The 56,938-nt window shown below is 63.8% G+C and carries 54 protein-coding genes (1 of these 54 cut by a window edge); 38 read left to right on the top strand and 16 right to left on the bottom strand.

Annotated elements, in window-relative coordinates:
• The 4 genes in view from NEK97_RS16640 to NEK97_RS16625 are tightly spaced (at most 17 nt apart) and all read left to right on the top strand, a layout consistent with a single transcriptional unit that may run on beyond the window.
• Window positions 1–624: the 3' portion of a carbohydrate ABC transporter permease gene (locus NEK97_RS16640; RefSeq protein WP_257370900.1), read on the top strand. The gene continues 327 nt to the left of window position 1, outside the view; the window shows 624 of its 951 coding nt (coding positions 328–951); its start codon lies beyond the left edge, outside the window; the stop codon is at window positions 622–624.
• A complete protein-coding gene (locus NEK97_RS16635) occupies window positions 621–1,541 on the top strand; it encodes a carbohydrate ABC transporter permease (RefSeq protein ID WP_257370899.1) in 921 nt (306 codons plus the stop codon). Before NEK97_RS16640 ends, NEK97_RS16635 begins: the two co-directional genes overlap by 4 nt.
• 11 nt (window positions 1,542–1,552) lie before the next feature.
• Window positions 1,553–2,212, top strand: a complete 660-nt coding sequence (locus tag NEK97_RS16630; protein ID WP_257370898.1) for a Poxvirus protein I5 — start codon at window positions 1,553–1,555, stop codon at window positions 2,210–2,212.
• Between the two features lie 17 nt (window positions 2,213–2,229).
• Window positions 2,230–3,513 (top strand): MFS transporter, encoded by a 1,284-nt coding sequence (locus tag NEK97_RS16625; protein WP_257370897.1) that lies wholly within the window; start codon window positions 2,230–2,232, stop codon window positions 3,511–3,513.
• A 62-nt stretch (window positions 3,514–3,575) separates the two neighbouring features.
• Here the strand turns inward: NEK97_RS16625 and NEK97_RS16620 are convergent, their stop codons facing one another.
• On the bottom strand, window positions 3,576–5,594 hold the full coding sequence (locus NEK97_RS16620) for a DUF6807 family protein (RefSeq protein WP_374111543.1): 2,019 nt from the start codon (window positions 5,592–5,594) through the stop codon (window positions 3,576–3,578).
• Between the two features lie 425 nt (window positions 5,595–6,019).
• On the opposite strand from NEK97_RS16620, the gene NEK97_RS16615 reads away from it, so the two are divergent.
• The 11 genes from NEK97_RS16615 (at window position 6,020) to NEK97_RS16565 (ending at window position 14,690) form a co-directional block, all read left to right on the top strand.
• Complete coding sequence (locus NEK97_RS16615; protein ID WP_257370894.1) at window positions 6,020–6,721, top strand: YesL family protein; 702 nt, start codon at window positions 6,020–6,022, stop codon at window positions 6,719–6,721.
• The gene (locus tag NEK97_RS16610; protein WP_257370893.1) at window positions 6,714–6,929 is read left to right on the top strand and encodes a hypothetical protein; all 216 of its coding nucleotides are present in this window, start codon (window positions 6,714–6,716) and stop codon (window positions 6,927–6,929) included. The genes NEK97_RS16615 and NEK97_RS16610 overlap by 8 nt, the downstream gene beginning before the upstream one ends.
• Window positions 6,930–6,933: 4 nt before the next feature.
• Window positions 6,934–8,463: an extracellular solute-binding protein gene (locus NEK97_RS16605; RefSeq protein WP_257370892.1), complete on the top strand. Its 1,530-nt coding sequence runs from the start codon at window positions 6,934–6,936 to the stop codon at window positions 8,461–8,463.
• Window positions 8,442–9,431: an ABC transporter permease subunit gene (locus NEK97_RS16600; protein WP_257370891.1), complete on the top strand. Its 990-nt coding sequence runs from the start codon at window positions 8,442–8,444 to the stop codon at window positions 9,429–9,431. The genes NEK97_RS16605 and NEK97_RS16600 overlap by 22 nt, the downstream gene beginning before the upstream one ends.
• Window positions 9,432–10,304 (top strand): carbohydrate ABC transporter permease, encoded by an 873-nt coding sequence (locus NEK97_RS16595; protein WP_257370890.1) that lies wholly within the window; start codon window positions 9,432–9,434, stop codon window positions 10,302–10,304. It abuts the gene before it with no gap.
• Window positions 10,305–10,325: 21 nt separating this feature from the next.
• On the top strand, window positions 10,326–10,976 hold the full coding sequence (locus tag NEK97_RS16590; RefSeq protein WP_257370889.1) for a rhamnogalacturonan acetylesterase: 651 nt from the start codon (window positions 10,326–10,328) through the stop codon (window positions 10,974–10,976).
• Complete coding sequence (locus NEK97_RS16585) at window positions 10,973–11,686, top strand: YesU family protein (protein ID WP_257370888.1); 714 nt, start codon at window positions 10,973–10,975, stop codon at window positions 11,684–11,686. The genes NEK97_RS16590 and NEK97_RS16585 overlap by 4 nt, the downstream gene beginning before the upstream one ends.
• A 14-nt stretch (window positions 11,687–11,700) precedes the next feature.
• Window positions 11,701–12,708, top strand: coding sequence for an acetylxylan esterase (locus tag NEK97_RS16580; protein WP_257370887.1), 1,008 nt, complete (start codon window positions 11,701–11,703; stop codon window positions 12,706–12,708).
• A 219-nt stretch (window positions 12,709–12,927) separates the two neighbouring features.
• Window positions 12,928–14,076, top strand: a complete 1,149-nt coding sequence (locus NEK97_RS16575) for a 3-deoxy-7-phosphoheptulonate synthase (RefSeq protein WP_257370886.1) — start codon at window positions 12,928–12,930, stop codon at window positions 14,074–14,076.
• Between the two features lie 139 nt (window positions 14,077–14,215).
• Window positions 14,216–14,428: a helix-turn-helix domain-containing protein gene (locus NEK97_RS16570; RefSeq protein ID WP_211713427.1), complete on the top strand. Its 213-nt coding sequence runs from the start codon at window positions 14,216–14,218 to the stop codon at window positions 14,426–14,428.
• A 163-nt stretch (window positions 14,429–14,591) separates the two neighbouring features.
• On the top strand, window positions 14,592–14,690 hold the full coding sequence (locus NEK97_RS16565) for a 30S ribosomal protein bS22 (protein WP_003792170.1): 99 nt from the start codon (window positions 14,592–14,594) through the stop codon (window positions 14,688–14,690).
• A 135-nt stretch (window positions 14,691–14,825) separates the two neighbouring features.
• Here the strand turns inward: NEK97_RS16565 and NEK97_RS16560 are convergent, their stop codons facing one another.
• Complete coding sequence (locus NEK97_RS16560; protein WP_257370874.1) at window positions 14,826–15,791, bottom strand: endonuclease domain-containing protein; 966 nt, start codon at window positions 15,789–15,791, stop codon at window positions 14,826–14,828.
• Between the two features lie 180 nt (window positions 15,792–15,971).
• On the bottom strand, window positions 15,972–16,790 hold the full coding sequence (locus NEK97_RS16555) for an HAD family phosphatase (protein ID WP_257370873.1): 819 nt from the start codon (window positions 16,788–16,790) through the stop codon (window positions 15,972–15,974).
• Window positions 16,791–16,929: 139 nt separating this feature from the next.
• Between NEK97_RS16555 and NEK97_RS16550 the strand changes: the two genes are divergently transcribed.
• Entirely contained in the window at window positions 16,930–17,184 is a 255-nt protein-coding gene (locus tag NEK97_RS16550; RefSeq protein ID WP_257370872.1) for a glutaredoxin family protein, read from the top strand.
• A 76-nt stretch (window positions 17,185–17,260) separates the two neighbouring features.
• Complete coding sequence (locus tag NEK97_RS16545; protein WP_235517356.1) at window positions 17,261–17,968, top strand: redox-sensing transcriptional repressor Rex; 708 nt, start codon at window positions 17,261–17,263, stop codon at window positions 17,966–17,968.
• 50 nt (window positions 17,969–18,018) lie between these two features.
• On the opposite strand, the gene NEK97_RS16540 is transcribed toward NEK97_RS16545, so the two are convergent.
• The 3 genes from NEK97_RS16540 to NEK97_RS16530 form a co-directional block, all read right to left on the bottom strand.
• Window positions 18,019–18,816: a hypothetical protein gene (locus NEK97_RS16540; RefSeq protein WP_257370871.1), complete on the bottom strand. Its 798-nt coding sequence runs from the start codon at window positions 18,814–18,816 to the stop codon at window positions 18,019–18,021.
• 251 nt (window positions 18,817–19,067) lie between these two features.
• Window positions 19,068–19,766, bottom strand: a complete 699-nt coding sequence (locus tag NEK97_RS16535; protein WP_257370963.1) for a hypothetical protein — start codon at window positions 19,764–19,766, stop codon at window positions 19,068–19,070.
• A 250-nt stretch (window positions 19,767–20,016) separates the two neighbouring features.
• Window positions 20,017–20,568 carry a YceI family protein gene (locus NEK97_RS16530; RefSeq protein ID WP_257370958.1) on the bottom strand — a complete coding sequence of 184 codons (552 nt, stop codon included), beginning with the start codon at window positions 20,566–20,568 and terminating at the stop codon, window positions 20,017–20,019.
• Between the two features lie 207 nt (window positions 20,569–20,775).
• On the opposite strand from NEK97_RS16530, the gene NEK97_RS16525 reads away from it, so the two are divergent.
• The 10 genes from NEK97_RS16525 (at window position 20,776) to NEK97_RS16480 (ending at window position 34,943) form a co-directional block, all read left to right on the top strand.
• The gene (locus tag NEK97_RS16525; protein ID WP_257370870.1) at window positions 20,776–21,441 is read left to right on the top strand and encodes a histidine phosphatase family protein; all 666 of its coding nucleotides are present in this window, start codon (window positions 20,776–20,778) and stop codon (window positions 21,439–21,441) included.
• A gap of 5 nt (window positions 21,442–21,446) precedes the next feature.
• Window positions 21,447–22,052 (top strand): TlpA disulfide reductase family protein, encoded by a 606-nt coding sequence (locus NEK97_RS16520; RefSeq protein ID WP_235517352.1) that lies wholly within the window; start codon window positions 21,447–21,449, stop codon window positions 22,050–22,052.
• Between the two features lie 4 nt (window positions 22,053–22,056).
• A complete protein-coding gene (locus tag NEK97_RS16515; RefSeq protein WP_257370869.1) occupies window positions 22,057–22,812 on the top strand; it encodes a cytochrome c biogenesis CcdA family protein in 756 nt (251 codons plus the stop codon).
• Window positions 22,812–24,533 (top strand): cytochrome c biogenesis protein ResB, encoded by a 1,722-nt coding sequence (locus NEK97_RS16510; RefSeq protein ID WP_257370868.1) that lies wholly within the window; start codon window positions 22,812–22,814, stop codon window positions 24,531–24,533. The genes NEK97_RS16515 and NEK97_RS16510 overlap by 1 nt, the downstream gene beginning before the upstream one ends.
• Window positions 24,533–25,600 carry a c-type cytochrome biogenesis protein CcsB gene (ccsB, locus tag NEK97_RS16505; RefSeq protein ID WP_235517350.1) on the top strand — a complete coding sequence of 356 codons (1,068 nt, stop codon included), beginning with the start codon at window positions 24,533–24,535 and terminating at the stop codon, window positions 25,598–25,600. Before NEK97_RS16510 ends, ccsB begins: the two co-directional genes overlap by 1 nt.
• Before the next feature lie 174 nt (window positions 25,601–25,774).
• The gene (locus NEK97_RS16500; RefSeq protein WP_257370867.1) at window positions 25,775–27,889 is read left to right on the top strand and encodes an Hsp70 family protein; all 2,115 of its coding nucleotides are present in this window, start codon (window positions 25,775–25,777) and stop codon (window positions 27,887–27,889) included.
• A gap of 2 nt (window positions 27,890–27,891) precedes the next feature.
• Window positions 27,892–29,943, top strand: a complete 2,052-nt coding sequence (locus tag NEK97_RS16495; RefSeq protein WP_257370866.1) for a helix-turn-helix transcriptional regulator — start codon at window positions 27,892–27,894, stop codon at window positions 29,941–29,943.
• A gap of 175 nt (window positions 29,944–30,118) precedes the next feature.
• Window positions 30,119–31,462 carry an IniB N-terminal domain-containing protein gene (locus tag NEK97_RS16490; protein WP_257370865.1) on the top strand — a complete coding sequence of 448 codons (1,344 nt, stop codon included), beginning with the start codon at window positions 30,119–30,121 and terminating at the stop codon, window positions 31,460–31,462.
• A 128-nt stretch (window positions 31,463–31,590) separates the two neighbouring features.
• Window positions 31,591–33,456 (top strand): dynamin family protein, encoded by a 1,866-nt coding sequence (locus tag NEK97_RS16485; protein ID WP_257370864.1) that lies wholly within the window; start codon window positions 31,591–31,593, stop codon window positions 33,454–33,456.
• Window positions 33,453–34,943, top strand: a complete 1,491-nt coding sequence (locus NEK97_RS16480; RefSeq protein WP_257370863.1) for a dynamin family protein — start codon at window positions 33,453–33,455, stop codon at window positions 34,941–34,943. The genes NEK97_RS16485 and NEK97_RS16480 overlap by 4 nt, the downstream gene beginning before the upstream one ends.
• Here NEK97_RS16480 and NEK97_RS16475 read toward each other — a convergent pair.
• Window positions 34,924–35,526, bottom strand: a complete 603-nt coding sequence (locus NEK97_RS16475; protein WP_257370862.1) for a hypothetical protein — start codon at window positions 35,524–35,526, stop codon at window positions 34,924–34,926. The genes NEK97_RS16480 and NEK97_RS16475 overlap by 20 nt on opposite strands.
• Before the next feature lie 6 nt (window positions 35,527–35,532).
• Window positions 35,533–35,973 carry a PLD nuclease N-terminal domain-containing protein gene (locus tag NEK97_RS16470; protein ID WP_257370861.1) on the bottom strand — a complete coding sequence of 147 codons (441 nt, stop codon included), beginning with the start codon at window positions 35,971–35,973 and terminating at the stop codon, window positions 35,533–35,535.
• 87 nt (window positions 35,974–36,060) lie between these two features.
• On the opposite strand from NEK97_RS16470, the gene NEK97_RS16465 reads away from it, so the two are divergent.
• Complete coding sequence (locus NEK97_RS16465) at window positions 36,061–36,372, top strand: DUF4229 domain-containing protein (protein WP_235517342.1); 312 nt, start codon at window positions 36,061–36,063, stop codon at window positions 36,370–36,372.
• Window positions 36,373–36,433: 61 nt separating this feature from the next.
• Here the strand turns inward: NEK97_RS16465 and NEK97_RS16460 are convergent, their stop codons facing one another.
• The 5 genes from NEK97_RS16460 to NEK97_RS16440 form a co-directional block, all read right to left on the bottom strand.
• Window positions 36,434–37,312 (bottom strand): 1,4-dihydroxy-2-naphthoate polyprenyltransferase, encoded by an 879-nt coding sequence (locus tag NEK97_RS16460; protein ID WP_235517341.1) that lies wholly within the window; start codon window positions 37,310–37,312, stop codon window positions 36,434–36,436.
• Between the two features lie 61 nt (window positions 37,313–37,373).
• Entirely contained in the window at window positions 37,374–38,513 is a 1,140-nt protein-coding gene (locus NEK97_RS16455; protein WP_257370860.1) for an AMP-binding protein, read from the bottom strand.
• A 9-nt stretch (window positions 38,514–38,522) separates the two neighbouring features.
• Complete coding sequence (locus NEK97_RS16450) at window positions 38,523–39,473, bottom strand: 1,4-dihydroxy-2-naphthoyl-CoA synthase (protein ID WP_257370859.1); 951 nt, start codon at window positions 39,471–39,473, stop codon at window positions 38,523–38,525.
• Window positions 39,474–39,518: 45 nt separating this feature from the next.
• Complete coding sequence (locus tag NEK97_RS16445) at window positions 39,519–40,247, bottom strand: CPBP family intramembrane glutamic endopeptidase (protein ID WP_257370858.1); 729 nt, start codon at window positions 40,245–40,247, stop codon at window positions 39,519–39,521.
• 56 nt (window positions 40,248–40,303) lie between these two features.
• A complete protein-coding gene (locus NEK97_RS16440; protein WP_235517337.1) occupies window positions 40,304–41,554 on the bottom strand; it encodes an Nramp family divalent metal transporter in 1,251 nt (416 codons plus the stop codon).
• 234 nt (window positions 41,555–41,788) lie between these two features.
• Here NEK97_RS16440 and NEK97_RS16435 point away from each other — a divergent pair, with 234 nt between their 5' ends.
• Complete coding sequence (locus NEK97_RS16435) at window positions 41,789–43,450, top strand: ABC-F family ATP-binding cassette domain-containing protein (protein ID WP_257370857.1); 1,662 nt, start codon at window positions 41,789–41,791, stop codon at window positions 43,448–43,450.
• 230 nt (window positions 43,451–43,680) lie between these two features.
• On the top strand, window positions 43,681–45,144 hold the full coding sequence (locus tag NEK97_RS16430) for an amino acid permease (RefSeq protein WP_235517335.1): 1,464 nt from the start codon (window positions 43,681–43,683) through the stop codon (window positions 45,142–45,144).
• Window positions 45,145–45,236: 92 nt separating this feature from the next.
• Here NEK97_RS16430 and NEK97_RS16425 read toward each other — a convergent pair whose 3' ends face one another.
• On the bottom strand, window positions 45,237–45,962 hold the full coding sequence (locus NEK97_RS16425) for a dienelactone hydrolase family protein (protein WP_257370957.1): 726 nt from the start codon (window positions 45,960–45,962) through the stop codon (window positions 45,237–45,239).
• A gap of 220 nt (window positions 45,963–46,182) precedes the next feature.
• Between NEK97_RS16425 and NEK97_RS16420 the strand changes: the two genes are divergently transcribed.
• On the top strand, window positions 46,183–46,839 hold the full coding sequence (locus NEK97_RS16420) for a pentapeptide repeat-containing protein (RefSeq protein WP_257370854.1): 657 nt from the start codon (window positions 46,183–46,185) through the stop codon (window positions 46,837–46,839).
• Window positions 46,840–46,888: 49 nt separating this feature from the next.
• Here the strand turns inward: NEK97_RS16420 and NEK97_RS16415 are convergent, their stop codons facing one another.
• Window positions 46,889–49,513 (bottom strand): hypothetical protein, encoded by a 2,625-nt coding sequence (locus NEK97_RS16415; RefSeq protein WP_257370853.1) that lies wholly within the window; start codon window positions 49,511–49,513, stop codon window positions 46,889–46,891.
• 7 nt (window positions 49,514–49,520) lie between these two features.
• On the bottom strand, window positions 49,521–50,237 hold the full coding sequence (locus NEK97_RS16410) for a peptidoglycan-binding protein (RefSeq protein ID WP_257370852.1): 717 nt from the start codon (window positions 50,235–50,237) through the stop codon (window positions 49,521–49,523).
• A 257-nt stretch (window positions 50,238–50,494) separates the two neighbouring features.
• On the opposite strand from NEK97_RS16410, the gene NEK97_RS16405 reads away from it, so the two are divergent.
• The 7 genes from NEK97_RS16405 to NEK97_RS16375 all read left to right on the top strand — a co-directional run bounded on the left by NEK97_RS16405 (window position 50,495) and on the right by NEK97_RS16375 (window position 56,899).
• Window positions 50,495–51,721: an acetyl-CoA C-acyltransferase gene (locus tag NEK97_RS16405; protein ID WP_257370851.1), complete on the top strand. Its 1,227-nt coding sequence runs from the start codon at window positions 50,495–50,497 to the stop codon at window positions 51,719–51,721.
• Window positions 51,721–52,524: an enoyl-CoA hydratase/isomerase family protein gene (locus tag NEK97_RS16400; RefSeq protein ID WP_257370850.1), complete on the top strand. Its 804-nt coding sequence runs from the start codon at window positions 51,721–51,723 to the stop codon at window positions 52,522–52,524. Before NEK97_RS16405 ends, NEK97_RS16400 begins: the two co-directional genes overlap by 1 nt.
• Window positions 52,521–53,384 carry a 3-hydroxyacyl-CoA dehydrogenase family protein gene (locus tag NEK97_RS16395; RefSeq protein WP_257370849.1) on the top strand — a complete coding sequence of 288 codons (864 nt, stop codon included), beginning with the start codon at window positions 52,521–52,523 and terminating at the stop codon, window positions 53,382–53,384. The genes NEK97_RS16400 and NEK97_RS16395 overlap by 4 nt, the downstream gene beginning before the upstream one ends.
• A 26-nt stretch (window positions 53,385–53,410) precedes the next feature.
• Window positions 53,411–54,013: a GNAT family N-acetyltransferase gene (locus NEK97_RS16390; RefSeq protein WP_235517329.1), complete on the top strand. Its 603-nt coding sequence runs from the start codon at window positions 53,411–53,413 to the stop codon at window positions 54,011–54,013.
• A gap of 160 nt (window positions 54,014–54,173) precedes the next feature.
• A complete protein-coding gene (locus tag NEK97_RS16385) occupies window positions 54,174–55,091 on the top strand; it encodes an SGNH/GDSL hydrolase family protein (protein ID WP_257370848.1) in 918 nt (305 codons plus the stop codon).
• 55 nt (window positions 55,092–55,146) lie between these two features.
• On the top strand, window positions 55,147–55,872 hold the full coding sequence (locus tag NEK97_RS16380; protein WP_257370847.1) for a tyrosine-protein phosphatase: 726 nt from the start codon (window positions 55,147–55,149) through the stop codon (window positions 55,870–55,872).
• A 43-nt stretch (window positions 55,873–55,915) separates the two neighbouring features.
• Window positions 55,916–56,899 carry a glycosyltransferase gene (locus NEK97_RS16375; protein ID WP_257370846.1) on the top strand — a complete coding sequence of 328 codons (984 nt, stop codon included), beginning with the start codon at window positions 55,916–55,918 and terminating at the stop codon, window positions 56,897–56,899.
• Window positions 56,900–56,938: the final 39 nt, after the last annotated feature.

Below are 56,938 nucleotides of genomic sequence, written 5' to 3'. Positions count from 1 at the left end.
GCGATGCTCCTCAACAGCAAGCGCAAAGGCCAGGGCTTCTACCGGTCAGCGTTCTACGCGCCGTCCCTTATCGGGGCCAGTGTGTCCATTGCCATCGTGTGGAAAGCAATGTTTGGTGACTCCGGTCCCGTCGACCAGGGGTTGTCGTTCTTCGGCATCAACCTCGGGGGCTGGGTGGGCAACCCCAACATGACCATGGGCATGATGATCCTGCTGACCGTGTGGCAGTTCGGGGCACCGATGGTGATCTTCCTGGCCGGTCTCAAGCAGATTCCCGCAGACCTTTATGAGGCCGCGTCCATGGACGGTGCCGGGCCGGTCAGGAAGTTCATCAACATCACCTGGCCCATGCTCTCCCCGGTGATCTTCTTCAACCTGCTCATGGAAACCATCCACGCGTTCCAGATCTTCGCCTCGGCCTACATCATCTCCAACGGTGAAGGCGGTCCCGCGGGCTCCACCCTTTTCTATACCCTCTACCTGTACTTGCGCGGTTTCAGCGATTTCCGGATGGGCTATGCCTCGGCAATGGCCTGGCTCCTGGTGATCGTGGTCGGCATCATCACGCTGATCTTCTTCAAGACCTCCAAGTCCTGGGTCCACTACAGCGGTGATTCAAAGTGACAACAATGGCAACCCCCACCCAGTCCACTCCGCCGGCCACGCAGGCTCCGGTGTACAACCCGAAGTCCGAGTCCGTCACGGCCAAGCGGATCAAGAGCGCCATCTTCCACATCGTTGCCTTGGCGCTGGTGGTAATGGTTCTCTACCCGGCTATCTGGATGATCGCTTCGTCCTTCAAGCCGAACTCCGAGATCGGCGGGGCCAACAACGCCCTCTGGTCAGCCAACTTCAGCTTCGACAACTTCGCCACCGCCATGGACGGCATCGGTGGTGTCTCCACGCTGACGTTCTTCACCAACTCCCTGATCCTGGCTGTTGGCGCTGTAGTGGGCACCGTACTGTCCGCCTCCATTTCCGCCTACGCCTTCGCCCGGATCAACTTCCCCGGCCGCGGGCTGTTCTTCGGCATGATGATCGCTACCTTGCTTCTGCCGTTCCACGTGGTGATCATCCCGCAGTACATCGTGTTCCAACAGCTCGGCCTTGTGGACACCTACGTGCCGCTGCTGATCGGTAAGTTCCTCGCCGCGGATGCGTTCTTCGTCTTCCTCATGGTCCAGTTCATGCGTGGCCTGCCGGCCGAACTGGACGAAGCGGCGCGCATCGACGGTGCCGGGCACGCCCGGATCTTCGGATCCATCATGCTGCCGCTGATGAAGCCGGCCCTGATTTCCACGTCGATCTTCTCCTTCATCTGGAGCTGGAACGACTTCCTGGGCCCCTTGCTGTACCTGAACACTCCCGAGAAGTACCCATTGCCCCTGGCTCTGCGGCTCTTCGTGGACCAGACCCAGTCCTCGGACTACGGTGCCATGATCGCCATGTCCGTGCTGGCGCTGCTGCCCGTGCTGGTGTTCTTCCTGGTGTTCCAGCGCTACATCGTCGAGGGCGTTTCCACCCAAGGACTCAAGGGCTAGGGGAGCGGACAATGAGCACCATTGGCACGTCAACCGGAACACCAGGCATCCCGGTCAACCGTTTTGCGCTGTTCTCCGAAACCATCCTGGCCGGAGTCATTGTTCTCCTGCTCTCCGTTCCTCTGGTGACGGCGCCGGCTGCCTATGCGGCCGGCGTCGCCCATCTGGAAAGGCACCTCAGCGGCAGGGACGATTCCCTGCGCAGCTTGTGGGGGAACTTCCGTAAGGCGCTGCCCGGCAGTTGGAAGCTGGGAATCACGACGGCGGCAGCCGCCGTCGTGATTGTCCTGAACCTGTTGCTCGCACTGGTGGGGCAACTGCCGGGGCGGGCTGTGATCCTGCCCGCCACAGTCATACTGGCGGCCGGCGGTGCGGTGCTCCTGCTCCGCATGACGGCCAACTGGAGTGGCCAGGTGGCATGGAGCGGGGATGAGTACCAAGTGCCCACAGACGTTCCGGGCTCCCAGCGCTGGGCGGCGGCCTATGCCAGTGCGAAGAGCGATTCCCTGCGTGACTGGAGTGGCTCGCTGCTGCTTCTCGCCGCCGTGTTCATGGCAGTTGTCTTCGTCTGGATGCTGCAGGCGTTGTTCGTGATCGTGCCCGGAACCCTGGTGCTCGCGGCGGCCGCCATCAAGATCCGTTCCCACCGAAACTCCAGACCAACCCGCTGAATCGAGCAGACCTCCCCGTGTCGCCGCGCCCGTTCCCACCGCGCCCCCAATCCACCAAGCCCCCAACCAGGCGTGCCCGATCCACAGAGTCCTGGCACTACCCGCTGCGGCACCACAACTACCGGATCTTCGTCGTCCTCTCCCTGGTTGGCAGCGGTGGTGTATGGATGCAACGGCTCGCGCAGGACTGGTTGGTCCTCCAGCTGACCGGCAGCCCGGCTGCGGTTGGCCTGGCCGTTGCACTTCAGTTCCTTCCCATGCTGGTGGTGGGCCCCGTCAGTGGTGTGCTGGTGGACCTTTTCCCCAAACGTCGCATCCTGCTGGTATGCCAGTCGGTTGCCGTGGTGCTTGCCGCAGGCCTTGCCGCGTGGAATGCGATGGGCGGCACGGACGTGTGGGTGGTCTACGCTTCGTGCATTGCCTTGGGGATAACCAGTGCCATTGACGGGCCGGCCAGGCAGGTGTTCGTCAATGAAGTGGTAGGCGACGCCGGCCTTCCTGCGGCCATCGGACTGAACAGTGCGATTGGGCAACTGGGCGCCATGGCAGGTCCTGCGCTTGCCGGTGTGGTGATTGCCCATACGGGCCCGGCAGCGGCCTTCGCTGCCAACGCATGCCTTGGCGTGGCGGTCCTGGTGATGATCGCATCCATCCGTCCGGGGGAGCTCCACCACTCGCCGGAACCGCCCGGCCCCGGGGCAGGTCGCGGCCAGGTCCTGGCTGGGTTCCGGTTCGTCCGTGCCCGTCCATCCCTTCTTCTAACCATGCTCCTGGCCGGTTTGCTGGGTGCCTTCGGCATGAACGGGCCCGTTGTCCTGGCAGCCTTCGCTGACAGGGTGTGGCACAGCGGCCCGGCCGGTTTCGGCCTCTTCAACACCGTCAGCGCGCTCGGAGCTTTGGCTGGCGCCTTGGTCGCTACCCGGATCAAACGGTTCGGACGCAAGGGAATTGTGGCCAGTGCCGGGCTCTTTGGCCTGACCCAGCTCCTGGCCGCGTTGATGCCGACCCAGGAGTGGTTCGTGGTGATGCTCATTGTGGTGGGCTTCATGACCCTGGTATTCCTCACCAGCGCTGCGACTGCCGTCCAACTCGAAGCCGGCGCGAATGTCCGCGGACGTGTCCTGGCGCTTTATTTCCCCCTCCTCCTGGGCGGACACGCCTTGGGTGGGTTGTTGGCGGGGTGGCTGACCGAGGATTTCGGTGTGCGTACGGGGCTAGTCATCACCGGGGCGCTGGGCATGGCGTCTGCCGCGGTGATCGGGTTGCTGCTGCGGCGCTGTTCCCGTCGAGGCGGCAATTGATGACAGTTCCACGGAAGCGGACTGTTACTAACTGCCATCTCGCGGCGACGTGGTGCGTGTAATCAGCGGCTGGCTACCAGCTCGTCAATCTCGTCCACATCCAGGGAACCATCACTGATCCAGACCGTGTTGGTGCGTGCCAGCGAAGTGCCCCGGGCCAACTCCACCGCACTGTCCCAAGCCAAGGCCGAGCCCAATGCCGGGTAGCCGCTGCACCGCACGAACCACGGATCGGGGGACTCCATAGGCGCGCCGAACACCAAGGTGGCGGGACCGCCGTCGAACTCTCCCGACCAAGCCAGCCACGGCGAAACGGAACCGTGCACAGCCGGCTCTCCGTCGGCTGTGGCGGAGAAGACGCGCGGCGAAGAGTTGACAGGCAGCCGCCAAAAGAAGCCACCGTAGCCGCTTCCGGCGGCACCATGCGAACCCGGGCTCCCAAGCGTGACATCGACGACGGCGGTGAGCTGGGTCTGGATGTCCAGCCGCCACGTGCTGGAGCTGATGAGGCTGCGAGTGAAGGTGCGACGCTCTTCCAGGAGGAGGCTTCCGTCGGCCCCGAACCACTCAAGGTCCAGTGCTGCGTGGCGACCTCCGCGGGTTACGCCTGCGATGTCCACCCGGCCGTGATCGTTCAGGTCAACGTACTTTCCAGCAGTCCTGCGGTAGCTGCGACCGCCCCAGAAGTTGCTTCCGTTGACATCCTGCAGCGCGAACCCGGCACCGAGATGCCAGGCATGGTCCGAGGCCAGGTGGTCCGTCACCACAATTCCGGCTTGCGTAGACACCGGGTGCAGGTAAGGACGGGGAGAGAGGTCCCCCTCGAGGCCACTTCCGCTGCGCAGGACGGTAGCCAGCGTGGCTGGCTCGGCGGCGGGAGAAGTGAACAGGGCCTCGGCGCCCGATGTGACCGGCCGCGCCCAGGACAGACCCAGCTCGGAGAAGGTGGCGTGCGCACGGGTGGCGCGGTCCAGGATGTCCTCGATGCCAGGGATCACGGCGTGTGCTTGATCGCCCGATCCCACCCAGACCACGTTTTCCGTGGGGATGAGGGCCGGCTGATCGGCCGTGCGGATGGCTTCCAGGACGCGCATGAACGCGCCACTGTGATCGAGCGGACTGAGCAGCGGCGTGCCTTCGGACAGGTGCTGCAAGAGGTTCTCGGTGAGGTCATCGCGACCAAAGGTATTCGAGGTTTCACCGTCTTCCGTGCGAACCGTCACGCGGTCCTCCGTGTAATGGAACACCGCCGTTCCTTCCGTGCCGTGAAGCGTCACGTACGGTTCCACAGACTCCGTGGCGCACAGCGTGAGGGCACACGTGATGGGCAATCCAGCGGTGGTACGCATCCGGATTACCGAGGTGTCGTCCGCCTCGATGTCGTTCGCGCGGTAGAGATCGGTGTCCACAACGGCCAGATCCTCAGCGTGCCGTGCACCGGCAATTCGCAGCGCCGTAGCGATGGCGTGGGCCAACGGATTCGTCGCTACGCCGTCCACCACATCAACGCCGTCCAGACTCCGCTTGCCCGCCCAACGGGAGCGCTTGTAATAGGCGCGATCCCGAACCCATCGGCCGGTGGCGGAGATGCCTTTGAGGGTCCCTATTTGGGGAAGTTCGGGTGAGGATTGGCCATTCGCCAGCTTGTCCAGTGCGGCCAGGGCGTGCGAGCCCAGGCTCTGAAAACCGATCTGAACACTTCGACCGGCCGCGCTCGCAGCTTCTTGGAGATGGAGGAAGTCCTTCATGGAGGCGACCGGGGGCTTCTCCAGGTAGAGGTCGGCCTGGGCGGCCAGCACGGACAGGGCCAAGGGTGCGTGGGTCTGGATGGGGGTGGCCACGATGACGACGTCCGGGGAGTGGTTGCCGGCCAGCAGGTCTCCCAGATTCGAATGCACGGCCGTTGTCGCGGGCAGCGTTCCCGGGGCCGGAGGGTTGGGATCGGCCACAGCGACCAAGTCCACCAGGCCCTCCGCCCGTAGCCTTTCGAGATTTTGCAGGTGATGGACGCCGAAGCCATGCACCCCTACCAAGGCGATCCGCGCCAGTGTCGTCCGCGGCGTCGGTGCTGACGGTGCCATTGCTTCGCGCGTTGCTCCTTCGCTGCGCAACTGCGGAGCGTCACCGTGGTGTTGGCTGCTGGCGGACTCGACGGAGCGGGCTTCCATGGCTCTCCTCTGCTGGCGATGCGGCGAAGGCGAGTGACGCCGTCGTCCGGGTTGCATTTCATGTGGTCCGGCGGGTTCAGGCTATACCCAGCAAGCGCTTTCCCACTTTCGGTTCAGCCCAGTGTAACCCGCTCCAGGTAGAAATGTAACGATTCAAGAAGTCCCTTGACGCGGTCCATGTGCAGCGTCTAAGTTTTCGGGAAAGCGTTTACTCTGTGATGTGGCCCACCCGGGCCGCACCCACTCAGCCGGCCCACGCCGCCTTCCGATGCCACTCGAAAGAACCAGTGCCATCGGAACCCTGGGCCTGTTCTGCAACGATGGAGAAAGGGGGAGCCATGGCGTCTGGTGGATTTAGTTTCAAGGCCTACTCACTGTTCGACACGCTCGTCTGGATAGCCTGCCTGAACGTTTTGTGGATCATCTTCACGGTCTTGGGTGGCGTTGTTTTCGGATTCGGTCCCAGTACTGCTGCAGCGCAGCTGCTGGTACGGGACAAGGTACGGGGCGGTGCCGCACCACTGGTGCGGCGCTTCGCCAGGGAGTACGCCAGGAATTTCGGTAAGGGTAATGCCTTGGGGCTGCCCTTGGCGGCAGTCGGGGTGGCCCTGACGCTCAACTGGGACTACTTTTCGGCAGGATGGGACCTTGGCTCGCAGATCGCATCGGCGGGGTTGTTCATGATGGCGCTGTTCGGGGCGGGGGTAGCTTGCTACCTCTTCCCGATGTTTGCCCGCTACCACCTTTCCCTGCCCCAGTACTTCCTGATGTCGTCCCGCTTCGCCATGCGCCATCTGGCCGGAACCGTAATCCTCGTATTCGTCACGGCAGCCGCCCTGTTCGTATGCCGTTCCGTTCCAGGGCTGATTCCGTTCTTCGGGATCGGAGCGTGGCTGTATGTCATGGGTTGGCTATGCGACCGCTTCTTCACCGCCAACGATGAAGCCATGGCGGGTGCCCTGTCAGCAGATGCGGCCGCGGGGACACCCGCGGCCGGGGCAACGGCAGCTGTTGTGACGAGGGGAGCCGGCATTGCCTGACATCAACCCGGTGCGGCCCGGACCAGGCGGGAACCAGGTCCTCCACCGCCCCCTGGATGTCCAGGGGCATGCGGAGCTTGTTCGGAACGCCTCTGGCGAGAGCACTAATGAAACGTATCAAGGCATGAACGGCGAGCACCTGTGGACCATCAAAAGGTTTCCGGGAGCGTCGTCGGACCATAACAACCCCGAAGAAGTGGAGCAGTAGGAAAATGATCCGTAGAAAACACACGCTGGCCGCCGCCGTCGTCGTATCCGCTGCCTTGGCGCTGACCGCCTGCGGTGGCGAAGCGCCGGCGTCGGACCTTTCATCCGTCAAGATCATGGCACCGTTCCTGGAGGCGCAACCGCCAACAGCCGACGGCGCCGTCCAGAAAAAGCTCGAGGAGCTCACGGGCAAGGACGTCAACATCACGTGGACGCCCAACGCATCCTACGAAGACAAGATGAACATCACGCTGGCGTCCTCCGACATCCCGCATGTGCTGGTGGTCCAAGGCAAGACGCCCGGCTTTGTGAAGAACGCCGAAGCCGGTGCATTCTGGGACCTGACAGACAAACTCAAGGACTACCCGAACCTCAAAACCACCTTCCCGGAGGTCCAGCAAAACGCCAGCGTCAACGGCAAGGTCTACGGCGTCTACCGCGGCCGCAACCCGATCCGTGCTGCCGTGATGTTCCGCCAGGACTGGCTGGACAAACTCGGCCTCAAGGCACCAGAAACCACAGAGGACCTCTACAAAGTAGCCAAGGCGTTCACCGAGCAGGACCCGGACGGCAACGGCCAGAACGACACCTACGGAATCACCATCCCCAAGTGGGGCGGGCTGGGCACCAACAGCCCCTACGACCTCATCGAAACCTGGTACGGCGCCGGAAACCGTTGGGCCGAACGCGACGGAAAACTCGTTCCCAGCTTTGAAACCGAGGAATTCCTTGAGGCCAACCGCTTCATCAAGAAAATGGTGGATGAAAAGCTGATCAACCCCGATTTCGCCACCTTCGACAGCACCAAGTGGAACGAGCCGTTCTTCAACGGCAAGGGTGGAATCATCATCGACGTCGATTCCCGGGCGAGCGTGCTGATCAACCTGTTCAAGCAGGCCAACCCCAACGACTTCCAAAACAAGGTGGGCTTCGTGGGCAGCCTCAAGGGTCCCGACGGCGAACTGCACGCCCACCCCACCGATGGCTACTCCGGTTTCCTGGCCATCCCCAAGTCCAGCGTCAAAACCGAGGCAGACCTGAAGAACGTCCTGACCTTCCTGGACAAGCTGAACAGCAAAGAAGCAGCCGTCCTGATCAACAACGGGATCGAGGGCGTGAACTTCAACGTCGTGGACGGCCTGGCCGCCACCATCAAGCCTGAAACTCCTGAGGGCAAGGCCGTCAATACCGACATCAAGAGCTTCGCCCAGCTCGGAACCAACGTCACCGGCAACAACTTCTACCCCGTCAAGCAGGCCTCCGAGTACGAGCAGAAGGTCTTCGATGACCGTGTTGCCGTCATGGCCAAGGACCTCAAGAGCGCCGTCTACAACCCGGCAGCGGCGTTCGTGTCGCCCACCTATGTTGCCAAGGGTGCCCAACTGGACAACATCGTGGCCGATGCCCGGATCAAGTACTTGGCAGGCCAGACCGACGAACAGGGCCTGAAGGACGCCATCAAGCTGTGGAACACCAGCGGCGGTGACAAGGTCAAGGAAGAAATCAACAAGCTGTGGCAGGACAACAAGAAGTGACCGCGCCGGTTGTTGAAGCCAAGGCCCCGGAGCGGGTGGCCGCCAAGCCGCCCGCCCCGCGGCGGCGTGGGTTCGCCGTCCACGTTGCGCACTACAAGTGGCTGTATCTGCTGCTTCTGCCCGGAGTCCTCTACTTTGCGGTCTTCCGGTACGGGCCCATGTACGGCGTGTCCATTGCGTTCAAGGACTACGTTCCCTTCCTGGGCGTCAACGGCAGCCCGTGGGTTGGTGTCACCAACTTCACTGACTTCTTCGCGAACCCCGATTTCCCGCGGCTGCTTGGAAACACCCTGATCCTTGCGTTCCTGAACCTGGGGATCGCGTTTCCCCTGACCATCATCCTGGCACTGCTGCTCAACGAGGTCCGACTGTCAGTGCTCAAGCGCACCGTCCAGACACTGGTGTACATCCCGCACTTCCTGTCGTGGACCATCGTGGCGTCCTTGAGCTTCCTGCTCTTTGCCCTGGACATCGGCCCGCTGTTCCAGTTCGTGAACGGGCTCTTGGGGACAAACGTGGATATCCTGTCCGATCCCAACTGGTTCCGGCCACTGATCGTGCTCCAGGAGATCTGGAAGAACACCGGCTGGGGAACCATCATCTTCCTGGCGGCGCTGGCCACAGTGGACCAGGACCAGTACGAGGCGGCCATCATTGACGGCGCAGGCAGGTTCCGGCGCGTCTGGCACATCACCCTGCCTGGCATCCGGTCCACCATCATCGTGATGCTGATCCTGGCCATCGGGCAGATGCTCAATACCGGCTTTGAGCAGATCTACCTCATGACCAACGCCCTCAACCGCAGCGTGGCCGACGTCTTCGATACCTACGTCTACTTCGTGGGCATCACCCAGGGCGCCTACAGCTACAGCACCGCCGTCGGACTCTTCAAATCCCTGGTAGGCATCGTGCTGATCTTTGGCACCAACTGGCTGTCCAAGCGGTTCAACCAGAGCGGACTGTTCTAAATGAAGATTCACAACACCCGCGGCGGCCGGGTTTTCGACGCCGCCAACTACGTTTTCCTCAGCCTGGTCGGCATCATCACGCTGCTGCCCTTCGTCTATGTGTTGGCCGGCTCCTTCGCCAACGAAGCCGAAATCACCCGGCGGGCGTTCTTCGTCTGGCCCGAACAGTTCACCCTCTCGGCTTACGAGTACATCTTCTCTACCCCGGCGTTCACCAAGGCACTGGTCACCACAGTGCTGGTAACACTGGTGGGTACCTTGATCCAGTTGATCCTGACCGTCACCATGGCCTACCCGCTGGCGAAGAAGAACCTGCGCGGCCGGAAGCTCATCATGTCCCTGGTGGTTTTCGCCATGGTGTTCTCCGGCGGCATGATTCCCACGTTCCTGCTGGTCAAGGACCTGGGCCTGCTGAACACCTACTGGGCCCTGATCCTGCCGGCGGCCATCAACCCGTTCAGCCTGATCATCATCAAGAACTTCTTCCAGGAACTCCCGGACGAGTTGGAAGAGTCGGCAAAGATGGACGGCGCCACGGAAATCGGGATCCTCTGGCGGATTCTGTTGCCGCTGTCCAAACCGGTGCTGGCCACGTTCGCCCTCTTCTACGCGGTGGGAATCTGGAACGACTTCATGTCTCCACTGCTCTACCTGAGCGACAACAACATGTGGACCCTGCAGATGTACCTCCGCCAGGTCACCGCAGCGTCCGACCTCCTGGGCACCGGCAACGTGGACCCGAGCTACATACCGCCCGAGCAAGGCATCAAGTTCGCCGTGATCGTGGTGGCCACCCTCCCCATCCTGATCTTCTACCCCTTCCTGCAGAAGCACTTCGCCAAGGGCATGCTGATCGGCTCGGTCAAGGGCTGAGGCGCATTGAAAGGTACAACCATGAAAATCCTCCTCGCGGGCGACTCCACCGTGGCCGCCTGCCCCAGTTACGAATACCCGATGAGCGGCTGGGGCGCCCACCTCGCCCCCGAAACCTACTGGTGGGGTGCCGTCCACAATTTCGCCAAGGGCGGCGCCACCACGGAGTCGTTCCGTGAGGAGGGGCTCTGGACCCAGCTGCTGAACCAGACCGTGGTGGGCGACGTGGTGCTCATCCAGTTCGGGCACAACGACCAGAAGCGTGAACACCTCGCGGCGCGGACGGGCTACTTAGAGAACCTTCGTCGCATGGTGGCCGAGGTCCGCTCCAAGGGTGGCGTGCCCATCCTGTGCACGTCGGTGGAGCGTCGGTACTTCCTCGCCGGCACCCTGCACGAGACGCTGGGTGAGTATCCCGACGTCGTGCGTGAACTCGGAAGCGAGCTGGGCCTGGACGTCATCGACCTCAACCAGTGGACCCGGACACTGTACGAAGAGCTTGGGGAGGAGAAGTCCAAGGAGCTGTTCTCCCACTTTGCCCCCGGCGAGCATGCGCACTGGGCCGGCGGCCTGGAGGACAACACGCACTTCCACCAGAAGGGGGCCACAATGATTGCCGGATACGTGGCGGGACAGCTGGAAACCCTCGGCTTTGTTGGGGCACGCGCTTGATCTACTCCAACCCCTTGCGGGGACCTGCTGACGTTCGCACCTGGATCGCGGAGGGTCCGGTCCAGTTCCAAACGTACGACGACGGCGGGCCGGCTTCCCGCGGCGACGGCACCAGCGCGCTGGTCCTCTCGGGCGCCCTTGACGCTGAAGTCCACGGCGACCACGCCCATTGGACCCTGTGGTGCCCGGAAGAAATCCCGGATTCCGTCCGGATCGCCTGGGAGTTCCGGCCGCTGGAGGAACCCGGCCTGGCCATGGTGTTTTTCGCGGCCAGGGGGCACGGCGGCGAGGACCTGTTCTCCACGACCCTTGCTCCGCGGACCGGCTATTACCCGCAATACCACTCGGGGGATATCGACGCCCTTCATGTCTCCTATTTCCGGCACAAGCACGCCTTGGAGCGAGCTTTTCGTACCTGCAATCTCCGCAAAAGTGCGGGGTTCGAACTCGTGGCCCAAGGCGCCGACCCCCTTCCTCCGGCCGAGGATGCCGACGGTTTCTACCAGCTGGAAGTGCTCAAGGACGGGCCACGTGTGGCCTTTTCGATCAATGGCCTGCCGTTGTTCGACTGGGTTGACCCCGGCCCGGAGCCGCTGGGCGGCGGCTACTTTGGGATCCGCCAGATGGCTCCGCTCAAAGCCGCGTACCGCAACCTCACCATCAGCCCAATCCAGCCGCTACGTCCTGTGACGGCGCGCACTAACCTATGACGTAGGATCTCCTCATGCCTCTTTTTGACCTGCCCCTCGAACAGCTTCGCGACTACGCCTCCACAGCTGTGGCGCCGGCTGACCTTGACGCTTTCTGGGACCGCACCATCACCGAAGCAAGGGCCCTGCCGCTGGACGCAGTGTTCGAGCCGGTGGACAACTACCTCACGGTGATCGACACCTTCGATGTCACCTTCTCCGGATTCGGGGGAGACCGCATCAAGGGTTGGCTCCACGTGCCGGCGGATCGTGAACCCGGCGCTCAGCTCCCGGTAGTGGTGGAGTACATCGGCTATTCAGGCGGCCGTGGACTGGTCAACCAGAACACGCGCTGGGCGCAGGCAGGCTACGCGCACTTCATCATGGACACCCGCGGCCAGGGCTACGGCGGTGTCTCCGGCGATACCCCGGATCCGCACCCCTCGGCGGGCGGGGTCAACTATGCCGGCCTCATGACCCGCGGCGCCGACCATCCGGACAACTACTACTTCCGACGGGTCTACGTGGACGCCTTCCGGGCGGTAGAAGCGGCGCAGAACCATCCCGCCGTCGACCCCTCCAAAGTGGTCCTGACCGGCGTGAGCCAAGGCGGCGGCATCACCGTCGCTACCGCCGGCCTTGTGGCCGGACGGCTCGACGGCGTTATTGCCGCGCTGCCCGACGTCCCGTTCCTGCAGGACTTCCCGCGTGCCATCGACATCACGCCGCGCGGGCCCTACCCCGAAATCGCCTCGTTCCTCGGCCGGCACAGGGACCGCTACGACGCCATGCTCGCAGTGCTGAACTACTTCGACGGCGTCCATCTGGGCCGCGCGGCCACCGTCCCGGCGCTCTTTTCCGCAGCGCAAATGGACGACATCTGCCCGCCCTCCACGGTGTTCGCGAGCTACAACAACTACGGTCTGGATGCTGGGGCGCCTGAGAAGGACGTCGAGGTTTACCGCTTCAACAACCACGAGGGCGGCCAGGAACACCACTGGGTCAGGCAGCTGCAGTACCTGCGCAAGCTGTTGTCATCATGACGGACACGATTTGCCGCGTGTGAAGAACCATGGTTATGGTGTGGCTATGACAAACCGTTGGTATGCGTATTTTTCGTTGGCTCTGGAGGGGCCCGCGTCTAACTGACACGCATCCAACTTTCCTTCAGAGCCAACAGGGCAGAGATCATTCTCTGCCCTTCGCCATATCCGGCGGGTTCTGAAAAGGGGCCCGCTCCGCATCCCGGACAGGACCCAGACATGACCAGCATCGCCGCAGAACCCACTGAATCGCTTTCAGCCCCCGACACCGCTGACGCCGCGCAGCCCTCAACCTCCAACTTGCGGGTAGCGCGCTTCGAGCCGCTGCCGGCTCCCCAGGACCTCATCGCTGAGTTGCCGCTGGACGCCCGCTCAGCTGCCGTCGTCGACCGTGGGCGTGACCAGGTCCGCGCCATTATGGACGGCGTGGATGATCGCCTGCTGGTCATTGTGGGTCCATGCTCCATCCATGATCCCAAGGCCGGGCTTGAATACGCCCGCCGTTTGGTCAGCCAGGCCGAGAAGCACAAGGAAGACCTGCTGATCGTCATGCGGACCTACTTCGAGAAGCCGCGCACCACGGTCGGCTGGAAGGGCCTCATCAACGATCCCCACCTGGACGGCAGCCACGACATCGCTGCAGGACTGCGCGCCGCCCGCGGCTTCCTCAAGCAGGTCACAGCCCTGGGCCTGCCGACGGCCACCGAATTCCTGGAGCCCATCAGCCCGCAGTACATGGCCGACCTCGTGTCCTGGGGCGCCATCGGTGCGCGCACCACCGAAAGCCAGATCCACCGCCAGTTGGCGTCCGGCCTGTCCATGCCCATTGGCTTCAAGAACGGGACCGACGGCGACCTCCAGGTAGCCATCGACGCGTGCGGTGCATCTGCCGCTGAGCAGGCTTTCCTGGGAATCGACGACGACGGCCGCGCGGCTTTGGTGGCTACGTCCGGTAACCCCGATACCCACGTGATCCTGCGCGGTGGACGCAAGGGCCCCAACTACTCTGCCGACGACGTCGCAGCGGCCTCGGCCAAGCTCGCCGCCAAGGGACTCAACCCGCGCCTCATCGTGGACGCTTCACACGCCAACAGCGGCAAGAGCCACCACCGGCAGGCTGAGGTTGCACTCGAAATCGGTGCGCAGCTGGAAACCGGGTCTTCGTCGCCTGTTGCGGGTGTGATGCTGGAGAGCTTCCTTGTCGGTGGGGCGCAGAACCTGGATACGGCCAAGCAGTTGGCCGGAGAGCAGGAACTCGTCTACGGCCAGAGTGTCACCGACGCCTGCATGGAGTGGGACGTTACTGCCTCGGTGTTGGAGCAGCTCGCAGCCTCGGCCCGGAAGCGCCGGGTGGCATCGGGGGAGTAGGGTCCCACTTTCCGGAAATGCTTTCACATTGGCCCCATCAGCCTCTAGAGTATCTAGCACATGGTTGTTGGATGGCTCAGCATCGGCACACCGTTCTACTGGGGGTGTCCTACTGTCTGAGAGCAAAGGAATATGGGAAATGTCCGCGGAGACTAACTTCTCGAATGCGCGTTTCATGACGGTGGCTGAAGTGGCCGACGTCTTGCGTGTTTCCAAAATGACCGTGTATCGCCTGGTTCACTCAGGCGAAATGCCCGCCGTCAGGTTCGGGCGTTCGTTCCGGGTTCCGGAAGAGGCCGTATCCCAGTACCTTAAGGGTGCTGTCGTGGACGGGCAATCCGAGACCGCCTGAGGCTGCCGCAGTCCGCCTCACGGACCGTGGTCACGGGGTGCCCCTTTGAAGCGGTACTCTGTTAAGGAACGTTTTACGTCAATGTAAGAATCTGTCAGTTGTACTGTCTGCTTCCGCGGATCCGTTCCAACAGACAGGACCTTCTAGTTTGTAAGGAACTTTCGTGGGTTCAGTTATTAAGAAGCGCCGCAAGCGTATGGCCAAGAAGAAGCACCGCAAGCTGCTTCGCAAGACCCGCCACCAGCGCCGCAATAAGAAGTAGAGATACTTCATCAAGCGTGAATGCCCGTTGCCTTTCGAGGTGGCGGGCATTTTTGCACCCCCGACGCTCTCTCACGTCCCGCCTGTTTCCTGCGGACGCTCTCTCACGTCCCGCCTGTTTCCCCTAGACGCTCGCTCACGCGTGGGGCCGCGCGAAGCCCGCCTGGACCGATGGGTCTACCCAGCCGTTTCTTAGAGCCCTTTTGATCTGACGGGTGGCATTAGCGAAGTTGTCCGCGAGGTCCGACTTCCCGAAGATAAGCACCGTCCACCCCGCTGCCTCGAATGCCTTGTCCCTTCGCCGATCACTGAGGATCTGTTCCTGCCCAAGGTGATGACCGCCGTCGTACTGGATAGCGACCCGACGCTCGCGGTAGCCGAGGTCGGCTGACGGCGAGAAAGGATCGTTGACGTATAGGCGCACCTGGAGTTCCGGGTCGGGAAGCCCAGCATCGAACATAGCCAGGCGGAGCGCAGTCTCCGGCGCCGAGTCGGCACCGACCCGCATCAGGTCCAGTGCTTCCCTCGCACGGACAACGCCCTGCAGGTTCTTGTGGCGATCCACCATGGTGCGTAGTTCGTGGATGGTCGTGAACGGCGCGTCCCTTTGCTCAAATTCGGGCCTGGGGATGCGAATGAGTTCGTCGCCAACACTGACCAGTTCATTCAGCGGAAGCATTCGGGCCAAGTCCAACCAGGTCCTGGAACGTGTACTGATCCACATGCCGTGATTGAGCTCTACTTCACCCTCCGAGACCACAACCGTGTGGCCGGTGACACCTTTTCGCCGCACCGCAGGCAGACTCCGCGGCTTGCTCAGATGCAGCTCATTGGAATCTGACAGCCAAGGTGGGAGTGAAAATCCGTGGATCTTGGCGGCAGTGACATGTGAGATCCAAGCGCCAGGGCTCGCAGCCGAGAGCGAGCGAGCAGCCGATTCCAGATCAAAGGCCCAGTCCTGCGGCCGGTATATGCCCTTGCTCACAGCCTCGATACTGACGCGTTTCCAGAGCTGTGGATGGGCGAGGCCGGCGGCCTTGGCCTCCGAAAGTGTAAACGGGGCGGATGCCAGCTTGGAGGGCACGGGTATGGGAATCTGCATACCGGCATTCTGACCCAGATCCCGCTGGAGCTGCAGAAGTTATCCACAGGGACGGGGACCACGTCCTGGGGATGTGAGCGTGGGTTGGCCTGAAGGGGGTGGGATGTGAGCGAGGGTTGGTTTGAAGGGGGTGGGATGTGAGCGAGGGTTGGTTTGAAGGGGGTGGGATGTGAGCGAGGATCAGATGCGGGGGCCGCGGAACCTGGAGAAGCCCCGCCACAAACCATAGATCGCGCCGCCCACCGTAGCTGCTTTGAGCCCGAGAGTGGCGGCACGTCGGCCCGAACGGAAGTCGTAGACGGGCCAATTGTTGTCGCGGGCGTGCCGACGCAGCTTCGCGTCGGGGTTGATGACGACGGGGTGCCCCACCATGGTCAGCAGCGGGATGTCGTTGGCAGAATCGCTGTAGGCCCAGCAGTGGTCCAGGTCCAAACCCTCGCGGTCGGCGACCAGCTGGACCGCGACTGCCTTAGCGGGCCCGTGCAGGATGTCGCCCACGAGCTTCCCCGTGTACATGCCGTCGTGTACTTCGCCGACAGTACCCAGCGCGCCCGTCAAGCCCAAGCGGGTTGAGATTACGGTGGCCACCTCGATCGGGGTTGCCGTTACCAGCCAGACTTTGCGGCCCACTCTGAGGTGCTGTTCAGCCAGAGCCTTGGTTCCCGGCCAGATCCGCGACTCGATCATCTCGTCGTAGACCTCTTCGCCCAAGGCTTTGATGTCATCAACAGTGATGCCTGCCGCAAGAGTGAGTGCGGAATCCCTTACCGCGTGAACGTCTTCCATGTTCTCGCCGCGCAGCACGAACTTGAACTGCTTCCAAGCAAAACCAGCCGCCTGCGGCAAGGTGAACGCCTTGCGTTCATACATCTTTCGGGCCACATGGAAGAGGCTGGCGCCCTTCATCAACGTGTTGTCGACGTCGAAGAAAGCAGCTTCGCCGGTGTGCTTCTGCGCTTTGGCAGCTGCGGCGACAGCGGCGTTCTTCTCCTCGGGCATGACTTGAGTCTAGTCAATCACTGGTACACCTCGCTGTTGGCGCACTGGCACGCGCTCCGGTGGGGTGGGATGTGAGTGAGGGTTGGGTTGAAGGGGGTGGGATGTGAGTGAGGGTTGGTGGGGAGGTTACCGTTATCCCATGGCTACTCCCGACGTCGTCCTCCTCACCAAAGCTGACTGCCACCTCTGCACGGAGGCGCGTGCCGCCGTCGAGCGTGTCACCGCAAGCCTCGGTCTGGAGTGGAAAGAACAGAGTATCGACGGCGATCCGCAGCTGCGGGAGCGCTTCGCGGAGGAGATTCCCGTGGTCCTTGTTGACGGTGTGCAGCGGGATTTTTGGAAGATCGACGAGGAACGGCTGACCCGCACCTTGAAGAAAGCCCTGGAGGGCTGAGGGTGCCGTTACCCGTAAGTAATCGCTTTGGTTGAGCCCGCCCGGGGGTCATAGAGTGGAACAACAAAGCGACGCAATGGAGAATACCGTGACTGCGCTGGAACCGTCCGCGGAAGCAACTTCCGAGGACAACGAACCTGCCGCCAAGCAGATCCCACCCGCGGCTGTGGCCCGGATGACTCTCTATTTGCGTGCGCTCAACTCTTTGCTGGCAGAAGGCGTGGAGCGGGTTTCGTCCGAAGCCCTCGCCGAAGCCTCCGGCGTGAGTTCTTCCACTCTCCGCAAAGACCTCTCCTACGTCGGCTCGTATGGCACCCGCGGCGTGGGCTACGAGGTCCAATACTTGAGCCGTCATATCGCCGCGGCCTTGGGCTTGACCCATGACTGGAAGGTCGCGATCGTCGGTGCCGGTAACCTCGGCAAGGCGTTGGCCCGGTACGGCGGCTTCGAGTCCAGGGGTTTCGACGTTGTCGCTATCTTTGACGCCGACCCCATGGTGATCGGCAACGAGGTGGGCTGGCTGCGGGTCAGCGACTCAGCCGAGTTGGAGCGGGTGCTGGAGCGTACGCACACGAACATGGTGGTGCTCGCGTTGCCGGCCACTGTGGCGCAGGCAGTCTGCGACCGCGTGATCGCCGCTGGAATCCGAAGCATCCTCAGTTTCGCTCCGGTGCTGCTGCAGGTCCCGCCGCACGTCAACCTCCGCAAGGTGGACATGGCCACGGAGCTTCAAATCCTGGCTTACCACGCACAACGGGCGCAGACACCGGGCCAGGCCGTTTAGCCTTCGCCGGGGCTACGCCCGTTGGGTTGCCTTATGACAGGCCCGCCGGTTTAGCGGCCGTACGGAGTCTGGTACGGGTTGCCGAACGGCTGGGGCTTCCGGAAATACGGAGCCGACGCCGGCAGGTACAGCATGACGATTGCTGCAACACCCAGCAGGATCACCACGAGCTGCAGCACGCCGTAGGTGGGGCCGAACTGGAAGAGGCTGGTCAGGCCGAGGACTGAGATGGCGGCGAATACGGTGCCCAGGATCCTTGCCCAGTTCTTGCCCTTGCGGACGTTGAAGCCCACCAGCGCGTAGAGGCCCAGGGAGATGATGGCGCCAACGATGGCGCTCACGGAGATGACGCCCCGCATACCCTCCATGGAGCCTGCGGGAAGGTCGGTGCCTTGCTGCGCAGCCTGCTGGTTCATGGCGTTGATGAAGGCGTCGGCACCGGTGGTGGCAAGGAGCAGCGAGCTGATGGCTGAGAGGACGCCGGCTGCGATGATCATCCAGAAGGCGTAGTTGACCATCGGCGGAACCGTAGTGGGGCCGGGCTGCTGGCTCGGCCAGTTGGTGTCCTGGCCATACTGGGGCGCGGACGGGGCTTGGCCGTACGGGGAGGCCTGCTGGCCATACTGGGGCGACTGCTGCCCGTACTGCGGCGCGGCGGGCGGCGACTGCTGACCGTACTGCGGCGCGGCGGGCGGGGACTGCTGCCCGTACTGCGGAGCCTGCTGCCCGTACTGCGGTGCAGAAGGCGGGGACTGCTGGCCGTACTGAGGTGCGGACGGCTGAGAGCCGGCCTGCTCAGGCTGGTTGGCGTCACCCGGGTTCGACGGCGGGTAGGGAGGGTTGCTCATGGCATTCCTTTGCTTGTTCGACTGCTGGTTCGGCCGCCGGGATCAGCAAAATGACCCTGCCCCCAGCGTGGTTCTGTTTCCACCGTACATCCCGGGTCTGACGCTATAGCCAAACACACGCAGGAATTCCATGGCTAGGGCGAAAATCATCATGTGGGCTTACGCCTTCATGATGAAGGCCGCGGGAATCCGGAGGGATTGCACCGCGGCCTTCACGTCGGTAGAGCCCGACGACGGAACTGGCGTGGACGCTAGACCTGGCCCTTGACTGCCTTGAACCAGAGCTGCGAGTTGGGCAGCCACATCAAGACGACGGCAACTGCGCTGACCAGGAAACCGAACCAGTTACCGCCCAGGCCCATGCCGGAACCTCCACCGTTGGCCGCCCCGAAGATGGCGAGCAACAGTGAAACGGCGGCCACGATGGTCAAGGCGAGCCGCGCCCACTCCTTGCCTTCCTTCATCTTCATGGCAAGGATTACTTGGGCGGCTGCAACGGCGAGGGCCAGCAGGAGCAGGACCAGGGCGATCGCGGCGAACGCCGGTGCAAAAGCGAAAGCTGCGATGACGGCGAAGAATCCGATGAGCCCAAACAATAGGCCCAGGAGTCCGGAGATCACCCAGATGAAGTAGGAAACCTTCAACTCCGTGGGAAGGCCCTGCGTCTTGAACATTCCCGAGAAGCCGCCCTGCGGCATGACGTCGTTGAAATTGCGTGGGCCGTCGGTGGGCATTTCGAAGTGGAACCCGGGCTGGGCGGCACCGGGCTGCGCCGGGCCAGGTTGGGACGCTCCGGGCTGGGAGTACTGCCCCGGTTGGGATGGGGGCTGGTAGCCCTGGGGTGGTTGGTAGGCCTGCGGTGGCTGGTAACCCGCAGGAGGAACATTGCCGGGCTGCGGAGGCTGTGAGCCGGGCTGCTGTGGCTGAGGTGCTTCGTCTGGGGTACTCATGGCATCACTTTAGACCGGTGGTTGAAGGATGCATAGGAAATTCGGAGCCAACTCGCAGCTAATCAGGGGGTATCTGCCGAATAATTGGCGGGTGATCTTCGAGACAGCCAAACGGCGCCCCCGCAGCGTGATGCTGAGGAGGCGCCGTCGTGGGGGTCCCGCTATGAATCCCGCCCTTGAGAGTCACACCCGGCGTTGTGCCGCGGGGGTTACGGACAAGGGAAGGATCCGCGCAGGGTACAGGCTGGACTTAGGCGGCAGCCGGTGCGATGAACGCGAGTTCCAGGTTGATGACTACCTTGTCGCTGACCAGGACGCCACCGGCTTCGAGGACTGCGTTCCAGGTGAGGCCGAATTCCTTGCGGCTGATGGTGGTTTCGCCGGAAACGCCTGCGCGGGTGTTGCCGAACGGATCGACGGCCACGCCGTTGAACTCGGTCTCGATGGAAACTTCCTTGGTCACGCCCTTGATTGTGAGATCGCCCACGAGGTCGAAGCTGTTTCCGTTGGCCTTGACGTGGCGGGAAACGAACGTGATTTCCGGGAACTTCTCGACATCGAAGAAGTCTTCGCCCTTGACGTGGCCATCGCGGTTGACGTCGCCGGAGTCGAAGCTGGCGGTCCGGATGGTTGCGGAGACCTTGGAGTCCGCCAGGGTTTCGCCAACTTCCAAGGTGGCCGCGGCGTCCTTGAACTGGCCGCGGACCTTGCTGATGCCTGCGTGGCGGACGGTGAAGCCGATTTCGCTATGCGAAGCGTCGAGGGTCCAGGTGCCGGTTGTAACGGAAGCGGGAAGGGTCATCATGGTGTTGCTCCTATGGGTAGTGGAAGGTACTGCGTGCTTGCCCGGCTGAACTCATTGCTTGAAGCGTCAACCGAGCTTCGTGTCTAGTATAAACATGCATATGCATCTTTTGTTCCAACTCCACGGAACATTTCTGTAAAACTTTGAGTTCTACTAGCGGTAGAAGATTTCGGATCGCCCCGCTTCTTTGAGAAACTGGTAAACATGCCCCAAGCAACTGTCCACCTCCTTCGCCATGGCGAGGTCCACAATCCCGACGGCGTCCTGTACGGTCGCCTGCCGGAATTCCACCTCTCCGAACGCGGTGGTGAGATGGCCCGCATGCTGGCCGAGCACTTCTCGGCGCAGGTTGCCCAAGGCGCCAAGATCGTACACTTGGCGGCCTCTCCGCTGACCCGGGCGCAGGAAACGGCGCTGCCCACGGCTGAGGCACTGGGACTTGAGATCCACACGGAACCCCGGATCATCGAGGCAGAGAACCACTTCCAGGGACTGCACCCCACCAAGAGCGAGTTCCTCAAGCCCAAGCACTGGTTCTACTTCCGTAATCCACTGCGGCCGTCCTGGGGTGAGCCGTACAAGGAGCAGGCTGCCCGTGTCCTGGCTGCAGTTGAGGATGCCCGCGTCAAGGCCATCGAGTTGGGCGGCGATGGCGCCGAGGCCATCCTGGTGAGCCACCAACTGCCCATCTGGTCCACCCGTTTGACGGCGGAAGGCCGCCGGCTGGCGCACGACCCCCGCAAGCGTGAATGCACCCTCACCTCCCTGACTTCCCTCACCCTGGACCAGGACGGCAAGATCGTCCGGGTCGAATACAGCGAGCCTGCCGCAGCGTTGCTCCCCGGCGCCGCAAGCACCCCCGGAGCCTAAGGACCATGGACAAGAATCTTTCACGCCGAGGAGTACTGACTGCAGGGGGTGTCCTGCTGGCTGGACTCACCATGGGCCTTTCAGCGTGCGCCCAAAAGGACTCCCTGGCCGAACAGGCCCGGAAGGGCGATAACAAGAACTATGTAGCCGGCGACGGCTCCGTGACCGAGTTCGCCAAGGCTGACCGCTCGGCTCCCGTGGCACTCAAAGGCACACTGTTCACCGGCGCGGAAGTAAAGCCCGAAGACCTGTTGGGCAAGGTCACGGTCCTGAACTTCTGGTTTGCCGCCTGCGCTCCCTGCCGCATCGAAGCTCCGCAGCTTGAAGCCCTGCACCAGGAATTCAAGGACCAGGGCGTCCAGTTCTTCGGCGTGAACCTGCGCGACGAGCAACCAACGGCCGAGGCATTCGACAAGACGTTTAACCTCACGTACCCGAGCTTCAACGACAAGGACGGGGCAGTGCTGCTCTCCGTGTCGGGAATCGTCCCACCAGGCGCGGTGCCCACAACCCTGGTCCTGGACAAGGAGGGCAAGGTTGCTTCCCGCGTGCTTGGCGAAATTGAAAAGAGCACCCTGAAGGCCCTCATCACCTCCGCAGTGGCCGAGTAGAACCGTGAACAGTCCCTTCGCCGAGACCATCCTCAACGGATCCCTGCTGCTGGCTGTGCCCGTGGCACTGCTCGCCGGGCTGGTCTCCTTCCTCTCGCCATGCGTGCTGCCCCTGGTGCCCGGGTACCTTGGCTACGTCACTGGACTGACCGGCGTCGACCTTGAAAAGCAGCGGCGTGGCCGCATGCTGGCCGGAATCGGCCTGTTCGTCCTTGGCTTCTCGGTGATTTTCGTCCTGCTCGGCGGTGCCTTCGGTCAGTTGGGTACCCTCCTGACCGGTCCGCAGAACGCCTGGATCACCCAGGTGCTTGGCCTTCTGGTGATTGTCATGGGCGTGGTGTTCATGGGCGGTTTCGGCTGGCTCCAGCGTGACGCGAAAATCCACGCCAAACCGCCGGCGGGCCTGTGGGGCGCACCTCTGCTGGGGCTCACGTTCGGCCTCGGCTGGGCACCCTGCATCGGTCCGACGTACTCCGCGGTACAGTTGCTGAGCCTGTCCGGCGGTTCGTCGGCGGCCAAGGGTGCACTCCTTGCCTTCATCTACAGCCTTGGCCTGGGCATTCCGTTCCTCCTGATCGCTTTGGCCGTTCGCCGCGGCATGGGCGTCATGTCCTTCTTCCGCAAGCACCGCCTGGCTATACAGCGGATCGGCGGAGGCATCCTGATTTTGCTCGGCATCCTGATGGCCACCGGAGTGTGGGGGACCTGGGTGACCGAGTTGCAGTACTGGTTCCAAAACGACGTGAAGTTGCCGATCTGATGAGTGAGTCCGTGAAAGCCAAGAAGAAGTCGCCTCCCGCTGACCGCGCCACCGCAGAAGGCACAGCAGGCGAAGGCAAACTCCAGCAGGCAAAGTCCGAGGCCGCGCTTCCCGCGCTTGGCTTCAGGGGCATGCTGCGTTGGGCCTGGACGCAACTCACCAGCATGCGGACGGCGCTTTTCCTGTTGCTCATGCTCGCGGTGGGGGCTGTTCCCGGGTCATTGTTCCCGCAACGGCCCGCCAACCCTGCCGTGGTCACCCAATACATCAAGGACAACCCGTCCTACGGCCAGTTCCTGGATGCGTTGCAGCTTTACGACGTGTACTCGTCTGCTTGGTTCTCTGCGATCTACATCCTGCTGTTCATCTCGCTGATCGGCTGTGTCACTCCGCGCGCGATCGCCCACTACAAGGCCATGAAGTCGCAGCCCCCGCGCACTCCCAAGCGCCTTTCCCGCCTGCCGGAGTACGGCACCCTCGCATTGCCCGCCGACGCCGGGATCCCGGCGTCGAAGGCCATCAACGATGCCGCTGGACTGCTCAAGAAACGCGGCTACCGCGTCGAGGTCAGGAACGCCGACGGCGACCTTCCGTCCTTGGGTGCCGAGCGCGGCTTCCTGAAGGAGGTGGGCAACCTGGTGTTCCACACGTCCCTGATCGGGGTGTTGGTGTCCGTGGCAATTGGCGGCCTCTTCGGCTACAGCGGCCAGCGCATCCTGGTGGAGGGCGATACGTTCGTGAACACCCTGGTGGGCTACGACCAATTCACGCCCGGCACGAACTTCCAGAGCAGTTCCCTGCAGCCTTACTCCATGCAGCTGGACAAGTTCAATGCAAAGTTCGACCGCGAATCACCGGGCAAGGCCGGCCAGCCCATCGACTACACCGCCGAAGTCACCACCAAGGAAACTCCTGATTCGCCGGCCAAGAAGGAAACCCTGAAGGTCAACGATCCCGTTTCCCTGGGCGGAACCAGCCTGTACCTCACGGGAAACGGCTACGCACCCATGGTGACCGTCCGTGACGGCCAGGGCAACGTGTCCTTCCAAGGCCCGGTCATCGCCAAGGTCCAGGGCGACAACTACTACTCCTCCGTGGTCATCAAGGTGCCGGACGCCAAGCCTGAACAGCTCGGATTCGTGGGCTTCTTCCTCCCCACGGCGTTGGTCACCAGTGATGGGATCTCCTTCAGCGGAGCCCCCGAACTGGTCAACCCGCAGCTGAGCCTCAACTCGTTCTACGGTGACCTTGGCCTGGACAAGGGCGTGCCCCAGAACGTGTTTGAACTGGACGTCGAGAAGCTCAAGCCGTTGAACAGCCGCAACCTCGCGGCAGGCGGCATCACCCTGACTCCCGGAGCAACCGTCAACCTGCCCGAAGGCAAGGGCAGCATCACGTTCGACGGCGTGAAAAAGTACATTGGCGTGGATATCCACCACAACCCCGGCCAGTTGTATGCCTTGATTTTCGGCCTCCTGGCAGTCGCAGGACTCATGACGTCCCTGTACGTCAACCGACGCCGCGTCTGGGTACGCACCGGAACCCACGCCGACGGCCGCACCATGGTGGAATACGGCCTCCTTGCCCGCGGTGAAGACCACAGGTTGGCCGGCGAGGCCGCGGCCCTCCGTGAACTCTTTGCCCGGGAATGGAACATCCCGGAAACGCCTCAGGCACCCCCCACAACAGCAGTCTCTTCCTCAACCTCGAAGGACCAGTAATGCCAGCCATCAACGAAACCCTGGGCCAGTACAGCGAACTGTTCATGCTGTTGGCCGCCGGCACGTACACCGTGGCGTTCATTGCCTTCGCTTGGGACCTGGCGAAAAGCAGCAAGACGTTCCAAGCCGTGGACCTCAAGGCGGCGGCCAGCTCGGCTGGCGAAAAGGTGACGGTCGCAGCTGGTCGCGTAGGTGCAGCCCTGGGCGGTGCCGACGCCGGTGGGCCGGCAGGCCGCGCCGAGCGGCCGACGTCGAGCCTCACCTTTGAGGGCGGAACCGCGGCAGGCGACATGAAGTACGCCGCTGAACGGCGCGTACCCGCGCGCATTGCCGTGGCGCTGACGGTCCTGGGTGTGCTGATCCACGCCGCTGGCGTTATCACCCGCGCACTGGGCGCCGGGCGGGTGCCGTGGGGCAACATGTACGAGTTCCTCACCACGGGTGCTTTCGTGGCTGTCGCCGTCTTCCTTGTTACATTGATCCGCCGCGACCTGCGGTTCCTGGGCACCTTCGTCCTTGGCCTGGCCATCATCATGCTGGTTGCCGCTTCCGTTTCATTCTGGACCCCGGTGGGCCACCTGGTTCCGGCCCTGCAGAGCTACTGGCTGATCATCCACGTCTCCATCGCGGTCCTGTCCTCGGCACTGTTCACCCTGACTTTCGCCATGTCCGTGCTGCAGTTGCTTCAGTCCTACAGGCAGAAGAACCTCGCGGCCGGTCGCAAGGACAACCTCTCGTTCATGCGGGTGGTGCCCAACGCGCTGAGCCTTGAGAACCTTTCCTACCGCATCAACGCCATTGCCTTCATCGGCTGGACCTTCACCTTGATGTTCGGTGCCATCTGGGCCGAGAAGGCCTGGGGCAGGTTCTGGGGCTGGGACCCGAAGGAAGTCTGGACGTTCGTGATCTGGGTTGTCTACGCAGGCTACTTGCACGCACGTGCCACCCGTGGCTGGACCGGAACCCGCGCGGCGTGGTTGTCGATCGTGGGTTACGCGTGTGTCATTATCAACTTCACGCTCGTCAACACTGTTTTCCAGGGCCTGCATTCCTACTCGGGACTTTAGGCCCATTTCCTGCCTGAGCAGGAATGATGCCCAGGATGGTCGGTGTCGGCCTCGAAATCAACAAATCGCTGTAGCAACTGAGCCTTTTGCACATGCTTAGCAGGTGCTAACTTGTTCAGGACCCGCTTGTGATGAAGACCGCAGCGCGGTGCCATGTGAACTTTCGAGGTAGCTATGAGCTATGTTCTCGCCATTGACGTCGGGACAAGTTTTACCGCAGCAGCACTGGCCAGGCCCCACCAGGGGCCGCTATCACCACCGGAAATCCTTCCCTTGGGATTGCACGGCAGCGCCGTGCCATCCGTACTTTACTACGCCGACGACGGCCGGGTTTTGGTGGGAGAACCCGCCGAGCGGCGGGGGCTGGACGACCCCCAGCGGATGGTCCGGGAGTTCAAACGCAGGATCGGGGATTCCGTCCCCCTTTCCGTAGGGGACAACTGGTTGGCACCCGAGGACGTCTACGCCTCCATGGCGCGGTGGGTGGTGGACCGCGCCGAAGAGCGGGAGGGAAGTTCGCCGTCGTCGATCGTCATGACGTACCCGGCGGCGTGGGGTGCGCACCGCACGTCAGTGGTGCAGGCCGCGTTGAACGTCGCGGGCCTCGAAGCGGTGACGTTGCTCAGCGAGCCTGAAGCGGCCGCACTGCCCTACGCCTCCCAGACGAGGGTGGAGGACGGAAGCGTCATCGCCGTGTACGACCTCGGTGGTGGCACTTTCGACACGGCCATCCTGCGCAAGGTGGGTGCGGGGAACTTCGAGCTCCTCGGGCGGCCGGATGGCATAGAAACCCTTGGCGGCGCCGATTTCGACGCCGCTGTCTTGCGTCACGTGATGGGCCACTTGGGCAACGCCGGAGAGGGTTTGGACCCCGCATCGCCGGAGACCTTGGCCGCTCTTTCGCGGTTGAGGCGGGAATGCCGCGAAGCCAAGGAAGCCCTCTCCATGGACAGCGAAGCGAGCGTTGCGGTGGCGCTCCCCGGGACACAGCAGTCGGTTAGGCTGGTCCGTTCCGAGTTCGAAGCAATGGTCGAGCAGCCTCTCCGCGAGACCGTGGACGCCCTGGAGCGCAGCCTGCGGAGCAACCGTCTTGAGCCTCAGGACCTGAGCGCTGTGCTGCTGATCGGAGGGTCCTCGCGTATTCCGCTCGTGGCCGAGTTGATTTCCGTTGAACTGGGCCGCCCGATAGCTGTTGACGCCGATCCGAAGTCGTCCATCTGCCGCGGCGCCGCGCTTGCCGGTCTCAGCCAGGTGGCAGACGCTGTGGCGGCCGATGCACCGGCTGCGACACCTACGGAACCGGAGGCCACGCGGCCGCGCGTCGTCGCCCGTGTCCCCGTTGCGGGCGTCGTGAAGGCGGCCCCTGGACGTCCCGGCAGGCACGCGCCCCGGCCCCGCGTCCGGATGGCTGCGGCCGCTGCTACCGCCGCGACAGCCCTGGCCATCGCCACCGCCACTGCTGCGCAGAGCCCGGACGGCAACGGACTGCTCGCATCAATGTTCGGGGCTCAAGCCGCTGACGTAATGCGCGACGGCGGTGCCCAGGATTCCGGAACACGTGACGGTGCGTCCGGTGGCGGCCCAGCCGCGGCCGCTCCGTTGACCGGGGCGCCGGCGACGGGACTTGAAGCCAGTGCACGAACAGGTGCCGGCCCGGCCGGGGCGGGAGCAGGGGCCGGAAGAAGCCCGGTGCAGCGGGCGACCGGGACAGGACGTGGTTCGGTAGCGAACGGACCCGCTGGAACCGGCTCCGGTACCCCGGCTGGGGCTCAGGGTCAGGCTGGAGCAGCCGCTGGTGGGACCACGGGCACGACGCCGGGCACTGGGACGGGCACGACGCCGGGAACGGGCACGACGCCGGGTTCGGGCACGACGCCTGGAACGGGCACGCCGCCGGGTTCGGGCACGCCCTCCACACCCACGGAACCCGGTGGCGCGGCGAGTGGCCCTACACCTCCGCCCGCAACGAACCCCGGGACCCCGCCACCGGCCACTGGTCCTGGCACCCCGCCACCGGCAACGGACCCCGGGACACCTGCATCGCCAACCGGTCCTGGCACACCTCCACCGGCCACCGACCCGGGGACCACCCCTCCACCGGCCACGGACCCTGTGACTCCGCCACCTGCGCCTGACCCTGCACCGCCGTCTCCCGAACCAACCGCGCCGCTGGGTGATCCGGCCCCGACGCAGGATCCCGCCCCGGTCACCGACCCGCCACCTGTCCCGCCGCCTGCCACCACGGATAAGGGCCCGAGCCTGGATACCGCGTCGACCTCGGTGGCTTAGGCATGACAGGACCAGACCATGCTTCCCAACCCACCACCAGCAAGGACGCAACTCCCGATCGGCCCGACGTGGTCCTTGCCGGACACAATGCGTTGCTCCGAGAGTTGCTCCTTGCGTTGTCAGTAGGCTTCACCCTGCCTGGGCCGCTGCCGGAGGACCTGGAGACCCGGGACGGGCTTGAAGACGCAGTGGCAGCCGGTAAGGAAGCCGGGCTGCTTTCTCCGGATGGAACCGTGGTGGGGACCGTCCAATACGCGCTGTTGAACAATGCGCCCAAGCCGCAACTCCGTGCACTGCAGCGGGAACTGGTAGGGAAGATCCTGCAGGAAGAGACGGGCCTGGGTGATGTTGCCCGTGAGCTCGCACGGAGCGGATTGCAGGACCCCCGTGTGGCGGAGGAGCTGGAACGCTGGGCGGACCTGGTGCTGGATGCTGATCCACAGTTGGCCGCCGATCTCTTCGCCGAAGCACTCCTTGCCGGAGCTCCGGAGCTTCCCACCGCCGCGCGGCGGGCCCAAGCCGCTGCAGCTATAGGCGACTTGGACGCTGCGGGAAGAATCGTGGACAGGCTTCTGGCCATGCCCGATGCCCCTGGGCTTCGCCTGGGTGCGGACGTTGCCGCTGCCGTGTGGGCGCACCGCGGCATGCTGGCCCGTGGCGCGGACACTTACAGGTGGGTTGGCCCTGACAGGATTGACGATTCCGCGCCGCTGGCAGCAGTGGCAATGATCGGCGCCGGTGATGCAACCGGCGCCGGGCAACTCCTCGGCGCCACACCGTTGGCGGGTTCGCCTACGCTCTTGGCGGTGGCGCTGACATTGACCCAGCAGGGGCTCAGGCACACCCTGGGGCGGGAACCACAGCGGGCGTTGCCGGAACTCATCCGGGCGTCAGACATGATGAACGCGGCTGGCGCATCGATTCCCCTGCCGGAGACCCCTGCGGCATTGGCGGCTCTCTGTGCGATCCACAGTGGGGAACCCGCGGTGGCGGACACGGTGCTCAGTGCTGCCATCGCCGCCGGCCAGGGCGGAGATGCTTGCAGGCCCAGGCTGTTCCTGCTTCAGGCGTGGTGCTCAATGCAACAGGACAACCCCGAAGAAGCACGCTTGGCCATCAATGAGGCCGTCAAGGCCAACCACTGGCCCTTGGCTCCACGGGATACCTTCCTGTTGGCGGCACTGGAGGTGGCCTTGGCGCGGCGCGGCAGCGAGGTGCACGAACTGGTGCTCGCCTGGGACAGGGCCCGCGAGGCCATGATGCACGTATCCGTGGACCTCTTCAGCCTGCTGCCCTGGGGAGAACTGGCCATAGCCGCAGCGAGGCTACGGGAGACGCGACGAATCTCGCCGTCCATGGACAGTGCGTGGGAGTTGTTGGGCCGCTTGGGAAATCCGCCATTGTGGTCGGTTCCGCTGCACTGGGCGGGGGTGCAGGCCGCATTGCTGGGCGAAAGCCCCGCTGAACTTGCTCCGCATGCTGCGGCATTGGTGCGCGCGTCCGAACACAGCCATCTGGCCTCTGTCCTAGCCGCTGGCGGAAAGGCCTGGGTTTCCGTACTCGCCAGCAGGTTCGAAGCGTCCGACGTCGAAACGGCGGCCCGTGGGCTGGCTGCGGTAGGCATGCCATGGGAAGGTGCGCGGTTGGCCGGCCACGCCGCCGCGCACGCCGATGAACGGCGCGACATGGTACGGCTGCTGGCGTGTGCCAGGGATATCCATCCGCAGGGGGCAACCACCACCGCGGGCACCACTGCAGGGTCTTCCGAGCGGGCCGAAGCTGCCGGGCGTCAGGACCCAGGCGCGCCGCTGCCGGATGCGGGAGAGGCCCCAGGCATACCTGACTCTTCAGGCCTGAGCGTCAGGGAACGGGAAGTGGGCCGACTGCTTCTGGAGGGCAAAACCTACCGCGAAATCGGCGAAGCCATCTACATCTCGCCCCGCACCGCAGAGCATCATGTAGCCCGGATGCGCCGCCGGCTGGGTGCCGAAAACCGTTCCGAACTGCTGGTCCGGCTCCGCCTGGCCTTGGGGGAGGGGTACCCACCTCCGTAGTCGGTCACCCCCTCCACCCCCTAACGGGAATGCACCGGATCCCCTAACGCCGGGGTGGCCGGTAGGGGGACCGCCCCCGATGCCCCGCCCCTGGCCCGGGCCATACGTTGAGTGGGAGCCCGGCAAAGGCGCCGGGCCATTTACCACCCACCACAGAATTTGAGGGAGCACTCCAATGCCTACACTCGCACAACAGCTCGTGCAGTTCCTGATGAGCCTGTTCAACGATCCTGACGCAGCCGAAGAGTTCGTACGTAACCCGGAAGCGGCCCTTTCCGCGGCCGGCCTGCGGCACGTCTCCTCGGCAGACGTCGACGCCGCACGGCCCGTGGTCCTGGACTACGCACCCATCAACGCCCGCTCCTCGTTCGACCGCGAATACAACACTGGCGGCAACCACGCTTCCACCGGCGGCTGGGAAGGCGGTGGCCAAGGCGGCGGTCGCCCCCACAATTCCGGTGGCGGCGACCATGAGCACGACGGCGGTGGGCATGGCGGTGCCGGCGGTGGTTGGGACGGCCATGATGGTGGTGACGACCATGAGCACGACGGCGGCGGGCATGGCGGTGCCGGTGGCGGTTGGGACGGCCATGATGGTGGCGACGACCATGAGCACGACGGCGGCGGGCATGGCGGTGCCGGTGGTGGCGACTATGATGATCACGCCCACGCCGTCCAGCAGCTGATCCATGTGGTGAACAACTACTCGTACACCACCACCATCGACGACCGCGACACCATCACCGACCAGTCGGTCAACCAGAACATCTGGGCCGATGGCGACGTCACGCAGTTCTTCAACCAGGATGCCGTGACTGCTTCGGGGGATGGGGCCATCGCGGCCGGCGGAGACGTGAGGGATTCCGGAAACACGACAACCACCACGACGACGACCCACACCGATGACCACTCCACGGACAACTCGGTCAACATCACGGAGTCGGGCGACGGCGATGTTGAGGTGGGCAACACGGACATCGATGTCAGGGACTCTTTCAACGACGACCACTCGGTAACGAAGGATTCCTACAACACCGACACGGATGTCGACGTCGATATCAAGGACTCCTTCAACGAGGAGACCGACAACTCGGTCCACAACACCACGAACAACGTCTCGGACTCGTTCAACGACAATTCGCAGGACAACTCCGTGGATGTTGATGCGGACATCGATGTTGACATCGCGGACTCCTTCAACACGGACAACTCGTCCACGACGACGACCAACACAACCACGAACACGGATAACTCGAACAACTCCGTCAACGTGGCGGACTCCTTCAACTCCACCGACGTGGACGTTGAGGACGTCCAGGTGATCAATGACTCGGTGGTGGCGCAGGACAACGAGTTGACCTACACGGAGGACAACTCCACCACAGTGGGCGATGTGGACGTGGACTACACCAACGTCGAGGACAACACGGTCATCGCCGACAACGACCTCGATGTCGAGTACAACGACATCGACGACTCGATCGTCGTCGCCAAGAACGACGTGGACATCGACCAGTAACCAGTGCACCAAACGGCGCAGCGAAATGCTGCACCGCGAAGTCCCCAGGCAGTGCCCGGCAGGTCGTACACACCTGCCGGGCACTTCGTGGCCTCCCGTCCAAGGGTGGCAGAGCAAAGGACGAATTTGTGGCGGAAACAGTACGTATGACCACACTGGTGGAGCAAGGCATTGCCGTCGTGGGGGAACGGAACGACCTCAGGCGACGCCTGGAAAATACCCTGGAGCGGCTCCGGGACCCCAGTGTCCGTGTGATTGTTGTTGGCGAATTCAAGCAGGGTAAAAGCCAGCTGATCAACGCCATGGTCAACGCCCCGGTCTGTCCCGTGGACGACGACATTGCCACAACGGTCCCAACCGTCGTACGGCAGGGGGACCCGGCGTCGGCCGTCGTTCTTGTGCCCCGCCACGGCGGGAGCGCCACGGAAACCGACAGCGGACAAGAAGCCCCCGTGGAGCGGCAACCGATCGGGCTCGATGAGCTTGCAGACTATGTTTCCGAAAAGGGAAACCCGGGAAACGCCAGGAACATCGTGGCGGCCGAGGTCTCGCTTCCCCGCAAAATGCTCGCCGGGGGCCTCACCATGGTTGATTCCCCGGGTGTCGGCGGGCTGGGCTCCTCCCATACGCTCACCACCCTGACGGCGCTTCCATCCGCCCACGCCATGGTGTTCGTGTCTGACGCTTCGCAGGAATACACGGAGCCGGAAATCCGGTTCCTCCATCAAGCAATGCGGATCAGCCCCAACGTGCTTTGCGTGCTCTCCAAAACGGACCTCTATCCCAGTTGGCGGCAAATCGCTGACCTGGACAAAGGCCACCTGGAAGCTGTAGCGCCCGGCATCCCGTTGTTCCCTGTCTCCTCCGAACTGCGGTTGCAGGCAGCCAGGCTCCAGGACACAGAACTCAATGAGGAATCAGGGTTCCCGGCGCTGATCTCACACCTTCGCACCAACATTGTGGGCGAGGCTGCCAGGCTGCAACGCCGGTCCGTAGCCCACGACGTCCTTTCCGTCACCGAACACCTGAGGCTTGCCCTGCAATCAGAGCTGGGTGCCCTGGAGAATCCCGAAGGCACACCGCACATGATTGCCGGGCTGAAAGCGGCGAAGGAGGACGCCGACGCCCTCCGTAAACGATCGGCCCGGTGGCAGATCACCCTCAACGACGGGATCGGAGACCTCATCGCGGATATGGAGTACGACCTGAAAGACAGGCTCCGCAGGATCCAACGCGAAGCCGAAGCCGCCATCGACCAGGGGGACCCCGGACCGGCATGGGAGCAGTTCACCTCGTGGTTGGAACAAAGTACGGCCGCCGGAGTTTCGGACACTTTCGTGTGGACCAACGAAAGGGCACAATGGCTGGCCCGCCAGGTGGCCGGGCACTTCTCCGAAGACGAGGTGGTGCTGCCAACGTTGCAGGTCTCGGATACGGGAGGCGTGCTGGACCCGGTGGCGGACATCCAACAGATGGAAGACGGCCGCATGGGGGCGGTCCAGAAGATCCTGATCGGGATGCGGGGGTCCTATGGGGGAGTCCTGATGTTCGGGTTGCTGACAGGGCTGTTCGGCCTCGCGCTGATCAATCCGCTATCTGTGGGTGCGGGCCTCATGCTGGGTCGGAAGGCATACCGCGAAGAACAGGAAGCCCGGCTGAAACGGCGCCAGGCCGAAGCCAAGATGCTTGTCCGCAAGCAGGTGGACGACGTCGTCTTCCAGGTGGGCAAGCAGCTGAAGGACAGGCTGCGGATGGTCCAGCGGGCCACGCGCGACCACTTCACTGACATCGCTGAAGAGCATCACCGTTCCCTCACTGAATCTGTTGCCGCCGCCCAAAAAGCCGCGGCCACCTACGCCGTAGAGCGTGACATGCGGATCAAGGAGATCAGGAACCAACTCAGGGTGGTCGATGCCCTCAGCTCAGGCGCCCGGCAGTTGCTGGACAGAAGCTCGGATCCACAGCAAACACCGTCCACGGTCCCCGCCGGATGATGCCGTCCGGTATTGCTGGAGCGACGGAGCTGCTGGGACTGGCCCGTGACGCTTTCCACGACGACGCCGAGGCACTCGCCGTGCTGGACGAGCTGGATGCCAGGCTTGCCGGGCCACTTCGCATTGCCGTGGCCGGGATGGTCAAAGCCGGCAAATCAACCCTCCTCAACGCAATCATCGGCGAAGAAATAGCGCCCACCGATGCGGGGGAGTGCACCCGCATTGTCACGTGGTACCGCTTCGGGCACACCCCACGGATCACCCTCTACCCCCTCACAGGTGAGCCGAAAGGACTCCCGGTCACGCGGGTGGACGGTCGGCTGGTCTTCACCCTGGGTGAGGTCCGGCCCGAGGAAGTGGAACGGCTGGTAGTGGACTGGCCGGCAGCCAGCCTGCGTGATCTCACCCTGATAGATACGCCCGGGATTGCCTCCCTGTCCCAGGAGGTGTCCGCACGGTCCACGGCTTTTCTGCTGCCCGAGGATTCGCCGGCGGCCGCTGATGCCGTCATCTACCTCATGCGGCACCTGCACGCCTCCGATGTGAGGTTCCTTGAGTCATTCAAAGACACAGCCGCTGGCCAACCCGGGACGGTCAATGCCTTGGCCGTGCTCTCCCGGGCCGATGAAATCGGAGCAGGGAGGATCGATTCGTTGATCTCCGCGGCCGTGATTGCCGAAAGGTACAGCAAGGACCAAAACCTCAGGCCCCTGGCCTTGGGAGTGGTCCCAGTGGCAGGGCTGCTCGCACAAAGCTCCAGGACCATGCGTCAATCAGATGCCGAGGCCTTGCAATTGTTGGCACACATGGACAGGAATTCACGGGAAAGGCTCATGCTGTCCGTGGACCGTTTTGTCCGCGGCGACGGCCCCGGGCAACTCGACCCGGAAACGAAGTCCTCGCTGGTGAACAGGTTCGGCTTGTTCGGCATCCGCCTCGGCGTGGCCCTCATCCGTGGCGGGACCAACAACCCCACCGACCTTGCCCATGAACTGGCACGTCGCAGCGGTCTTGGCCAACTCCTCGACACCGTCGAGCACCTCTTCCAAACGCGGGCCGACGCACTGAAGGCGCGTGCCGCCGTCGTGGGTGTGGAAGCCTTGGTGAGGGAAGCCTTGGTGAGAGGGGCGCCGAAAGAACGCGCGGCACCAGTGGAAGCCGCGTTGGAGAGGCTTCAGGCCGGTGCCCACGAATTCCGGGAGTTGAAGCTCCTGGCGGACCTAAGGACGGGCGGGGTGGGCCTGGGATCCGCAGCGTCGGTCGAAGCGGAACGGCTGGTGGGCGGGCGAGGCAGCAGCCCCGCGCTGCGGCTTGGCCTTGCCCGGGACGCGGATGACCGCCTTATCAGCGAAACTGCAAGGGATAGCCTTCAGCGCTGGCGGCTGGTTGCGGAGAACCCCTTGACCGAACCGCGCGCGGTGGAGGCTTGCCGCGTCGTAATGCGTAGCTGTGAGGCGATGATGGTTCCTACCGCCGCCGTTCGCTGAGCAGCCAGGATGTGGTGGACGGAAGGAACAGCAGGATCAGGCCAGCCGCCGCCAACACAAACTGCGCCGCCAGCAGCAATGTTGCCAGGACACCTTCAGAGCCTGGCGCCACCACGAAGTCGCGGGTAATGACTGTGACGATCGCGTGCAGGAGGACCACCGGAGCCAGTGCCCATCGCGCCCACAGCCGGCGTTTGAAGAGGACGGCCAGGATTACTGCTTCCATGGCCATGACCAGCGCCAGCATGGCGAGGCTCCCAAGAAATACGACGGCGGTGGCACCGTCAACCGCTACAGCGTCACCGTCCGGAACCATGGTCCCTATGAGGCCCTTCAGGCGTTCAAAATGCGAATCCCGGGCCAGGAAGCCAGTCACCACAACGCCAAGTCCGGCCAGGAAGCTTGCCACCCACAGCGAGCGGGAGACCCGTGCAAACGTGGGTGGTTTGGTGGTTGCGGCAATCGGCGGCGCACTGGACAGGGTGATCCCGGGGCGGGGTGGCGGCGCGGGTACTGCTGTTGGCCCGCTGGCTGATGGTGTGGTGGAGGGTGACTGCCGTGAACCATCAGCTTGCTGGGCCATGTTTGCCTACTTCAGCTCGTCGGTATCATGCGGATCCGGCTCGCCGTGCTTGGCCTCGCCGGCGGTGAAACCTGGTTTCGCGCCCTTGTTCTTGCCGTCGGGGGGATTCTCTCCGGCTTTGCGCTCCCTGGCTTCCAGTTCAGCCTTGAGCTTTTTCAGGCGCTCATCTTCGGCCTGGTTCCGGCGGCGCGCTTCCAGGTTTCGGAGGAACTCGGGGTCGTCATCGGGGGCAGTGGGTTGGCGACGGACAGGCTGCGCGGCCGGCCTGCCGTAGGGGCGTCCGAAGATGAACCAGAGGATCGCGCCCAGCAGTGGCAGGAGGATCATCACAATGATCCACGCGGTTTTGGAAATCCCGCGGGTCTGGTGGCGGTCCGTGCGGATGACATCCACCAGGGCATAGACGAAGATGACCAGGACTACGACGACACCTATAACGCGGGGCATGCATCAAGTCTAGTCTCCGCAAGGCTTTCACCGGATGCCCACTTTTGGCCGTGATCAGAGTGCAACCATCCGGGCGGCTAAACTTGGATGGTGGCTTTCCTGAAGTATTCCCTCATCCGTCTGGCGCTGTTCGCGCCGTTGTTCGTGCTGTTCGTCTTTTTGGGGGTGGGCTGGTTCCTGGCGGTCATCTTTGCCGGACTGATTGCCTTCGCCATCAGCTACCTCTTCTTCCAGAAGCAGCGTGACGCTGCTACGGCGTCCATGCACGAACGTTTCTCCGGACGGGCCAAGCCCATCCGGACCGCCGGGGAGGTCGAGGATGCTGCGGCCGAGGACGGACTCGTGGAGCAGAACCCGGACATCGCCGTCAACAACGACAAGCGCCCCGGCACCAAATAGGCGTCTTTATACAGCTAACGCCCCTAAAACCGCGTTTTAGGGGCGTTAGCTGTATAAAAACTCAGATGCGGGTCAGGATCAGGCCCAACGAGAAGAGCAGGCTGTATCCCAGGTTGATCAGGCCGGTCTGCTTGAGCACCGGGATGAGGCTCTTACGCTTCTTGCCGTTGATCATCAGCCAGGCCGGCATGAGGCAGGCGGGGATCAGCAACAACACGATCAACATCCACGGCTTGGTGGGTGCGAGGACTACCACCAGGAGGATGGCGACACCCAGCATCAGGACGTAGCTCTCGCGTGCGTGCCTGTCTCCCAGCCGAACAGCCAGGGTCCTCTTGCCCGCCACCGTATCCGTAGGAATATCCCTGACGTTGTTGGCCATCAGGAGGGCGCAGGCGATCAGGCCGGTCCCTATCGCGCCGATCACGGCTGCCAGGCTCACCTGCCCGGCCTGCGTGTACGTGGTGCCAAGGGTGGCGACCAGTCCGAAGAAGACGAACACGAACACGTCGCCCAGACCCATGTAGCCGTAGGGGTTCTTGCCGCCGGTGTAGCCCCACGCCGCCAGGACGCAGCCGATGCCTACCAGGATCAGCCACCAGGACTGCGTGATGATTACCAGGATCAGGCCACACACCATCGCCAAGCCGAAAAGGCCGAACGCGGCCCACTTCACTTGCTCGGGTTTGGCCGCGCCTGAACCAACCAGCCTCAGCGGGCCAACGCGGTCCTCGTCCGTGCCCCGGATGCCGTCGGAGTAGTCATTGGCGTAGTTGACTCCGACTTGAAGCAGCAGGGCAACGAGCGCCGCCAGGATCGCGTTCGGCAGCCGGAACGAATGGAGCTCGTACGCCGCTGCCGAACCGATGAGGACGGGCGCGATGGCCGCGGGCAGTGTGCGGAGCCGGGCTCCTTGAATCCATTGTGCAGCTGTCGCCACGTGTAGTACCTCGTGTATTTCGCGGTTGATCGTTCGTCAGGGGTGTGGGGTAAGAACGTGTCTATTGTCCCTGATGCAGGTTGGAAAGCAGTTCAATCATGGCCATGCGGTCCGGTTTTCCGTTCGGAAGCATGGGCAAATCCTTATCAGCAAACACTGTCTTGGGGGCCAGGACGCCCAGTGCTTCCTCGCGACGGGCGGTGAATCCCTTCACACCCTCGGGCGAAGGATCAGCCACGGCAACGTACGCCGCCACGGCTTGCCCCCACTCGCGCGAAGGGACGCCGGCCACAAAAGCCGCGTTCACGCCGTCGAGCGCTTCGAGCTTGCTTTGGATGTAGGAAGCGGAGGCTTTGATCCCGCCGGTGATGATGACGTCGTCAGCGCGGCCCAGCACGGTGAGTTTGCCGTCGTCGGCCAGTTCTCCGAGATCGCCCGTGACGTACCAGCGGACCCCGTCCTCTTCGAAGAACGCTGCTTTGGAGGCGCGGGCGGCGTCCAGGTAGCCGGCCGCCACCGTGGCGCCACCGAGGAGGATGCGGCCTTCCAGCTCGCCCTCGCCAATGCGGACCTCGACGCCGTCCAGCGGCTCGCCGTCGTAAACGCACCCGCCGCAGGTCTCGGCCGAGCCGTACGTGGTGACGACCGTGAGCCCCTTGTCCCGCGCAGCACTGAGCAATTCAGCCGACGCCGGTGCACCGCCCAGGAGAATCGCGTTGAAGCGGCGCAGCACGGCCAGGGTCTCCGGCGCGGGGGAGTCCAGGAGCCGTTGCAGCTGGGTGGGCACCAAGGAGGTGAAGCGGATTTTGTCCGTGAGTTCCCCGGCTGCGGCAGTGAAGGCCTCGGGCGTGAAACCGTTCGACTGGTCCATCACCCACGGACGCGTCCCGGCATAGAGGGAGCGCACCAGGACCTGGACGCCCGCCACGTACTGCAGGGGAAGGGCCAGCAGCCATTGACCTTCGCCGCGAAGCGCCATCGCCGTGGATACGGAGGACGCTGCGAGGGCGTCAATCGTCAGGACCGTTGCCTTGGGCGCGCCGGTGGAACCGGAAGTCCGGACCACCACGGCTGCGTCCTCGATGCCGGTCTCAACCGGGACTGCAGCTAAGCCGCCGTCTTCCTGGGTGACGATTTCGACGGCGGGACCCTCGCCGTGCAGGGCAGCGGCGAGTGCTTTGAGTACGGGATCGATGTCCACGGGCCGGTCCTAGAAGTAGTAGGGGAAGTTGGACCAGTCGGGGTCGCGTTTCTGGAGGAAAGCTTCCTTGCCCTCTACGGCCTCGTCCGTCATGTAGGCCAGCCTGGTAGCCTCGCCGGCGAAGACCTGCTGCCCTGCCAGGCCGTCGTCGGCCAGGTTGAATGCGAACTTGAGCATACGGATGGCCTGGGGGGATTGGCGCGCGATGTCGGCGGCGTATTCCAAGGCGACTTCTTCAAGCCTTTCGTGGTCCACGGCCTCGTTAACGGCGCCCATGCGGACCATGTCGTCCGCGGAATATTCGCGGGCCAGGAAGAAGATCTCCCTCGCAGCCTTCTGCCCGATCTGGCGCGCCAGCAGCGCGGAGCCGTATCCGGCGTCGAAACTTCCCACTGTGGCGTCGGTCTGCTTGAACTTGCCGTGCTCCCGGGAGGCGATGGTGAGGTCGCTGACCACGTGCAGGGAGTGGCCGCCGCCGGCTGCCCAACCATTGACGACGGCGATAACCACCTTGGGCATGGTCCGCATCAGCCGCTGGACTTCGAGGATATGGAGCCGGCCGGCGCGGGCGGGGTCTATGGTTTGCTGCGTTTCACCGTCTGCGTACCGGTAGCCGTCGCGGCCCCGGATGCGCTGGTCGCCGCCGGAACAGAACGAGTGGCCGCCGTCCTTTTCGGAAGGCCCGTTGCCGGTGAGAAGGACCGTGGCCACGTCAGGTGTCATGCGGGCGTGGTCCATGGCCCGATAGAGCTCGTCCACGGTGCCGGGACGGAACGCATTGCGGACTTCGGGGCGGTTGAAGGCGATCCGGACCGTGGGGAGGTCCTTGGACGTGCCGTCCGCCGAACGCTCAACCTGCCGGTGGTAAGTCATGTCTTTGAAGTCATCGAAGCCGGATACTGTGCGCCAGCGTGAGGGGTCAAAGACGTCGGAAACCTTGGCAGGGAGTTGGTTGTTCACAGTCCGAGTCTAGTAATGGCGTCAGCTGATGCAGAACTCGGGGTCTTAGGTGGGGAGCAATTCGGGTGGTACGGCGTAGATAAGGACCACGGCCATGAGGTTCTTGGCTGCGTGGACAAAGTAGGAAAACATCAGGTTCTTTCCGGTCCACACATAAACCGCCACCAGCACCACCGCCATGCCCAGGTAGGGTGCGAGTGCGGAAAGCACCATTCCTTCCCGGCCAATCACGTGGATGGATGCGAACACCAGCACGGAGATGATGCAACAGACCCAGATGTTCACGTACCCGGACAATTTGCCGATCAGCAGGTGCCTGAACAGGTATTCCTCAACAAAGGGGCCAAGCAACACCAGCAGCGGAACCATGAGCCATGCCGGCACATGCTGCAGCAGGCCCTGGATGCCCAGCTGGTTCTCCGAGGTTTCGGCGGTTCCGAACGCTGCGACCAGAATCGCCGTCAGGATGAGCATCACCACGATGGCCAGCGGGACCATCCCCAACGTGAACCACGGCCGGGTGCCAAGGATCCTCAGGTCGCGTCCGGCTACCCGCCAAGCGGACGCTATCGCGAATATTCCGACGCCGGCATAAAAGATGGCGTTGACGGCATAGGATGCGGTGGCCGGGTCGTTGAACAGCTGAAGCATCAGCCGTTCGACGGTCTCGCCGGAAACCGTGAAGTAGATGGTGAATCCCAGGTACGCGGCCACGGCCAAGGCATCGAGTGCGGTAAAGCGGTACAAACGTGCCTTGCTGGTGATGGTGCCCATAGGACCAGACTAGCTTTGCCGTTTGGCGATTTTCATCCCGCATGGCGGGTATGGCCTCAGGATTGGCCGCCAAGGGTCAGGGCGATAAGTACGCAGTTCAGCCCGACAATCAGGGTGGCACTGGTCCAGCCGGCAATTTTCAGGGGAAGGGTGTCCGCGTGGATTCCCATCACCTCACGCTTGCCGGTCAAACGGATCAAGGGGATCAGGGCGAAGGGTATTCCGAAGCTGAGCAGCACCTGGCTGAGGACCAATGCGAGTGTCGGTTCAACCCCGGCTCCCAGGATGACCAAGGCGGGAACCAGGGTAATGACCCGGCGGGTCAGCAGTGGGATCTTTACCTTCAGCAGCCCACCCATGATGGTTGCACCGGCATAGCAGCCCACGGATGTCGACGCCAGCCCCGAGGCCAGCAGCCCGATGGCGAACACGACTCCAATGGTGGGACCCAAGGCCGCTGTAACAGCGGCGTGGGCTCCGGCGATGGTGTCGGTTCCCTCGATCCCGCGAAGGCTGGAGGCCGCCAGCAGCAACATGGAGATGTTGACGATGCCGGCGAGCAGCAAAGCGCCAACGACGTCCACCCGGGTGGTCCGGATCAGCCGGGTCCGGACCAGGGGGTCTTTGGAGAAGCCATGCCGGTCCCGGGCAAGGGCGGAGTGAAGGTAGATCGCGTGGGGCATCACGGTGGCGCCCAACATGCTTGCAGCGAGGAGTACGGTGTCCGGGCCTTCGAACCGCGGAAGCAAGCCGCCCAACGCTTCGCCGGCATCGGGCGGATTCACGAACAACCCCGAGACGAATCCGACGGCAATGATTCCCAGGAGAACCAGGATGGCGTACTCAAAGGAGCGTTGTCCCCGCCTCGACTGCAGGGCCAGCAGCAGCATGGATGCGACGCCGACGATCACTCCGCCCGCCAGCAGGGGCAGCCCGAACAGCAGGTTGAGGGCCACGGCGCCGCCGATCACCTCGGCCATGTCGGTAGCTCCGGCAACGATCTCGGCCTGCGCCCAGTAAAGGCGCCGGCGTTTTGTGCCCAGCCGTTGTCCCAGGATTTCAGGAAGGCTCAGTCCAGTGGCCAGGCCGAGCTTGGCGGACTGGTATTGCACCAGGACGGCCATGGCGTTGGCGGCCACCAGGACCCAGACCAGCAAGTATCCGTACTTGGCGCCCGCAGTGAGGTTCGCGGCCACATTTCCTGGGTCCACGTAAGCGATGGCAGCCACGAAAGCGGGGCCCAGCAGCAGCAGGCGGGACCAGACCTTGGCAGGCGTGACGCGTGTTTGCAGGGTTGGTGCAGCCATGGTGGTCCTCATCGTTGGGGGTGCTCTGATAACGAGGATAACCGAAAGTTAGGCATACCGAAAAGTATTATTTAGGCCACCCGTTGACGCCTCTCGGACCACCCGCGGCTTGACTCGACGCGGTACGCCCGGCAGGCTGGAGCGATGAAGTCTTGAGCGCAGCCCCCACTTTCGGCTGCATCCCAGTGCCCACATGGCTGTCTGCCAACCGCTGCGGACTTGCGAGGATCCCTCTTGACTGACCACCTTTACCTTTCCGGCGTTTCCCACAGCTATGGGGACCGCAAACTTTTCAACGATGCCCACCTCGTGATTCATCACGGAGAGCACGTCGCAATCGTGGGCGAGAACGGCGCAGGCAAGTCCACGCTCCTGCGCCTTCTCTCCGGCGTCGAGGCGCCCGACGACGGCTCTGCCGGTTTGGCAGGTGACTCCGGCTACCGCGTGGGTTACCTCGCGCAAACCCACGGCTTCCCCGAGTCCTTGACCGTGGGGGAGGTCATCGATGCTTCCCTTGGTGCCCTCCGCGACCTCGAAGATCGCATCGCGGAGCTTGAGCGCGACCTCGCCGACGCCGATCCCGATGCCTTGGAACTCTACGGAAGCCTGCAGACGGAGTACCAGCTCCGCGAAGGGTACGCGGCCGAGTCGCGGGTGGAAGCAGCGCTGGACAAGCTGGGGCTGGGAGGCTTGGACCGCCGTCGAACGCTTGGATCGTTGTCAGGAGGCGAGCAGGAGCGGGTTGCCCTGGCCTGCCTCCTGGCCGATCCGGCCGAGGCCCTGCTGCTGGATGAGCCCACCAACCACCTGGATGCGGAGGGAACCGCCTGGCTCGAGTCGCGGCTGGCCGCACATCGCGGAACCGTGGTGGTGGTGTCCCACGACCGTGTCCTTCTGCGCAAAGTGGCCACCACCATTGTGGAAGTGGACGCTGAGCGCCGCTCTGTGAACCGCTACGGCAATGGGTACGACGGGTACCTCCGCGAAAAGGCGGCCGAACGCGCCCGTTGGGTTCAGCAGTATGAGGGCTGGCTCGACGCCATGGCAGCGGAGCGCCTTCAGGCTGCCACCGTGGCCGATGGCATGGGTTATGGCCGGAAGCGCGACAACGACAAGATGGCTTTCGGCTTCAAGACTGGAACCTGGCAGAGTGCTGCTGCCAGCAAGGTCCGAAACGCGCAGGAGCGGCTCCGCCGGCTGGAAGAGAATCCCGTGGACCGCCCGCCCGTGCCCCTGACCCTGGCGGCGCCCCTGATGACCTCCGGTCCAGCGGCCGTAGAGGCGTCCGAACCGGCCGTGAAAGCCAGCGGAGTCAGCGTCCCGGGGCGTCTGCAGCCCACTGATTTCTCCGTGGAGACGGGCCAAAAGGTGTTGATCACCGGCCCTAACGGCGCCGGGAAATCCACCCTGCTCTCAGTCCTGGTGGGTGACCTGGAGCCGGCCACGGGTGCTGTGGCCATCAATGGCTCCGTGGGGTACCTGCAGCAGGAAATCCATGTGCCGGCGAGGCCCGGCTTGCGGCTGCTGCCTGCGTTTGCCGAGGGTCTGGGCGGAAACATCGACGAACATGCCGAGGGCCTCCTCCGGTTGGGCCTGTTCCGTCCTGCGGAGTTCCACGTGCCTGTCGGCAGTTTGTCCGCGGGGCAACAACGGCGGCTCGCCCTCGCCCGGCTCCTGCTGGGCGGCTACGGGACCATGATCGTGGACGAGCCCACCAACCACCTGGCACCAGCGCTCGTGGAGCAACTCGAGGCCGCGCTCGCTTCGTTCGCGGGAACCGTGGTGATCGTCAGCCATGATCGCGCGCTGGGGGAGTGGTTCGACCGCTGCGCGCGTTCCGAGGCGGGCGCCGGAAGCTGGGTGCGTCGACGGATGGCCGACGGCTTCCTCCTGTAGCGAAGACCCCGCGCTGGCCATCCGCGACCGGGTGTTGTTGCCTGCGTCACGGGCATTCCGGTTAATCCCGTAAGATAGACGGGTTGCGCGAAGCTTCGGCGTTCTGCGTTCTTTGTCACACTTCGGGATCCCTAAAGCGGGAAACCCCGAATTATGTGTGCCAAACCCGCCTGTGTTCCGGCACTGGGCGAAAACACCTACAGCAACACCCCGACCCACAAGGAACAGCTGTGCCGCAAAGTACTCCCACAGATCTCAAGAACTCCCCGGCCTCATCCGGTGCCACGGGTTCGACCCTCAGCGCCGAGGGTTACCAGAAGAGCCTGAGCCGCCGCCACGTCACCATGATCGCCATGGGTGGCGCCATCGGCGTCGGCCTCTTCATGGGCGCCGGTGGCCGCCTGGCCTCCACGGGCCCGGCCCTGATTTTCTCCTACGCCATTGCAGGCGTCATCGCTTACCTGCTGATGCGCGCCCTTGGCGAACTCATCATGTACCGCCAGACCTCGGGCTCCTTCGTGAGCTACGCCGGTGAGATGTTCGGCAAGAAGGGCGCCTACCTTTCCGGGTGGATGTACTTCATCAACTGGGCCATGACCGGCATCGCCGAGCTCATCGCGATCGGCCTCTACTTCCAGTTCTTCTTCCCGAACGTACCCATCGAAATGTCCGCCATTGCGGCGCTGGTGCTGCTGGTGGCCGTGAACCTGTTCAGCGTCAAAGCCTTCGGTGAGTTCGAATTCTGGGCATCCTGCCTCAAGGTCGCGGCCATTGTGATCTTCCTGGCTGTGGGCACGTTCATGGTTGTCACCAACGCCAAGGTGGGCGAGGGGCACGCGTCTGTTGCAAACCTGTTCCATGCGGACGGCGGCATGTTCCCCAAGGGCGGCCTGGTGATGATCCTGGTCCTGAACGCCGTCATCTTCGCTTACAACGCCATCGAACTGGTGGGCATCACGGCCGGTGAGATGGAAAACCCGGAACGTGAAGTTCCCAAGGCGATCCGCGCCGTCGTGATCCGTATTGTGGTCTTCTACGTCGGTTCGGTGACGCTGCTCGCGATGCTGCTCCCGTCCGACCAGTACGTGGCCGGCACCTCGCCGTTCGTTACCGTATTCGGGCAGATGGGCCTGGGCTGGATGGGCGATGTCATGAACATGATCGTCATCACCGCTGCCCTGTCGTCCTGCAATTCGGGCCTGTACTCGATCGGCCGAATTTTCCGCACCATGGCAAACAACGGCCACGCACCGCAGTGGCTCACCCGGATGTCCGCGCGCCACGTGCCGTACGCAGCCATCCTGGCCATCGGCGCCGTTTACCTGGTGGGCATCCTGCTCAACATCTGGCTCGGTGGCTCCCACGCGTTCGACCTCGCCCTGAACACCGCATCCATCGGCGTGATCTTCACCTGGGGTTCTATCTTTGCCAGCCAGATCGCCCTGCGGAAGAAGCGCGGAAAGGTCTCCAGCCTGCCGATGCCCGGTTCGCCGTGGACCAGCTGGTTGGGCCTGGTGGCCCTGCTGGCCATCACCGTGCTCATCGGTTTCGACTCCATGACCAACAAGGAAACCGGCGAGGTCTTCCTGCTTGGCCTGTGGACCCTGGCAACCATTCCTTTCTTCGCCCTGATCCTTTGGCTGGGCTGGCAGAAGGTCAAGAACAACGAGCCCAAGAGCGAGCTCTTCAGCTAACGGTTCTACAGAACGCACGACGGCGGGTGCCGCCTTGGGTGACCAGTTCACCCCAGGCGGCACCCGCCGTCGTTTTTGCTTCCGTTGCCGGTTCAGCCCGAAAGGTGCTTCGCGAAATGGTCCTCGATACGGCGCCACGCTTCCGGGGCGGAGGCAGGATCGGGTTTGATGCCCATGACCCGCATCAGTGGACGGAGCACTTTCGGGCCAATGGGGGCGTCGTTCATGAAGGCGTGGCCCGCCGTCGGAAATTCCTTGACGTCGTGCTCAATGCGCAGGCTGGTGAGGGCCGCCTCCAATTTCGCTGCCGCTCCGGGCAAGGTCCGGTCCTTGCCGCCGTAATTCGCGACCATCGGGCAGGAGCCTTCGAGGGCGCTGTGCAGGTCCCGGGGCAATTGGCCGTAGTTCACGGACGCGGCATTAAAACCGTCGTTGGCGGCCAGCAGCGCGAACGCACCGCCCATGCAGAAGCCAATGACGCCCACCTTCCCCGTGCACTTGCCGTCCGCCCGCAACCAGGCTTTGGCGGTGGAGATGTCGGTGAAGGCCCGGCCTTCGCCCGCGAGCATGGCGCCCATGGTGGCCACCAGGCAGCGCCGGGGGCCGCCGTCACTGTATAGGTCCACTGCCAACGTAAGGTAGCCCGCGGCCGCGAGCCGGTCTGCGTTGCGACGCATCACATCATCCAGTCCGAAGGCCTCGTGGATCATCACCACTCCCGGGAACGGTCCAACGCCGTCGGGCTCGGCCAAGTAGCCCTGCAACGCGGAGGAACCTCCGGACGCCTGGCTCGTTGCGCTCAAATCGATAGTGACCATGGGGGCCTTTCGCTGTGCGTCCAGCGCCATGGAATGCGCCGACTCAAGTCAGTTTTCGCCATCGGAACCGTTCAGGCAAGGACCGGCCGTCGGTCTTTGTCGGCAGCCGGGGATAGGCTCGAAGCATGGAACTATCCACCACACTCACGCAGCACATCACCGCCGGACCAACGAGGGTTTGGCCCGAACTGTCCCTGATCACCATGCGGGAAACCCTCTGATGCCGGTGGCCAAGGTCGCGGCCCCCAAAATTTCCCCAGTGAGGTTGGACGAACTTCGTGACGACGACGCCCCGGACTTCCAGCGGGGTGAAAGGTACGACGGCGTCCGGCTCACCCGCGTCTCTGCGGAGGGAGAGGAACTGAGCGGCGCAGATTTCATCGAGTGCGAGTTCAAAGGCGTGTCCTTCAACGAGGCCCAACTGCGCGGCGCCACGTTCAGGGAGTGCGTCCTGGCCGAACCCTACGCACCGGTTTTCATGGCTGCCCGGACATCGTGGCAGGACGTGGAGATCAGCAACCCCCGGTGGGGATCAGCCGAACTTTACGAAGGCAACTGGCGTTCGGTCCGCATCGACGGCGGCAAGCTTGATTACGTGAACCTCCGGGGCTCCAAACTCATGGATGTTCAGATCTCCGACTGCATCATCAACGAGCTTGACCTCGGTGGATGCACCGGGACGAGGCTGGCGTTGAAGAACTGCACCATCGGCACCTTGGATGTCACCGGTGCCAAGCTGAAGGACGTGGATTTGCGGACTACCGAGTTCCGCGGAGTCAACGGCCTGGCCGGTCTGGCCGGCGTCGTGATTGATGACTACCAACTGAGCTTGCTGGCGCCGCTCTTGGCTGGGCACGTGGGGATCCGGGTGGTCTGACGCCCTCCTGTGACGAAGCCGGCGGCCTTGATCGTTCCTGCGTTGCAGCCTAGGGGCTCGGCACGGACGTGGCTGGTGGTGCGGGCGCCACAACGGGAGGCGGGGGACTCGCCGCAGGGGTTGGTGCAGTGGTCTCCGCTGGCTGGCCTGTGCCGTCCTGGTTGCCCGTGCCAGTCTGCGAGCCCGTACCCGTTTGGTTTCCTGTGCCGTTCTGCGGGCCTGGCCCAGCCGGCTGGCTGGGACCGCCGGGCTCGACGGATGCCGGGCCCTGCGGAAGAGCCGGGTTCGGTGCGGGGGAGGCACTTGATCCAGCCGGCTGTGTCTGGACAGGTGCCGGAGACTCCGTGCCCGTGTCCTCCGCTGGCTGCGTAGTCCCCGTCAAGGAATGTGCCGGGGTGGGTGCGCCGCCGGGTGTGGCGCCGGGCTCCGCGCGGATAATGGCGGTGATTTGGTCCTTGAACCCTTGCAGTTTGCCTTGGATCTCTGACAGCGGGACGTTCTGCAGGTTCCTGCCATATTCCGCGATTTGCTGCCAGAGTGCATTGAGCTTGGCCATGCCCTCAGGGCTCAACGGGCCGTCCAAGGTGAGGACCAACTGGCTGGCCAGTGCGTAGGTGAGGCACCGGACGCAGTTGTAGTTGGCCGCGGCCGAGAGGTTTTCGGGGACCACAACATTGGCTTGGCCCACGATCAGCACCACCTGGAATCCCACCGCAACGGCTGCGCAGTCTTTGCAGCTGGCAAAGGCGTACGCCTCGTTGGTGTTCCCGACGGTCTGGCCGTCTTCGGCCCAGACCAAGGCGAACGCGACGTCGTACACCACGGACCCGTCCTTAGTGTTGACCGCGAGGGCTTGGTTGTCGCCGTCCTCGGGAGCGGCGGGTTTGTCGAACGGGAACACCCAGGAAGGTGCGGCGGTGGCAGGGGTTCCGGAGTCGCTGGCCTGGCCGCTCTTTGCGGGAGCTTCCCGGGGCACCAGAACCATGCTCAGTTGCGGGTCTTCGCGGGTGGGCGTGGCGGTTCCCGCGGGCCACAGCGCAACGGTCCGGCCAGCCTGCCCTTCGTGCATTCCTTGGGCTGTGACAGCGGGAAAAACTGTCGTGGCGACATCAGCGATGGTCCCGCGTTCGTAGGACTGTACCGGGTGGTAGGTGCCGGCACCGGGCCACCATGCCCACGCCAAACCAGCCATCACAGCGACGACGGCGATCATCGCCAATACTCGCTGCAGCGACTTGCCCTGGGTGCGTTGCCAGAGCCCGGTGACCATCTGGCGGAGCAGGCGCTGCAGGATGTAGATGATGCCAAGGATGGGCAGGGCGATGCATAGGATCGCGATGACGCGTACCGCGGCATCGCCGAAGTTCCCGGCGGCCATACTCTGGGAGAGCATGGCCTGCTGCTTCACGCCGCTGTCCCAGGCAGTAGCCAGTATCCGGGGGAGGCTGATCACCATCGTGACCATGCTGAAGAGCAACAGGGGCACTGTCACCAGGACCCAGATGGTCACAACGGCACGGGCCCAGGGCTTGAGGAGTTTGGCTTCGGGATCTGTTGCGCGCCACGGCAGCAAACCCAGCAGGGTGGGTTTGATCCGCTGGAACAGGTCTGGAACCCCGGTGGCGTCGGCGAGGATGTGATAGCCGTCGAATCGCACCATGGGCATGAGCTGCCGCACCATTTGGAGGATCTGGGTGACCACCACCAGCAGGAGGGCGTCGAATCCTGTGGCCCACCAAATACCCATGATGGCCACAGCCACGATCGCATTGAAGTAGAGCCCGCCCAGGTCGGTTCGGATCCGGCCGCCCCGGTCAAGCCGGTACGAGTCCGTGACGTCGGTATAGAACGCCGGCCACATCAGGTACAGGCCCGTTCCCATCGCGCCCGGGGTTGCGCCACCGCGACGGGCCGCGGCGGCATGGCCGAATTCGTGGAACCCGGCCGAGAGCACGGTGACCAGCAGGATCAGCAAGACCATGCCCGGCTCGGCGAACGCTTGGTGGGTGGCCGAGGCCAGGCCCTTGACCATGAGCACCCACCAACACGTGGCCAGGAAAGCGGCCGTTACGGCCACAACGATGAGTGGGTTGAACAGCCGGGCGAACGGGGCAGTGAGCTTTCGGGTGCGCTCCGGGTTCGTGACGGAGTACCTGAACCGCATTCCCAGAAGAGGGTTGGACTTCTTGACTTCCGGTTGGGATCCGTCCGCGAGTTGCAGCAGGCCCAAGGGTAGGAGCTGTGAGGTGATCAGGGTTTGGACGTTCCCGGCGCTGACAACTTTTCCGTAGCTATCGCTGGCCTGCTCGGCGATCGCGGCCAGGTCGCGACGGCCGTCTATCGCCTCAAGAACCACGTAGAGCAGCCGGGTGAGTTGGATTGTCTGGCCGTCGGCGCGGCGCACCAGGGACGGCGCCTCCTTGTAGCCCGATCCCTTGGTCTCGCCCAGGAGCTGGATGCCGTCCGCTCGGACCGGAACGGGCTGCCCACCGACAGCGACAGACCCGACGTCGGCAGACCCGGCAGTGACAGATCCGGCGGCAGCAGACCCGGCGGCGGCAGACCCGGCGGCTGCTGAAGGGAACTCCTGCGTCATGGCCGCCGGGCCGCCAGTCGCCGCAGCGGGCACCTGAGGGCCGTCCTGGCCGGACGGCCCTCCCTGAACAAGACTCATCCGGGCGCTACTGCTGGATGGTGGACTGCTGATCGGCGGTGGACGTGGCGTTGCCGTGGATGTCCTGGTTGATGATGGCCTCCTGGTGGGCTACGGCAACCGCGTTGCTGTCGATCGATCCGATGTTCGCTCCGACGGAGGCATCGATAGGGGCAGCGACGTTGGCGTTGGCAGCAACAGCGCCGTTGATCGGCGCCGCGATGCCGGCGTTTGCGTCCAGGTTCACGTTCACGTTGAGCAGGTTGCCATTCAGTGCACCAGCTGCGCCGGCAGCGGCAGCTCCGGCGTCGGCGGCAGTCCCGCCCGGCAGTACGCCGTCGGGAACCGCGGCGGTACCTGCAGCGGCAGCCGGGGCCGCCGCGGCGGGATCTGTCGTCGTCATGTCGGGTGAAGTGCCGGTGCCTTGGTCGATCCCGCTGTCCTGGACCGAATGTGCGGTGGCGTCCCCGGTGATGCCCTGATCAATGAGCGTCCCCTGCTGCGCCAGGGCCTGCGAGTCAGACCCGAACGAAAGAACGTTCGCGGAAGCGCTGGCGTCGATGGGTGCTGCGACGTTGGCGTTGGCCGCAACACCAAGGTCGATGGGTGCCGCAGCGCTGATGCCCAGGTTCAGGTCGGCGTTAAGGTCCAGCACGGAGGCCACTTCCTTATCGGGAAGCGCAGTTCCGCCTTGTGACAGGAGTTCTTCCTCGGACAGTGCAGCCATTTCCCGGTCATCGCTCATTGGAGTCTCCCTATCCGGCATTCTCAAGTGGGGGTGCAGGGCACCTCCCAGCCGGCCCCGAACGGGCGGGTTCGGCTGGAAGCGCCCAAGTACCAGCAAATAGTAAGCATAATGATCATTAATCCGTAAGAGGGTGTCCTGCGTAAGTCACGGCGCTTCATCTGTTGACCGTCCAGCCGGTCCGTGTAATCTTTATAGAACGAACGGTCGGTAGATTATTCTCGACCGGTCCCTTTCACTTCGCGAAGGATATTCTCATGGTCGAGGCTTTTCTTGTTGGTGGCGCCCGTACGCCTGTAGGTCGCTACGGTGGGGCGCTGTCCTCTGTCCGTCCCGACGACCTCGCAGCATTGGTGGTCCGGGAAGCAGTGGCGCGTGCCGGCGTCGATCCTGACACCATTGACGAGGTGATTCTCGGTAACGCCAACGGCGCCGGTGAAGAAAACCGCAACGTCGCACGCATGGCGACCATCCTGGCCGGACTTCCCCTCCACATCCCGGGCATCACGGTGAACCGGCTGTGCGCTTCGGGGCTGAGCGCCATCATCATGGCCAGCCAGATGATCAAATCCGGTGCCGCGGACATCGTGGTGGCCGGTGGCGTCGAGTCCATGAGCCGTGCGCCCTGGGTCCAGGAAAAGCCGACGGCGGCTTTCGCCAAGCCTGGCCAGATCTTCGACACATCGATCGGCTGGCGTTTCACCAACCCGCTCTTCACCAAGGGCGAGCTCTCCCGCGACGGCAAGATGACCTACTCCATGCCGGAAACGGCTGAGGAAGTGGCCCGCGTCGACAACATCTCCCGTGAGGACGCCGACGCTTTCGCGGTCCGCTCGCACGAACGGGCATTGGCCGCCATTGCCGGGGGCCGGTTCAAGGACGAAATCGTTCCGGTCACCGTCAAGACACGGAAATCCGAGACAGTCGTGGATACGGACGAAGGCCCCCGGCTGGGCACCACCATGGACGTCCTTGCCGGGCTTCGTCCCGTGGTCCCCGGCGGCTCCGTGGTCACGGCCGGCAACTCCTCCACCCTGAACGACGGCGCCTCCGCCATCATCGTCGCCTCTGAAGAAGCCATCAAAAAGTTCGGCCTGACGCCGCGTGCCCGCATCGTGGATGGCGCGTCGGCGGGCTGCGAACCGGAGATCATGGGAATTGGCCCGGTGCCGGCAACCCAAAAGATCCTGGCACGCACGGGCCTCACCGTGGACAAGCTCGGTGCCGTGGAACTCAACGAGGCTTTCGCTACGCAGTCCCTGGCCAGCATGCGCCGTCTCGGGTTGAACCCGGATATCGTGAACAACGACGGCGGTGCCATCAGTGTGGGACACCCGCTGGGTTCCAGCGGCTCGCGGATTGCCATCACCCTGTTGGGTCGGATGGAGCGCGAACTCGCTTCCGCAACCGGACCGAAGCTGGGCCTGGCGACCATGTGCATCGGCGTCGGGCAAGGAACTGCGATGCTGCTGGAAGGCGTGTAATGGCCCTGAACCCGGAAGATTTCTCCACCCTCCTTGTCGAGGCGCGCGAAGACCGGCTCACCGTCCTGTTGAACCGGCCCGAGGTCCGCAACGCCATCGACCAGCAGATGGTCGATGAGCTCCACCTCGTTTGCGCCGAGCTGGAACGGAGCCCGAAGGTCCTGATCATCGCCGGCACGGACGGCGTCTTCGCCTCGGGTGCTGACATCGGCCAGCTGCGCGAACGCCGACGGGACGATGCCCTCCAAGGAATCAACTCCACGATTTTCGCCCGCATCGCCAAACTTCCCATGCCCGTCATCGCGGCATTGGACGGGTATTGCCTGGGCGGAGGTGCTGAACTCGCCTACGCCGCGGACTTCCGGATCGGCACTCCAAGCATCCGGATCGGAAACCCGGAGACGGGTCTGGGGATCCTGGCTGCAGCCGGTGCCACCTGGCGGCTCAAGGAACTCGTGGGTGAGCCGAAGGCCAAGGAGATCCTCCTGGCCGGTGCGGTCCTGCGGGCAGAGGAAGCCCTGCGGATCAACCTCATCACCGCCATCGTCGAGGCACCTGAGCTCATGGACGCGGCCCACACCCTTGCTGACAAGATCGGTCGTCAGGACCCCTTGGCCGTGCGGATCACCAAGTCCGTATTCCATGCCCCGGCTGAAGCCCACCCGTTGATCGACACCCTCGCCCAGGGAATCCTCTTCGAGTCCCAAGCCAAGTTCGACCGGATGCAGGCGTTCCTCGACAAAAAATCGGCCAAAGCTTCGCAAGACACAGACGCTCCCACGCAGGACAGGACCCAGAAATGACCGACGTTACCGCCCTACCGCACGTTGTTGGAGTCCTGGGTGGCGGCCGCATGGGTGCCGGGATCGCACACGCCTTCCTGACCAAGGGCGCCACAGTGATCGTCGTTGAGCGTGACCATGAAGCTGCCACCGGAGCCCAGGGCCGGGTGGCGGAGGCCGTGGCCAAGTCCGCCGCCCGCGGCACCCTGGAGGGGACGCCCGAGGAAGCATTGGCACGCTTCAGCACCTCCACTGACTACGCTTCCTTCGTCCACTGTGGGCTTGTGGTGGAAGCAGTCCCGGAGGACTACGAACTCAAGGTCGGCGCCCTTAAGGCTGTGGAGGAGCACTTGTCCGCGGACGCATTCCTGGCCTCCAACACTTCCTCGCTGTCCGTCTCCGGTCTGGCAAACGAGCTTCGTCGACCCACCCATTTTGTGGGGCTCCACTTCTTCAATCCCGTGCCTGCATCAACCCTGATTGAAGTGGTGCTGGGCGAAAAAACGTCTCCCGAACTGGCTGTTGCGGCGAAAAGCTGGACCGAGGCACTCGGCAAGACCGCCGTCGTCGTCAATGACGCACCGGGCTTCGCATCCTCCCGCCTGGGTGTGGCGATAGCCTTGGAGGCGATGCGCATGGTGGAGGAGGGCGTGGCGTCTGCGGAGGACATCGATGCCGCCATGGTGCTTGGCTATAAACACCCCACGGGACCCCTGAAGACCACTGACATCGTGGGGCTGGATGTCCGCCTGGGCATTGCCGAGTACCTGCATTCAACGCTGGGCGACCGCTTCGCGCCGCCGCAGATCCTCCGTGACAAGGTGGCGCGTGGCGAGCTGGGGCGCAAGTCAGGCAAGGGCTTCTTCGACTGGAAAGACTAGTGCGCAGGGCCGGTTAGGCTAGCCGGGTGACTTCAATTGAACCCATCACCCTGACCGGAAACTTCGTGACGCTGGAACCTCTGGGCCAGGAACACCATGACGGGCTGGTGGATGCTGCCCGCGACGGCGAACTGTGGAAGCTCTGGTACACCTCGGTTCCGGCTCCGGAGGGTATGGCCGCCGAGATTGATCGGCGCCTGGACCTGCAGGCAAAGGGTTCCATGCTGCCGTTCGCCACGCGCTCAAACGCCACGGGCAGGCTCATCGGCATGACCACGTACATGAACATCGACGCCGTGACACCCCGTGTCGAGATCGGCTCCACGTGGAACGCGGTGTCGGCGCACGGCACAGGAACCAATCCGGATTCCAAGCTGCTGCTCCTGCGGCACGCCTTCGAAACGCTGGGTTGCCCGGCCGTGGAGTTCCGCACGCACTGGCTGAACCAGCAATCCCGCGAGGCGATCGCCAGGCTCGGCGCAAAGCAGGACGGCGTGCTCCGGAACCACTCGCGCAGCGCAGATGGAGCGCTCCGCGACACCGTGGTGTTCTCCATCCTGGAGCACGAGTGGCCCGCCGTGCGGAATGGCTTGGAGTTCCGCTTGGCCAAGTACCGCGCCGAGGGGTGAGCTTTCGGCACTATGCGCACGCAAGGTCTTTTCCCTCCGCAGTCGCAGGCGTAATCTAGCCAACACATTGCCCCGGTGCGCGGCCGACTGGTGGGCGAGCCGTGACTTCCGCGCATGCGGAACCGGAGCCCCAACGAGCGGTAAAAAAAGGGGATTCACCATGGCAACTCATCAAGCACGACGGCGGCGCCCGGCTTTTGCGGGCGGTCTCGCCATCCTGGCTCTTTGTCTGGGTTTCACGGCCAGCCCGGCCACGGCGGCCGCGCCACCGTTGCCCGACTATGTGGCACTCGGAGATTCGTACACGGCCGGAACGGGTGCGGGGGATTTATACGCGCCGACCCCGCCGGGGTGCTGGCAAAGCAAGGGCGGCTACGTCGATCTGGTTGCAGCCACCGGACAGGTGACCTTGCTGGCCAATCTGGCGTGCCATGGAGCTTTGCTTGTGCCGGGCGGCCCTTTCTATAACGGCGCCCCGTCGGTGGTTCAACAGATTCTCAGCAGGACCGGCAGATCTGCGCTGGCCAAGGCAGAATTGGTGAGCATCACTGCGGGTGCCATCGACGCCGGGAGCCTGCTGGCACTACGTGACTGCGCCACCCCGGATACGGCCACATGTGCCGCCACTGTGGCGGGAATCCGCGCCAAGCTGCCCGCGATTACTGTCGGGCTCGCGGGAACATACGCGTTGCTCCGGGCTTCCGCACCGCAGGCAGCCATTGCAGTTATGGGGTATCCGAGGCTTTTCGATCCGACCCGAGGCCCCCTGGTTCTCCCTGGCGTCACTGTGGTCCCGGTGGAAAACCAGGTCCAGGTGAATTCCGCTGTTGATGCCCTGAATAAGGCGATCGCCGATGCCGTCAGGCTCAGCCGGACCAAGGCGGTTTTTGTTGATGTGACCCAGCGGTTCCTTGGTCACGCAGTGAATTCGCCGGAACCGTGGATCGTGCTGGCGCCCCCGGTGCCTCCGTCGACCCTGCTTCCGGATGCCAACTTCCACCCGAACGCTGCCGGACACCAGGCTTACGCCGCCGCGCTGCTTTCATCGGTGGTCCCGGCGCAGCCCGTCTATCCGTAGCCTTGGGCTCGCCGGGGGCATCACCTCCGGCGAGCCAATGTGCTTAGCTGGCTGTATGGATTCAGCTCACGATAGCGTGCACTGGGATGGAGCCGTCAACGCGTGGCAGATCGCCGGTGACGTGTACAGGATGGGCCGCCATGAGTGGGTCACCGAAGCAGGTTGGCGGCAGATGTTCGACGACGGCGTCCGCACCGTGATTGACCTGCGCGCCGATCGTGAACGGACCTCGCGCGACACCGATCCCCAGGTGCCCGAGGACGTGAAGGCGCGTATCGCCGTCGTCCATTGCCCCACGGAAGATCCGGACCACAGCCGCTTCAGCGAGCTGTTCGGCCCGTACCTCAAGGATCCCGAACAGTACGCCGACTACCTCCAGCTCTTCGCCGAAAAGGTTGCAGCAGTGTTCAAAGCCATCGCGGCATCGCCTGGCAAAGTGGTGGTCCATTGCTCGGCGGGACGCGACCGCAGCGGCGTGATCGCCCTGATGCTGCAGCGACTGGCCGGCTACACCGACGAGGAAATCATCAGCGGTTATGAGCTCGCGGCCCGTGGTATCAACGAGCGTCATCGCACCCACGGGGCCCCACATGAACACGATCCCTACCTCACCGAGGCCGAGCTGGAGGCCTTGTTGACCCAGCGCCGGACCAGCCTGGGGGCCTTCCTCGACGCGTTGGACCCTGAACGGTACCTGTCGGCACAGGGTGTTACCGGCCCGGAACTGGCAGCCATACGTTCCAAAGCAGGCGGTCGCGGCGCTGCTACCATGCAGAGTTGAACCACTGCCGAACCCCTCTTACCAAAACCCTGGATGGAACCGCATGAGCCATGGCGCCCGCGTCACCATTGTGACCCGTACCAAGAACCGCCCCATCTTCCTCGCCCGTGCGTTGGACGACATCTTCGGGCAGTCCTTCCAGGACTTCGAGCTGGTCATTGTCAACGACGGCGGCATCCCGGCCGACGTCGATCACCTCACCTCCCAGCGGAGCGAGGCTGAGCGGAACCGCATCACCACTTTGCACCACGCGGAATCAGTGGGCATGGAAGCGGCATCAAACGCCGGGGTTAAGGCCGGTTCGGGTGAATTCGTGGTGATCCACGATGACGACGACTTCTGGGCACCCGACTTCCTCGCCCAAACAGTGGCCTACCTTGACGATCCCTCGCATGCCGCCGAAACCGGTGTGATGGTCCGGACGGAAATTGTCATCGAGGAGCTTGTCGATGGCATGATCGAGCCCATCCGCCGGGAAATCTTCTGGGCGGACATGCGCCAAATCACCCTCGCGGACATGCTGAAGATCAACAGGGCAGTCCCGATTTCCTTCCTGTACCGTCGCAGCCTCCATGACGCCGTGGGCTATTACAACGAAAACCTGCCTGTGGTGGGTGACTGGGAGTTCCACTTGCGCGTATTGAGCCACTCACGCGTAGGATTCCTCGACGGCGAACCGCTGGCCTTCTGGTCCCAGCGCCCCGAGTCCGCGGGCCATGATGGGAACAGCATTTTCGCCAAGGCCGCCGAACACGCCCACTACGATGCACTGGTACGGGACGAGCACCTCCGCGAAGGGGTCGCCCAAAACGGCCTTGGCACCATGCTCTATCTGACCCGGGTCCTTGCCGAGCAAGAGGAACTCATCGTTGCCCAGCAGCGGCGGCTGGATGAGACCACAGCCAAGCTGGATCACATCCTTGACCGCCTCGACGCGCTGAACCAGACGGTGGTGACACGGACAAGCGTGGGGGAGTTCCTGAAGAAGCCCATGCTGCTTGCCAAGAAGCTCGGCGGCCGGGCCTAAACGCTCTCTCACGTTCCGGCCGTTTCGGGCGGACGCTCT

The organism is Paenarthrobacter sp. UW852, from assembly GCF_024608385.1.
In the GTDB taxonomy this organism is placed as follows: domain Bacteria; phylum Actinomycetota; class Actinomycetes; order Actinomycetales; family Micrococcaceae; genus Arthrobacter.
This window is presented reverse-complemented; position numbering and strand designations above follow the sequence as displayed.

Bases quoted from the DNA above. Each gene is read 5' to 3' on its own strand.
- NEK97_RS16630 (WP_257370898.1), top strand. From the start codon at position 1,553: ATGAGCACCATTGGCACGTCAACCGGAACACCAGGCATCCCGGTCAAC.
- NEK97_RS16620 (WP_374111543.1), bottom strand. From the start codon at position 5,594: ATGGCACCGTCAGCACCGACGCCGCGGACGACACTGGCGCGGATCGCC.
- NEK97_RS16615 (WP_257370894.1), top strand. From the start codon at position 6,020: ATGGCGTCTGGTGGATTTAGTTTCAAGGCCTACTCACTGTTCGACACG.
- NEK97_RS16605 (WP_257370892.1), top strand. From the start codon at position 6,934: ATGATCCGTAGAAAACACACGCTGGCCGCCGCCGTCGTCGTATCCGCT.
- NEK97_RS16595 (WP_257370890.1), top strand. From the start codon at position 9,432: ATGAAGATTCACAACACCCGCGGCGGCCGGGTTTTCGACGCCGCCAAC.
- NEK97_RS16590 (WP_257370889.1), top strand. From the start codon at position 10,326: ATGAAAATCCTCCTCGCGGGCGACTCCACCGTGGCCGCCTGCCCCAGT.
- NEK97_RS16580 (WP_257370887.1), top strand. From the start codon at position 11,701: ATGCCTCTTTTTGACCTGCCCCTCGAACAGCTTCGCGACTACGCCTCC.
- NEK97_RS16575 (WP_257370886.1), top strand. From the start codon at position 12,928: ATGACCAGCATCGCCGCAGAACCCACTGAATCGCTTTCAGCCCCCGAC.
- NEK97_RS16570 (WP_211713427.1), top strand. From the start codon at position 14,216: ATGTCCGCGGAGACTAACTTCTCGAATGCGCGTTTCATGACGGTGGCT.
- NEK97_RS16560 (WP_257370874.1), bottom strand. From the start codon at position 15,791: ATGCAGATTCCCATACCCGTGCCCTCCAAGCTGGCATCCGCCCCGTTT.
- NEK97_RS16555 (WP_257370873.1), bottom strand. From the start codon at position 16,790: ATGCCCGAGGAGAAGAACGCCGCTGTCGCCGCAGCTGCCAAAGCGCAG.
- NEK97_RS16550 (WP_257370872.1), top strand. From the start codon at position 16,930: ATGGCTACTCCCGACGTCGTCCTCCTCACCAAAGCTGACTGCCACCTC.
- NEK97_RS16545 (WP_235517356.1), top strand. From the start codon at position 17,261: ATGGAGAATACCGTGACTGCGCTGGAACCGTCCGCGGAAGCAACTTCC.
- NEK97_RS16540 (WP_257370871.1), bottom strand. From the start codon at position 18,816: ATGAGCAACCCTCCCTACCCGCCGTCGAACCCGGGTGACGCCAACCAG.
- NEK97_RS16535 (WP_257370963.1), bottom strand. From the start codon at position 19,766: ATGAGTACCCCAGACGAAGCACCTCAGCCACAGCAGCCCGGCTCACAG.
- NEK97_RS16530 (WP_257370958.1), bottom strand. From the start codon at position 20,568: ATGACCCTTCCCGCTTCCGTTACAACCGGCACCTGGACCCTCGACGCT.
- NEK97_RS16525 (WP_257370870.1), top strand. From the start codon at position 20,776: ATGCCCCAAGCAACTGTCCACCTCCTTCGCCATGGCGAGGTCCACAAT.
- NEK97_RS16520 (WP_235517352.1), top strand. From the start codon at position 21,447: ATGGACAAGAATCTTTCACGCCGAGGAGTACTGACTGCAGGGGGTGTC.
- NEK97_RS16510 (WP_257370868.1), top strand. From the start codon at position 22,812: ATGAGTGAGTCCGTGAAAGCCAAGAAGAAGTCGCCTCCCGCTGACCGC.
- ccsB (WP_235517350.1), top strand. From the start codon at position 24,533: ATGCCAGCCATCAACGAAACCCTGGGCCAGTACAGCGAACTGTTCATG.
- NEK97_RS16500 (WP_257370867.1), top strand. From the start codon at position 25,775: ATGAGCTATGTTCTCGCCATTGACGTCGGGACAAGTTTTACCGCAGCA.
- NEK97_RS16495 (WP_257370866.1), top strand. From the start codon at position 27,892: ATGACAGGACCAGACCATGCTTCCCAACCCACCACCAGCAAGGACGCA.
- NEK97_RS16490 (WP_257370865.1), top strand. From the start codon at position 30,119: ATGCCTACACTCGCACAACAGCTCGTGCAGTTCCTGATGAGCCTGTTC.
- NEK97_RS16480 (WP_257370863.1), top strand. From the start codon at position 33,453: ATGATGCCGTCCGGTATTGCTGGAGCGACGGAGCTGCTGGGACTGGCC.
- NEK97_RS16475 (WP_257370862.1), bottom strand. From the start codon at position 35,526: ATGGCCCAGCAAGCTGATGGTTCACGGCAGTCACCCTCCACCACACCA.
- NEK97_RS16470 (WP_257370861.1), bottom strand. From the start codon at position 35,973: ATGCCCCGCGTTATAGGTGTCGTCGTAGTCCTGGTCATCTTCGTCTAT.
- NEK97_RS16465 (WP_235517342.1), top strand. From the start codon at position 36,061: ATGGTGGCTTTCCTGAAGTATTCCCTCATCCGTCTGGCGCTGTTCGCG.
- NEK97_RS16445 (WP_257370858.1), bottom strand. From the start codon at position 40,247: ATGGGCACCATCACCAGCAAGGCACGTTTGTACCGCTTTACCGCACTC.
- NEK97_RS16440 (WP_235517337.1), bottom strand. From the start codon at position 41,554: ATGGCTGCACCAACCCTGCAAACACGCGTCACGCCTGCCAAGGTCTGG.
- NEK97_RS16425 (WP_257370957.1), bottom strand. From the start codon at position 45,962: ATGGTCACTATCGATTTGAGCGCAACGAGCCAGGCGTCCGGAGGTTCC.
- NEK97_RS16420 (WP_257370854.1), top strand. From the start codon at position 46,183: ATGCCGGTGGCCAAGGTCGCGGCCCCCAAAATTTCCCCAGTGAGGTTG.
- NEK97_RS16415 (WP_257370853.1), bottom strand. From the start codon at position 49,513: ATGAGTCTTGTTCAGGGAGGGCCGTCCGGCCAGGACGGCCCTCAGGTG.
- NEK97_RS16410 (WP_257370852.1), bottom strand. From the start codon at position 50,237: ATGAGCGATGACCGGGAAATGGCTGCACTGTCCGAGGAAGAACTCCTG.
- NEK97_RS16405 (WP_257370851.1), top strand. From the start codon at position 50,495: ATGGTCGAGGCTTTTCTTGTTGGTGGCGCCCGTACGCCTGTAGGTCGC.
- NEK97_RS16400 (WP_257370850.1), top strand. From the start codon at position 51,721: ATGGCCCTGAACCCGGAAGATTTCTCCACCCTCCTTGTCGAGGCGCGC.
- NEK97_RS16395 (WP_257370849.1), top strand. From the start codon at position 52,521: ATGACCGACGTTACCGCCCTACCGCACGTTGTTGGAGTCCTGGGTGGC.
- NEK97_RS16385 (WP_257370848.1), top strand. From the start codon at position 54,174: ATGGCAACTCATCAAGCACGACGGCGGCGCCCGGCTTTTGCGGGCGGT.
- NEK97_RS16380 (WP_257370847.1), top strand. From the start codon at position 55,147: ATGGATTCAGCTCACGATAGCGTGCACTGGGATGGAGCCGTCAACGCG.
- NEK97_RS16375 (WP_257370846.1), top strand. From the start codon at position 55,916: ATGAGCCATGGCGCCCGCGTCACCATTGTGACCCGTACCAAGAACCGC.